Below are 57,671 nucleotides of genomic sequence, written 5' to 3'. Positions count from 1 at the left end.
AGCAGTTGTCAGATTGCGGGGTATCCGCCATTGACGTGGCCGGCGCCGGCGGCACAAGCTGGTCACAAGTCGAAATGCATCGCGCGCCCGATGAGTTCACCCGTCAACTGGCCGCGACTTTTATCGGCTGGGGCATCCCCACTGCTGAGTCGATCCTCAACGTAAAGAAATCCGCACCCGATACCACCATCTTTGCCAGCGGCGGCATCAAAGACGGACTCGACATCGCCAAATGCGTGGCCCTTGGCGCAGCCCTCGGCGGCATGGCGGGACAATTTCTAAAGGCTGCCGCCATCTCTACTGAGAACACAATTGAGATCATGAAATTAACCCAAAGACAGATCGAAGTCACCATGTTCGCCAGCGGCGCCGGGACTTTGGATGAACTGAAGGTTGGGAAGTTGCTCAAAGTAGAATAACCCAAAGGAATAAGTACAGTTAACCAAACCATCAGCATGCCGGGATGGTCACGGAAGGATAATGCAAGTCAATTAGGGGTAAAATATTCTTTATAGAAGGAGTGACCCCATGGTAGTAAAAGCCAATTACGATGACCTGAAAAACCAGATTGCAGGTTTGATCGAAGCCGCCATGCATGGAGATAAAGTCATCATCACGAAGAACGGACAGCAGATCATTCAACTTGTGCCGATGAAAACAACAATGCACAAGCCTCCAAAGTTTGGAAGCGCGAGGGGCAAGATTAAATTCAATACAGGTTTCTATGAACCGCTGGCGGATTTCCGTGAATACATGCAATTATAATTAGAAAGGAGTTTCTTATGACTATTATTGAACTTGAACAAGCCATAACCAAATTATCCGAACAAGAGTTAAATCGCTTCCGCGAGTGGTTCGATGAATACTACGCCGAAATGTGGGACAAGCAAATCGAAACGGACGCGAAATCTGGACGACTCGATGATTTACTCGCCAAAGTAGACGAAGAATACAATGCTGGATTAAGCAAACCTTTATGAATCATCGCACCCTGCCCCGCTTCTGGCAACGCTACGAACAACTTCCAAAAGAAGTGCAGGAGTTGGCAGACAAGAACTTTGATCTTCAAATCAGACCCTCAACACCCATCGCTGCACTTCAAAAAGGTAGATGATAAAAGAAAATTATGGTCGGTACGCATTGGTTTGCACTATCGTGCCCTCGGCGCAGAAAAGCCAGACGGCATTGTCTGGCTTTGGATCGGAACACATGCCGAATATGACAAGTTGCTATCGTAGATTCGTTAATCGCCCTATGCCTGTTTGGTAGGGCGATTTTGTTTTTCGATAAAATCACTCTAATTGCATGACCCCTGACAAACGCAAGCCCACCTAACCCAACAATAGCATCTCCATCAGCGGAGACGTGAAGGATAGCACTGTCTTTATCGGGGACAAAAACACCGTCAACCAAACCATCATCCAAAAATTCTTCAACATCTTCAAAAGTGACTCGGAGACTCTCGAGCACCGCAACCGCCGCATCCTGTTGGGACATGTCGAAAACGCGTGGATCAAAGGCGTGCTGGACGCCTCCCTGCACGGCGCGGCATTATTGGATTTGGGTATCAAACAAGACCCGAAGCAGTGACCCAACATCCGTGGGCGATCAAAAACCAAGGAGCTAATTATGGCAAAGCAATCCGTCGTGCTGGAATTGCAACAACTAGCATCTGACAGCGAAAAGAATATTATTGACCTGTTGCGCAAAGCATTATTGGTAGCAACAAAATTAAACTTGGTGGAATTTAGGCAATGGGTACAGAACGAATTGAATGGGTACAAAGGTGGTGAACTCCCAGCATATAGACAGATTCACGCCCAAGTCAAAGGAAAAAATCCCTATCACGGCTTGATACCAATTGGGTTTCCTGACAAAGAAATGGAATGGACGTTTAGTTCCGTGCCTGTTCGCGACTCTGTAAGTGCCCTCTATGATTTGATTGAGCACAGAAAACCCACAGACGTTTTATATATGCAAATGCCTTTTGAAGCACAAAGAATGGTTTCGCAATTATTAGAATCACCCTTTCAAAATATTGAAGTTTATTGGGTTCTTCAAAGAAGCCAAATTGTAGAAATTTTGGACGCTATCAGAAATACTATTCTCGAATGGTCACTAAAACTAGAAAGCGAAGGAATATTGGGAGATGGATTTTCTTTTTCGGAATACGAAAAGCAAAAAGCAAGTTCGAGTACGGTAATTCAACATGTCGAAAATTTAATTTTCCAGGCGTGTTAGGCTCGGTTACAGACAGCAAGTTGACTCAAAGTTTCAAATGACCGTCCAGAAAAATAACCTTGGTGGTTTGAAAGATTATCTTTCCTCACTAAAAATAGAGAAACTGATATTGATGAGTTAGAAAAAGCATTGCAGCTTGACCCAATTCCAAGCAATGCGAATAAATTTGGAGAAAGTAAGTAGTTGGATTGGCAGAATGATGGGAAAAGCAGCTTCTGGTGGTTGGGATATTAGCGTTGCCATTGCTGGGCAACTCCTTGCTGAAGCTATTTCTTCTTATTATGGAATAAAATAAAATACCTGTTTATAGAACTATAAAACAGGTATCAACAATCGAAACTTTACTACTTCCTCTGAATAAATTGCGCCGCGTCGAGGGCGGATATCTTCGTCCACCGCCTGTTGATGGAACACTTCGCTGAAATGTACGTGGAAGATAACGCCTAATTTGCGCGAGCTCCGCGTGATGAACAAACGCCAGGAGTTTTTATGGGTGCAGGAGAAGTTCGCGGGTGAGTATAGAATGAACAACATCGTCTGCCAAGAGCGCATTCCTGACGCATATCACGACTTTAAGGACATCGAAGGGTTTACAATGATGGTAACACTAGACGAAATCCGCCAGTGGCATAAACTGCTAAAGAGATGAGGCTCATGGATACAGAAAAATCCTCTTATAAAATTCTTGTAAATACGCTATTAAATCTTGGATATCCAGAGTCTTCAATCCAATCTGAGGTTACGACTCTTTATGGAAGGCGAGCAGATTTAGTTGTTTATGAATTTAATAAACCCAAAATCGTGTTTGAAATAAAGATCCCGTACGGTTTTCATCTATAACTGCGACGCTTGAAGCCGAAGATAGACTGAAGTTTGATCCAACAGTAAGGCAGGCACAACAGTTGGCGCAAGAAATGAACGCCCCATACTTTGCTGTGTCAGACGGCATTGCTATTTTATGGTTTGACGTTGACCAAGAAACAGGACGCCCGCGACTTTTGACAAATCCTGTATTGCCAAAAGTTATAGAAGACGTAAATGTAAAAATCACTAAAAATCAAATACTGAAGATTTTATTTGATTTAGCAGATTTTAGTCGTGGCTACCTAACAGCTCAAGAATACTCACTTCGAGTTGGCGTAGTTTTACTGGCTCGTCTATTGGCAGAAAAAGGCAATTCAAAATTAGAAAATTTGCTACTAATTGAAAATTCAAAACTTGAGGATTACGATAAAGTCCTTAAGAATTTGGATATTCATACTTATGAAAGTGACATTAAATTTTACAAACAAGCATTTTTCGAACTCAATAAGATTAGTTTATTCGAAACACCTCATGCCGACTTCATTGCTGCTATAAATGATTTTATCCAACTTGCTGTTGGTAAACACAAACTTGGGGAATTTAAATTGTCAAAATGGATATCTGATTTCTTGGCAAGGTTATTACTTATAAACACATCAGATAACTTGTTAGATATTTATAGTAATTTTGGTGATGGCGTTTCTGCTATTAACAATTTATCCAAAGACGCCCGCGTGGTAAGCACGACCTCAAACAGTACATCCTATGTGTGGGACAAAGTAAAAAGATTAATCTTGGGACTTAATCCTGATGATGTTTTTTATACACCTAGAATATCTACTAACGAACAAATAAAAGTTTTAAATCAGTCAATTAAGTACTATGACAAAATCTTGGTGTCACCTCCATTTGGAGGAAGACCATCCGAAAACGAAAACACTGCATTTCGAAAAAGTGAAGAGGTTTTTATCGATCTATCTCTCAGGATGGTAAGACCAGGCGGTAGAGTGGTTACTGTCGTGCCTGAGAATTTACTTTCTCGTCAACAAGCACATATTTTCGAAACTACTTAATTGAGTCCGCTTGGATTCGAGCAATCATTAGCCTTGAACAATTCCTGCCAAACATTGGAATTAAGGCAAGCATAATTGTGATGGATAAAAAATCCAAGGAGAATCGTGCCGGAAATATTTTGATGAGCAGAATTACCAGAAAAGATATTGAAATATTTTCTGATCCCGATTCGTCTTTATTAGACAGTAACCATATCAAGAAAATTCTCAATGTATGCTACTCACATACAAAACAAAGTATTGCAATCTGAGAAATCTATCTGGTTCACATCGATAGATAAACTTGAAATTCAATCTTGGGCTGTAGATTATTATGACCCGTCTAATCAAATTGACATTAACACAGAGTACCCACTTTTTCCTCTCGATCAATTGGCTTCTCTACGCAAAGGCTCTCCATTAACATTAGACAAGCATGGAACTTTGCCAGTTATTGGTCCTGGCGCTTTACGTAGTTTCTCAATTGATTCTGCAAAACTTGATAAAACCACGAAAGACAATCTTTCCAAGAATCCAGTTGTTTCCACAAATAAACGATATTCTAATTCATGGAGTTGGAACATATCGTGGGCAAGCCGCGCTTGTCGAGCCTGGTCTTGAGAATTGCTTTATTAGTCGAAATATTATTGTTTTGAGGGATATTTCTTCGATTGTTTTGCCATCTTATCTTACTATCGCCTTGAATAGTAACTTTGTGAAAAAACAACTTGAGGACAGAGCAACTGGTTCTGTTTTTTCTCAGTTTTCTGTTGAAAAACTTAACGACCTGCAAATTCCAATTCCTGATCTAGAAAAACAAAAAAGGCTGGTCGAAAAGATTTCAGAGACTCGTCAAAAGCTATTAGAGTATGAGCAGCAAGTGCTAATTGTGCAATCATCACTTAAAGAACAACAAAATCATTTGCAGAATATTTTAGAAAATATTCATTTAGGTGAGGGAAAATGCCTAACCCATTGCAAACCTACTTAAACCCACCCCAAACAGTCGCACTATATCAGGGAGTGGTGCAACTACTTGGACAGGATGAAATAATTTTCCTTTCAATGTCTCTTATAGCGCAGAGAAGAAGATTTGCTTTTGATTTGCCAGTCAATCTTGGTGAGTATCCACAAAAACACCAAGAAATCGAAAACTCTTTTACTCGGTATCATAATTTCCCCGACAGACAGGGATTATTTTTTGACCTTATCAATGAAATTCAAACCCAACTTCAGATTAATGGACAAGACCTCCACGCAAACAGGCTCAGAGATTTTGTTAGCATAGCCACAGCAAAAGATTTCAATATTCTTATTAGTGGAGATTGCGCATGGATAGTCGAATGGTCAGTTGCCAACCCAAATGATTCAACGGATGAAAGAAAAATTCCCGCTACTGTCTATCAAGGGGTTTGGAAATGTGATTCCTGGACTGTATTGCAATATCTGAACGGCGGGATTTTGCTTCCAAACAAAAGTCATATGCGACAGCATTGGCTTTGTTATCTATTGCAGTGGAGGCTACGCTTCGAGATGTTCTTTCAACCAGAGGCTACACCTTTACGCTGCGAGCAAACAAGCAAGATATTTACGACTTCTCAAGAGCTTTGGTTCATGTAAATGGCGCAAATTACACGATTAACCTTTCCTGACCCAATGCCAAAACAGACTACTGAATTGAATACTTCATCAGGTGGGGTATTGCCAATTGAGATCGCGTACGACGAGATGGAAACCCTGCGCGAGAGGATTTGTTGATAAGAGCGCCGCAGTTTTGATTGATCATTGGTCAGGAAATCGAATTATCCAAACCAGCACAAACAAATAGTGTGGACGGATTAGGAGAAGCACTGCGAATCGCGCGAAGCGTAGAAGGTGTAGTTACACCACTCGACTTACCTATTGATGTTGATGATGTAGTAAAGGCGGTTCGAAATAACTTAATTCATCTTTCGAGTGATTCGATGGATGTAGAATTGCCTAAATTTGCTTCATTAAACCCAAATGGCAAGTTTACGGTAAAAGATTTTATCGACAAGCCTAATCTTGTCTTTGACTTTGTGATTGATATTCCAAGATTCGTAAACGAACAATACGTAAAGTTATGGAAAGCAGGAACTCACATTTAGCACGACCCAGAAAATTGACGCTGGCTTCGTCTGGCGCACAGGCGTCGTGTTGAAAATCGGCGAGAACAAAGCCCTGGTCAAGGCGGATATTGAAGATCGCAAGATCACCATTGCTATTGATGGAGTTGAACACACAAGGCGAGATGCCCTGTCCGCGATACGGTATCAGTTGGATGAGATTCATGATTCGATCAAAGGGCTGAATCCAGAGAAATATGTTCCCGTGCCTGGAGCGCCAGACGCTGATCCGCTGGAATATGAGACTTTGTTGATGATGGAACGAGAAGGGATCGAAACTACTCACGTAAAAAGTGGGCGGAAATTAATTGCAATTAACGTTAGTCAGATGTTGAATGGCGTTGAGAGTGAATATCAACGCCAACAGTACGGCAATGTGACAAACATTAACATTGGTGGTAATGTTTCCATCAGTACTATAATTGTCGGCGGCGAAAACGAAATAAAAAAATAAAACATGAATTCAAGGGAGTCCAAAATGAGTAAATGTCCGCGCTGCACTATATTAGTCAAGTTTCCTGACGATCACAATGGAAGATGGTACAAATGCCCCGACTGCTACTCGTACATTCGAGAGCTTAGTTTGAAAACAAGCGGCCTGACACGGGTGGATTTAGGCAGATCAACTCCAACGGGGATCGTACCAGTCCCAACCGCCTCAGTGATCGTTAAGCCCGCAATTCGTATCTCCACGATACCAAGGAATGTCATCCCTGTTCCCCAATCTGCTCAGCAAAATCAAACAAGAACAAGTTCTCCAGCGCCATCACAAAATGCTTCTCTGGGAGGCACATCCAATTCTTCTCAAGCGGCCAACGCCGGAAGAAACTCGTTGAGTTTGGAACAAATAAAAACAGGGCGGAAACAGGTTATGGATGAGATCGCCAGCCTTGAAGAACAGCACGCGGGTTTGTTGAAAGATCTGACAAAAGAATACACTGACGACCCCACGTGGATTCCATTTATAGCTGCAAAATTACAGGAAACAGAACAAAGCAAGCTGCTATTATTCGGGAGACTTCAAGAATTAAACAATCTTGAAACCGCCAACCTTTCCAACAAAATTCAGGAATTAAATTCAAAGCTCGAATCCCGGTCTGCCAGCAACACGCCCACTTATATAAGTACAAGCCGCGATTCAATCCATTTCGGATACAGTGCATTCCCGGGGATCGGCGCCATGATCTGGTTCACCCTGTCGATGGGGATTCAACAATGGGAATTTACAACCCTCCTGATGATGGTCGGTACCGGAATTGGCATTGCATTCGCCGGCTGGATCACAGGACGAGGCTGGTAAACATTTCCCATCAACAGCGAACAAACTGTATAATCACAACCATGACAACTTAAACCTCCATCCTCCCTCCTACTAGCGCAACATCCAACAAAAAAGAAGCCTGGACACAGGACTTCTTTGTATTGGCAAATCCCCGTTGTGCAAAACAGGAGACTGAAATGGATACCATCAAGTTTGTCATCGAGAACTACGTCAACGAAGAGTTCGACTACGCCCTCCCCACCATCAACATTTACATCAATGACCGTGACCTGATCGATCTGATCAGCGAGGTTGAGCACAAGTTGTTTACAGCAGACAGGAAAACAATTGTCCGCTCAAGTTATATTGGCTATGAAACTGTCAACTTCGAGAGATTTCACAGGGAAATGCAGGGCCGGAAAACATATCCGCGCAGCGTTCTGTTGACATGTACCTGCACCATTCCGGAGTGCAACTGTATCATGGCCGATATTTCCATCGAAACAAAAACCGTAACCTGGAGTGGACTGAAAAGTCCGTGGCTAGGCGGAGCAACTCCTAACGCCTTTATGGAAGAAGCAGAAGCGCAGGCGTTGGGTTGGGAACCTCTGAGCTACGCCGAACTGGGACCCTTCATCTTTGACCGCGAGCAATATTTTTCGGTGCTGGAAGAAATAATCAGCGAAATACAACGGCAAAAGCTGTAATACACTTTCTCCCCCTCCCCCCCCCCCCCCCCCCCCCCCCCCCCGCGCCCCCCTGCTCCCGCCCCCCGGGTGTCCCCCCCCCCCCCCCCCCCCCCCGCCGCCCCCCCGCGCCCCCCCCCCCCCCCCCCCCCCCCCCCCCCCCCCACGAACCGGCTGCCTTTATGACCTCAAGGACTCAACGGCGGGCATCTTCCGCAAGTGGACAAAGAAGTATGGCTTTCTCAAAGTAGGTTGACACGTTTTCAATTTTGTAGCGAGGCTTAACGCGAAAATTCGCCTGGTTGGCGTTTTTCGCGTTAAGCTTTGTCGACTTTGAGAAAGCTATAGACAGAGAAGCGCGATGCAGCAGATGGTTCCACCGGCTCTGGTGGATTTGAGTTATGGCGATTGCACGAACCATAAATAAAACCTGCTAAAATAAATCCCATGACCTCACACATTCAAGCCATCATCTTTGATTTCGGCGGCGTACTCGTCGGCTGGGATCCACGCAATTTATATCGCCGCTTCTTTCCCGATCAACCGCAAGCCATGGAGGATTTCCTCGCAGAAGTTGACTTCATGGAATGGAACGCACTGCAAGATAAAGGACGCCCGTTTGCGGAAGGCGTCGCGATCCTTTCAGAACAATTTCCACATCATGCAGATTTGATCCGCGCCTATCATGAGAATTGGATCGAATCGATTACTGGCCGTATCGCAGGCACTGTGGAAATTCTGCGCACGCTCAAAGAAAAGGGATCCCCTATATGGATTAAGCAATTGTTCGGCTGACACCTTCCCAATCGTCCGCGATGAATTTGATTTCCTGCAACTATTCGACGGCGTGATTCTTTCGGGTGAAGTAAAACTCATCAAGCCGGAACCAGCTATTTTCGAAGCGTGCCTGCAAATGGTCGGCAGACCCGCAGAAGTCTGTCTGTTCATTGACGACTCACTGCCCAATATTGTCACCGCCCGCAGCTTGGGATTCGATACCGTTCACTTTGAATCTCCCGAACATCTAAAGAGCGAATTACAGGCACGTCAACTTTTATAAGCCCACACAGAGGACCTCATGAATCTAAAACAACACATTGAAATCATGCTGCCCGAGATCGAGCAGGAATTGCAAAGCCAGGTGCGGCGCCTCGATGCACAACGCACCCTGCCCTTTCACGAGATGCTCACCTATCACATGGGCTGGACAGGTGAAGGCGCCGGCAAAGAAGCCACCGGAAAAAGAATCCGCCCGCTGATGGTTTTGCTTGCCGCTGCATCCACTGGCGCAGAGTGGAAGAACGCACTGCCCGCCGCCGCCGCTGTTGAGATGGTGCATAACTTCAGCCTCGTGCATGATGATGTGCAGGATAATTCAGACAAACGCCGCGGCCGATTTACCGTGTGGAAAAAATGGGGAGTGCCGATGGCGATCAATGTCGGCGATGCGATGTTTGTCATTGCCAATCAGGCAGTGATGGACTTGATCAAAACGCATCAAGCCCTAACCGTTGTGCGGGCTGCCACGATTTTGAATGATACCTGCCTCGATCTGACTCGCGGCCAATTCCTCGACATGTCCTACGAAGAACGCACAGATCTCAGCCTTGAAGATTACTGGCCGATGATCGGCGGAAAAACATCTGCCCTGCTTTCGGCCTGTACACACATCGGCGCATTACTTGGAAATACAAACGAAGGGGAACAGGAAGCCTATCGCCAATTTGGTTATCATCTCGGGCTTGCCTTTCAGGTGCAGGATGACATCCTCGGCATTTGGGGCAACGAAGCCGTTACCGGAAAATCTGCGGCCAGCGATCTGGTGGAAGGAAATCCATGCTTGAGCTGGCGAACATGCTGCTTAAACGGAAGCAGTAAACAGGTCCAGTTTGAACCGATGCTCTTCATTTACTTGACATGCCTTTTCGGCGTAGCGTATAATACTTTGCACGTCCCAAGCGGGTGTAGTTCAGTGGTAGAACGCTTGCTTCCCAAGCAAGATCTCGTGGGTTCGATCCCCATCACCCGCTCAAATTATTAGTCGAGGTTGGGGTGCCTCGACTTTTTATATATTATTTGTAAGGTTGCTGTCATGTGGGTGTTTTTACCTTACGAGTAAAATTTGAGTCGGAGAAAATCGGTATGATGCCAGATGAAAGAAAAGGTACTATACTGTACGTGGAAGATAATCCTGACAACAGAAATTTAATACGCAGAGTTTTAAATGCGGAGGGGTATTCTGTTGTTGAGGCTATTAATGGAAAGCAAGCCATTGAAAAGCTTGAAAGTAATTCTGTTGATCTGATCCTGATGGATATCAACATGCCAGACATGGACGGTTACACGCTTACCGCCAAGATCAAAGCAATTCAAAAATATTCAAAAATCCCTATTGTTGCGGTTACTGCCAATGTAATGCGCGGCGATCGCGAAAAATCACTGGAAGCAGGATGCGATGGCTATATTCAAAAACCAATTGACATTGACGCACTCGCCCAGCAGATTGAGCGATTTATCATAAGGAGCACCAATGACTGAGCAAACACCTGCTGTTTCTGATACACAACCCATCCGCAAACCTACGATTCCAAAAGACGCAGCGGTATTGGTTGTGGAAGACAATGTTTCCAATTTTGTGCTGATCGCGCGCATGTTGGGGTATTTGGGAATCCATTGTGAATGGAAAACATCAGGCTATGAAGTTGTGGAATACGCAGATACGCTGCCGCGCCTTGATCTAATTCTGATGGATATTCGCTTCCCCTATGAAGATGGCTACGGCGCGTTGAAAAAAATCCGCGCTTCAGAACGATTTAAGACTGTACCAATCATTGCCGTAACAGCCGAAGCCAGCGTTGAGCAAATGAACAAGGCAAAAGACTCTGGATTTGACGGCTTTCTGGGCAAACCCCTTGATCCAGACCGCTTCCCTGACCAGATCCGCCGCATTTTGAGTGGAGAACCAGTCTGGGAGTTTAGTTAACTCTGCAATGACAGTAACTCATACGACGCCCAAGCTTAACTCAAAACAAAATAGATTTAAGGGCAGTCTGGCAGGGACCCTTGTACGAACGCTCTTGATCTTTACCTTCATTCCCCTTGCCTTAATGGCAGGGGGCGCTTACTTTCGCGCACGCACTCTGCTGCGCGAACAGGCCGTTGCGCAATCGCAAAACCTGCTGAGTACTCAGCTAAAATTGATTGAGGATGAAGTTAATAACAAGGAAGAACATCTTCAACATTTAATTGAAAGCAGCGATTTCACGATCTTGATTGAACTCGCGCTTCATGCCAATCCTCAAAGCGCTGAATTCCGAAAAATTCGCGAAAGTTTTATCAAAGAGTTTCAATCTCTAAATGCGCAAGCCGACAGCCCCGCTTTCAATCAATTTATTCTATTGGATTCAAGCGGAAACATCAAAATATCCAGCAATACCGAATGGCAGGGTTTGACTCTCAACCCATCCCTGTTCGCTCAAACTTCAGATAAATATCGTTCAAAATTTTTATATGGGGCGTCCCCGCTTTACAAAGATCAATTTATTCTTGTTACGACGCTAAATTATCAAACAGACCGCGGCTCCACCATTGGAACTTTGATCGGAATTACAGAGAAGGAGAATTTACAAAGCCTGATTCAGCCGTTGAACGGCTTGTCTCCACTGGCCGATGCTTATTTTATTCTTCCAAACAATCAAATTATTTACAGTGACCAAAACGCAAAAGAATTCGTGCTTATCACTGACACCTCGGCTTCACAAAGCAAACTCACTTCAAAACTTTCGCAATTAATTCAGAAGGAAAGTTTACAGTCAGAGGCGTTGGATGTTACTGCGCCCAATGGCAACGCCGCACTCGCACAAATTCAATGGTCGCCTGCCATTCAAGCCGGTGTCGTATTGGAAACAAACGCAGTTGAAGTATATGGTGACGTGACAGGTTTGGCTCCCTTCACAATACTGTTGATTTTGGCAACTTTGGCAGCCACAGGTCTTGTGTTGCTGTTCGGTGTTAACCGCGTAATCAAACCCCTGCGCACGCTTTCCGAGATCACACAGGGATTCGCCGAGGGTGATTGGGATAGACGCGCGGAAGTTTTAAGTAACGATGAAGTGGGTCTGCTCGCCAGTTCTTTTAATCACATGGCCGACGAGCTTGGTGGTGTATACCGCTCGCTTGAACAAAAGGTTGACGAACGCACACGCCAGGTTCACACAGCGGCGGAAGTGGCACAAAGCGTCACTACGTTATCAAATCTTGACGAAATGTTTAACAAAACTGTTGCGTTGCTCGTGGAGCAATTCGGCTTTTATCAGGCGAGTATCTTTATGCTTGACCGAAACGGGAAATACCTTGAGTTCAAAACAGGGTTCGGGTCAGCATCAAAGGAATTGGCTGAAAAGAAATTCAAATTGGAAGCCTCGTCCACATCCATCATGGGATGGGTAAATACATACAACCAGGTACGCGTTGCATCTGATGTTTTGGATGATGAATTCCACTTAAAGAATGAACTGCTTCCCGAAACCCGCTCCGAAGCTGGCGTGCCAATTTCTCTTGGAAACACAGTCATGGGTGTTCTGGACGTACAAAGCACACAGCCGGATGCTTTTAATTCCGAAGCGATTGCCATGCTGCAAACGCTGGCAAGTCAACTTGCCACGGCAGTGCAAACTGTAGGGTTAACAGAAACCAGCCAGATCAATCTCGAAGAACTTGCACGCTTATACAGGTCAAGTCAATTGATCGCCGAAGCAGGCAATGAAAGTGAAATTATTGAAGTCAGCGGGAAAATTCTGCAAGACGCGCCCTACCCTGTTGTAGTCTTCCGATTGAAAGATGATCAACTGGAATTGTATTCCTATTCAGATGCCACCAGAGGTACAGAGTCGTTTGTTGAGCTTTCAAAATACACTCACGTAAACTCGGAAGAAGTTGAGAAATATCTCGAAAACGGGACAGTGATCGCCATACCAGAGCAGGAGAATATTCCTGCCGCGTTAAAGATTGTGGCACAAAAGCTAAGTTTTGACAGCGTGGCATATATTCCGGTAAAAATATATGGCAGGACAAGCACCATTATTATGGTGGGGATGCGAAAGCAAATCCTTTCAAGCGGATCAATTCAACCCTACACCGGATTTGCAGATTTAATGTGCATTGCACTGGAAAGAGCAAGTTCAATGCAGCAAACGGCAAGAATCTTCGTGAGGTTGAAACTCTGGCCTCAATCGGCGAAATTATCTCTGTCTCTTCAGATCTGCATGCCTTTTTCGATGCACTACACGCCATTATCAAACAAATCATTGGCGAATATAGCTTTATGGTCGCTTTGTATGATGATAAAAGCAATACGATCAGCATTCCTTACAGCCATGAAAACGATCAGTTCATGTCGATTGAACCATTTCCACTTGGAGAAGGATTAACATCCATTCTAATTCGCAGCCGCCAACCTTTGTTACTCGTGGAAAACACAGAACGCAGAGCTGCCGAATTGGGTGCAAAGATCCAGGGCAAGTCAGCCAAATCCTGGATGGGCGCTCCTATGCTTATTCAAAACAAACCGATTGGCGCCATCATCATTCAAGATACAGATAAGGAATTGGCTTTTACAGAAGATGACTTTAAGTTTTTCATCACTCTTACCAGTCAGGTAGCAGGAGTGATTAACAACGTCCATCTGCTGGACGAAAGTCAACACAAGGCCATTCAATTGGAAACTGCAGCTGAAATTGCACGTGACATCAGTGGGTCGCTCAATATAGATGAACTTTTGATCAAAGCTGTAAATTTTATCCGCGAACGATTTAACTTTTATCATGCCTCCGTTTTTCTGCATGATCTGCCCGGAGAGTTTGCTGTCATCCGCGAGTCCACGGGCGAAGCCGGGGCACAAATGAAACGCGCCGGATACAAGATCGGCATCGGATCAAAATCCATTGTTGGTTTTGTAAGCGGCAAGGGTGAATTACTGGTAGTCAATGATACAGCCAAAGATGCCACCTATTATGCGAATCCATTATTTCCAGATACACGCGCAGAAGCAGCCATCCCGTTAAAAGTTGGTGAACGCATCCTCGGCGCATTGGACGTACAAAGTACAAAATCCTATGCTTTTTCTGATGACAATCTGCGAAGTTTACAGATCCTCGCAGACCAACTCGCCATTGCCGTGGTTAATACTGAGTTGTTTGCAGAAACTCAGGAACACCTTTCACAGCATCGCCTTTTACATCACATCACCACCACAGTGGCATCTGGAACCACACTGGAAGAAGCGCTGGAAAGCGCAGTCAATGGATTACAAGTAACCCTGGGCGGAGACCGCGTAACGATCATGCTTGTTGATCGAGAAAAGAAAAATCTTGAAGTCAAAGCCTCCATGGGCTACGCAGAAGAGATCAACAAGGTTCGTGTCCCAATCGGCAGCGGTGTTACCGGCTGGGCGCATCACACAAACGCCCACTGCGCATCAAGGACGTAGCCGCAGACCCACGTTATATTCTAGTCAGTTCAAACACACGTTCCGAGCTGGCTATTCCATTTGATCTATCGCAATGAATTGCTGGGTGTTTTAAATGTGGAAAGCGAACAAATCGACGCGTACACTGAAAACGACGAGGAAATGCTCGGCACTCTTGGAGGAAGCCTTGCGGCCATTATCGCAAACGCCCGCCTGCTGGAGCAGATCCGCGTGCAAGCTGAACGGGAGCGCTTGATCTTACGAAGTCACAAGTAAGATACGCAGATCAACTGATATTCAATCCATTATGATGACAACCGCCAGCGAATTAACGCGCATTACCGGAGCACGTTACACAAAACTGCAAGTAAAGCCCGAAAACGATCAAAAAGGAAAAGAAGGCTCTTAATATGGCAGGTATTTTTTCAACCAACAAAGCCTTTAGCCCGGAAGAATCAACACGCACACTATATAAGAACTGGCGTGAAAGTTTTGCGCTTCCTCTTCTGATAGGTGTACTTATATTTGGTGCATTTCTTTTGATCCCTGCGATTAATAGTGTAAAAAGCTCGATTGTAGGAATCGTCTTCATTGCAACTTACGTATCCACGGGCATCGTAACATTCATTCGCTTTTCCTATTCAATTCGCATGGGTGTTTTTCTGCTCAACATTTTTGTGCTGGGACTAAGCGAACTGGCAACCCACGGCATCCTGGGAGACGGCATTTTCTTTTTTCTGGGATTGATTATTTTCTCCACCATGCTTCTATCTCCAAAAGCGGGGATCATTGCAATCGTGTTAGACATATTGGCATGTATCATTTTCGGATTTTTAATGCTGAATGGAACACTGCTTCCAATCAATCCGAATGCCGTTCCAACCAGGCTGGATGATTGGTTAAGCGCAAGCGGCGCGATCATCATGTTCGGCGCGGTAATTATTTTTGGGTTTCAACGTCTGGAAAATGAATTTCTCGATGCCCAAAGGCAAATTGACATTAACCTCAGCGTCCTGCAAGATGAACGCAACAGCCTCGAAGATAAAGTTAATGAGCGCACGATAAAATTAAAAAGAGTTAATGAAATTGGCCGTACAGTGACATCCATTCTCGACCCTGATGAATTACTGGCGCGTGCCAGCTACTTAATTGGCAATGAGTTTGAATGTTATTACACAGCTGTCTTTTTAATAGACATCACAGGTCAATGGGCTGAGCTTAAAGAAGCCACTGGAGATGCAGGCAAAGTACTGCGTGAAAATAAGCACCGCATTGATATAAACGGGAAAAGCATAATTGGGGCGGCGATACGCACCAGACAGGCACGCATCGCACTGGACACCGGACCTGATCCTATTCGCTTTGACAATCCCCTGCTCCCTTACACCCGCTCCCAGATCATATTACCGCTCGCAGTAGGCGAACGGGTCATCGGCGCATTGGAAATGCACTCCACAAAGGAAAATGCGTTTCTGCCTCAAGATGTGGATACCTACCAAAATATGGCAAACGAAGTATCCATCGCCCTTGAAAACTCGCGTTTATTCAAAGAGGCGCAGCAAAGCCTTTCTGAAATGCGCGCTACACAGCGTCAATATCTACAAAGTGCATGGTCTTCTCTGACCGCCGAGCAAAACCTGGAATATGCCATTGGAGATAATGAATCTTTGGGAAGTGAAATCGAAGTTCCGATTACACTTAGAGATCAAATCATTGGACAGATCCAACTAACTGCCAACGAAGAATGGACGCTGGAGCAAAAAAATCTTATAGAATCCATTGCCACACAAGCTGCGCTTGCACTGGAAAATGCGCGCCTCGTGGAGGAAAGTCAATCCATTGCTTCACGCGAAAGAATGGCGAACGAGATCATCGCAAAAGTATGGGCATCCACCACAATGGACAGCATTCTTCAAACCACCGTCCGGGAGCTTGGCAGGGCATTGGAAGCCGCAGAAGTGGATATTGAAGTCTCCATGGATAATAAAAATGTTTAGTACAGGCCCGGCATCTCAGAAACCCGCCCAGGACTCAGTTGCTTCAGCCGCCTTTAACTACAAAGGGTGGCGCGAAAAATTTATTCTGGTTATTCTGCGCATTTCATGCGTCGCGGGTATTGCACTAATAGCTTCCTCCTATTCAACAGCAACACTAAACGACCGCATTCTATTTATCGGCCTGTATCTCATTCTGCTTGCAGTTTCCATTCTGCCTGCCACTTATAATATTCGAGCATACACGTTACTAATGATGATCTTTGCGGTTGGGGTCAACGCAATTCTGGCCGTGGGACCATGGGTTGATGGAAGTTTATTCCTATTGATCTTTGTGGTTTTATCCGCCCTGTTATTCGATAACAGAATGGAACTACTCGCTCTGATCGCCAGCATTGCGATACTAACATCCATTGCCGTATTACAACAGCTAGGATCGTTTGAATTTACGAACAAAAGCGCACCCATCACAACCATCGCAGACTGGGCAATATATGGCGCTGATTTTCTCGGTGTCAGCATTACCCTCATTGTCGCCATCAGGCTCTTTAAAAATGAATTTGCAAAAGTGATTCAGCAGACGCAATCCACACTTACAACGCTTATCTCTGAGCGCGCGCAATTGGAACTAAGAGTGCAGGAACGCACGGAAGAAATTGAAGCAAGAGCAATCCAACTGCGTTCCTCCACAACCGTAGCGCGCACTGTTGCAGAAATTCAAAGCATTGGTGAACTGATGGAAGCGGCAACAAAGTTAACCTCGGAACAATTTAGTTATTATCACGTCGGGCTTTATTTGCTTGATGAAGGAAAAGAAACGCATTCCTGCAATCTGCATCATCGGCCGTCGGAAAAACCTCATTGGACAGGGATTCCGCATTGAGCCCGACAGGCGAAACGCAGTTCATTTGGTTGTCGAACAAAACCGCTCTTATATTGCCTCTGATATTGGCAATGCAAATTTTATTCGCGAACAAACTTTCCACTTACCCGTTCACGTATGATGCTTCCTCTCACCGTACGTGGCGAAGTGATCGGCGTTTTGGATTTGCACTCTGAACAACCACAAGCTTTCACGCCTCAAGATGCGGAAATTATGCAAACCCTTGCGGATCTGATCGCAATCTCCATAGACAATGTACGCCTGATCGATGAGACAAAAGCTCTCATCAACCAACTTGAATCAAATACATCCATTCAAACAAAACAGACCTGGACGAAATTAACCAGCCGCCACACACCCGCTTATCAATATACCCCGGCAGGTGTACGCCCAATATTTTCATCAAACAAAAAGAGAAAGTAATAACGAGCCTAAGGATACCCCTCGTTCTACACGGGCAAAAAATCGGCGCGATTAATCTTCTTAGAAAAGGCAGTGCAGCATCCTGGTCTGAACGTGAGAGAAGCTTGATCGAAAAAATAGCAGATCAGGTATCTCTGGCGCTGGAAAACAGCAGACTCGTTGACGAAGCACAAAAAAGCGCGCTGCGTGATCAAATGATCGCGAACATCTCTTCAAGAGTACGTGAAACACTGGATGTCGAATCAGTTGTCCGCACGGCTGCGACTGAACTGCGCAGAGTGTTCGATCTAAAGGAAGCCGAGATCAGCATTGGCTCCATACAAGCGGCTCCTCCGCCCCCAAAGAAACACACAAGCCAATTAAAGTTAAAATGATTCAGGTGAATTTATGGAGCTAAACAAGGAAAGAGGTACGCTGTGATTCACTAAGAAGCCCATTATCTGGCGATTAACGATTTGGTTCTTGGTTTTATCACTGATTCCAGATCGTGATTGTAGTTATGTTTGTTCAAAGACAGGTGCGTGACAACATCATCACGACACAGCTGGAAATCATGCGCGATCATGCTCGCATATATTCAGCCCGCATGAAATTGAACCTGATAAGGAACAAGCCTTTGCTGAAGACATGATGAATAACACAGCAAATGGCGATGCCTTCTTTCTTATTGCTGTAAACGGAACCTATCTGGCACATTCCAACCCTGAAAAAATTGGACGCTCAGCGCTGGAAGATTTTAATTTTGACACTTTGCAAAAACTACTGGCAAGAGAAACCACAACAATTCTCGATAATGAAAATGGACTTTTAATTGGTTCCTACCGCACCACGCTCACCAACCCGCTGGCGGTTTCTGTGGGGAACATCGAAGAAAAAACGGTGGCGCTCAATTCTTTAACCCGTAACATCCTGCTGCAATTATTTTCTGCATTACTTCTGGTGTCGATTGGCGCAGGCATGGCCGTGCTTTCAATTCTCAGACCACTGGTAAAACTTGCGAATTTCGCTACTGAAGTCAGCCAGGGAAACTTTAATGCAAAATTTGATGACCGAAGACTAAGCGGTGAACTGGCAATGCTTTCCTCCAGCATCAAAAGCCTCACAACAAGCGCACAAAACTCAATTCTATCTTTGGAAAACCGGGTTTGAAGATCGCACACGCCAACTTGAACATCGCAGCAACCTGTTAAAGCCGTAGCCGATGTAGGCAAGGCAATTACATCTTTCCGCAGCCTTTCAGAACTTTTACAACAAACAACCTATCTGATCAATGAAAACTTTGGCTATTACCATGTAGGCATTTTTCTTCTGGATGAGCACAAAGAGTACGCAATCTTAACCGCCACAAACAGCACAGGCGGTCTTCGTATGCTCGAAAATAACCATCAGCTTAAAGTTAGCGAAACCAGCATTGTAGGATACGCAACCCAAAACGCAAAAGCCCGCATTGCTCTGGATGTGGGCAAAGACGCTGTATACTTTGATAATCCAGATCTCCCAAATACCCGCTCAGAAATGGCACTCCCGCTTGTAGTAGGCGGACAGATACTCGGCGCATTGGATGTACAAAGCACAGAATCCCAGGCTTTTTCCGAAGAAGATGTTGCTACTCTTCAAATTCTTGCCGAACAGCTTGCCGTGGCAATTCAAAATGCCAACTTACTTAATGAGACTGAAAAGGCGCTTGAAGCCGCCCGCACGGTCTATGGTGAAATCAGTCGTGACGCATGGATAAAAATTCTTCGCAACCAACCCCGTGTTGGATACCTTGCCACACCACCCGGAACAATTCAAATGCACTCTGAAGTTCTGGAGACAAATCTTGCAAAAGCATTTGAAACTGGAGATGTAGTACTTGGAAGTGATAACCTCACAATCAGTGTCCCGATCAAAGTACGCGGTCAAACCATTGGAGCAATGCGCTTAAAGAAATCTGAAATTGCAGAAGCATGGACACAGGACGAAACCAATCTCGCGATCGCATTATCAGATCAACTGAGCGGCGCGTTGGAAAGCGCCCGTCTCTATCGCGAATCGCAGCAACGAGCAGCGCGCGAATCATTGGTTTCAGATATTTCAGCGCGGATTAGCGCCGTATCTCATACAGATGCCATTCTACGGGAAACTGTTCAAGAACTTGGACAAACTCTGGGTAAAGCCTCCGTCACCTTCCAATTGCTGGGTTCAGCCGATGGGCAGGCTAAAAACCAGGAAAAGAGAAGCGAATCATTAGATGGTACTGGAAAGGCAAAAAAGTAAGCATGTTAAATCTGCGACCTGAAAATAAACAAGGCAATTCTTTCATACAACGCGCCGGGCAAACCTGGTTCAAGTTGATTGCCCCCCACCCATCCATAAAAGCGGTGGGAGAATATCGCCGCGCACAGTTACTCTCAATAATCACGCTGATAGAAAGCATCTCTTTCTTCGCAACCATTTTTTTTAACCCCAAAAGCGTTGGAGCATTTCTTGTCCTGAGCATCATAACCCTGACAGCCTATGTCCTCAGCAGAACAAAACACTATCGGATTGGAATTTACATCTTCACATACGCCTTTACAGCGTTTGGTTTCTATAGAATATATCAAGGCACGCCAAACTCCATCGCTTCATCCATTGACACGACCGTACACATAGCGCTCGTGTTTTCAAGCGTACTGCTTTCGCAAAGAGGCTTTCTTACTCTGGTCTTACTTGCCACAATCGCATCATTCGCAGCGCCTTATTATTCAAACATACCCACTCCTGAAATTGAAAATATTTTCCAGACAAGCGGTGTTGTCCTGGTGATTGGAGCGGTGTTGTATGGCATTCAAATTTTCCGCGCAAATTTGGACAAGGAACAACTCAAAGAATTAACCAACACAAACCGCGAACTTGAAGATATCACAACAAATCTTGAACAACGCATCGGCGCGCGCGACTGATTTGGAAAAAGCCAATCAACAGATTAAGGAAAGAGCCGCCCGGTTTCAAGTCATCTCGGATATTTCACAAGAAATATCCGCCAACGTCGAGCAGCAGCCCAAAGAGTTACTTAATCGAATTGTCCGAACGATCAGCGACAAATTCAACTTTTATCACATTGGCATCTTTTTATTTGATGAAAACCGTGAATATGCCGTATTACGTGCCGCAAATAGTCAGGGAGGACAGCATATGCTGGAACGCCGCCATCAATTAAAAATTGGCGGTGCCGGCGTCGTTGGATATGTATCTCAAAGCGGCAGCCCGCGTATTTCACTCGACACAGGCTCAGATGCGGTCTTCTTCAACAACCCCGACCTTCCAAAAACACGTTCCGAAATGGCGCTGCCCCTTAAATATGGCAGCAAAACCATTGGCGTACTCGATATACAAAGCACGCTCCCATCCGCATTCAACAATGAAGATGTAAACCTCTTAAGTGCGCTTGCAAATCAGATCGCCATCGTCATCAATACAGTTCTCCCAACTGAACGGGCGGAGTACTCGCGTATTTCAAAAAAAGCAACAGGCATCGAACAACTCGAAAAACAAAGTGGATATTCCTATCTGCCGGACGGCACCATCTCGACGGCACGTACACTCAATAGCGCCACCCTCGACCAGGCACTCGCATCAGGCGAGACTGTGATATTGGCCCGGCCTTCGAAGGAGAATCCCTCCACCCTGGCAGTTCCCGTAAAATTCCGCGAACAAATTATCGGATTTATACACGTGGAAGCATCAGAAGTGAACAGAAAATGGACAGAGGATGAAATCTCGATTATTCAATCCATTTCAGACCGCGCCTCTTTGGCAATAGAAAACGCCCGCCTCTTTGAAGAAACGGAACGCCGCGCAGAACACGAACAACTTATTGCCCAGGTCACATCGCGTATTGGCGCCTCCAACAATATGGACAGCATCCTGCAAACAACCATTCAGGAACTTGGCCGGGCGCTAGGCGCTTCACGCTCGTTTATCCAATTAGGTGCATCTCCTGACAGTGAAAATACAATTGAATAAAAAATCTCCCTTAATACTGCCATCGAAAAGGTTATTATGAGTCAGAGTAGATCAAAGCGAATACAAAATATTTCAGGCAAAAAAAACAACAACTTATCGCTGCAAACGCGATTGGTAATATTTATGTTGTTGATCGCTCTGATTCCCCTGGTCATCATTGCTGTTCGCGATACTATTCAAACACAACAGGCACTAACCAAAGGGGCTGAAATCTCCTTGAAAGCAGGAGCAACACAAACTGCAAACAGTCTCGATAACTTCATCCAAAACACATTGAGCACCGTTAGCTCGGAAGCGCAGCTTGCTGATTTTATAACCTATCTGACAGTGTCCCCAACCGTAAGGACGGGAACAGTGATACAGGCGCGCACCCTGGACCTGTTGGAAAACCTAAGCAAGAAAGACAGCACCAACATTATCTCCTATGCCCTTGTGGACACAAATGGAAATGTTATATTAGACAACGCCTCAGATATACTGCGCAACGAATCTACAGAACCGTACTTCTTGCCCGTACAATTTAGTGATAACCCGGTTGTTTCATACGTTACATATGAAGAAGATAAAACAACCAGCATAACTTTTGCGAGCGCAGTCAAAAATATAAATGGCGGCTATATTGGAGTTCTGCGCGTAAAATATAGATCGGCTGTTTTACAGGATGTTATTACAAAAAGTATAGGTCCCTCCACAGACACACTGGTTTTGCTTCTCGACCAACTCAGCATTCGCCTTGCCGACAGCCAAAACCCGGAGCTTATCCAAAAATCCATTGTGCCTCTTAACCCAGTCGATTTTTCCATCGCTGTGAATAATCATCGTCTTCTAAACACCTCACCTGAAGAACAAGCTACAAATTATACCGATTTTGAATTGGCGCTGGATAACGCAGTAAATCAACCTTTTTTTCAAGCCGACATTACACCCAACATCAATGGTGATGACACAATCGCAGTGGCATTCCTGCAGACTCAACCCTGGGTAATTGCCTACAGCCGTCCTACAACCATCTTTCTTGCCGATGTTCAGAGACAAATTCGCACAAATATTATTTTTGTGCTTGGCACGTCAATTGTTGTAGCGCTCATCGCCGCCTTGATCGCAAACTCATTAACAAATCCAATCATCGCACTTAGCAAGGTCGCCAATTCAATCTCACAAGGTGACTATAACGCCCGCGCCAACGTCAAGAATACAGATGAAATTGGTGTACTAGCTTTAGCGTTCAATTCAATGACAGATCAGCTTCAATCTATACTCGTCGGACTTGAACAGCGTATTGATGAAAGAACCGCCGACCTCAAGAAAAGCACTCTCGAATTGGAAACAATTGCCGAAGTTGCGCGTGACATTACCATCATCCGCGACTTAAGCACGCTGCTCAATGTATCTGCCAACTTGATCCGTGAACGTTTTAATTATTACCATGTCGGAATCTACCTGATTGATGATGCGGGAGAATTCGTGTATCTGCGCGCTGCAAGCGGTATGTCTGCGCAGGAAATGCTTGACCAAAACTATAAACTAAAGATTGGGCAGGAAGGACTGACGGGCAATGTAGTTAGAACATGCCGTGCCTACATTGCACAGGATGTTGGCAAGGATGCTGTCCGTTTTCAAAACCCATTTCTGCCGCAGACACATTCAGAGATTGCCCTGCCTTTGCGCAGCCGTAACATTACCATCGGCATTCTTGATATTCAAACCGATATTGAATCTGCTTTTGAAGAACGCAGCACAAATATCCTGCAATTACTGGCAGACCAGCTCGCAGCCGCGATTGAAAACGCACAATTGACACAACAAGTCGAAGGTACATTTACCGAGTTAAATACTGCATATCGTTTACAAACACAAAGTGTGTGGCAATCTGCACTCAACAACCGTGAAAATTCAGCCTATGAATACAACGGAATGCAGATGCAGTCTGTACCGCAAAATCTGCCGATCAATTTATTAAAACAGTTGGAAGCGGGCAAAGCGATCGTCACACAGACAAATACCTCAGATGTAAAAAAGACCTTACTTGTTCCAATAACAGTGCGTAATCAGATAATTGGCGTCATTGGTCTTGAGCAGGAAGACCCTAATCGTACCTGGACAGAGGAAGAGATGGCAGTTGCAGAAGCCGCAGCAAATCGCGCCGGACTAACCCTCGAGAACGCGCCTGCTTGAAGAAAGCCAAAGACGCGCCATTAAAGAACGTACGATTTTTGAAGCAACAGCCCGTATTGGCTCTGCATTGAATGTTGAGAATATTCTTGAGGCAACCGCAGAAGAGCTTGAAAAAATCCTAAGCGGCCCGGAAGTCATTCTTCAATTCCAATCAGATTCTGCCCAGAAATCCGGGAAATAACGGTGAGACTATGAGATCAGCACAAAATTCACAGCCTAACGAGATCGAAACTCCATTCAATTTACTGAGAAATCTTGTTGTTATTTCATTAATTGCAGAAGCGGCTGCATTGATCGCATCTATCGTGGGCAATCTTAACAAACAATACCTAACCATTAACGGGTATGTTTTATTGGCCACAGCAATCAGTTTGATCTTTCTGCTGCGAGGTGTTCTCCTTCCTGCTCAAATTCTTCTGCCAACTTCATTATTTGTTGGAGCCAGCTACGTTATCATTTTTCCCGGAAATGGCCTTCACGACATCAACCTTTTGGTATACGCAGTAGTAATCAGTCTGGCTGGTTTAACTCTTGGGGAACGAGGCGCGTTTGTATTCACATTCCTGATTATTCTCACAATATTCGGCATTGGCATTGCTGAAATAAGTGGCGTCCTGATATCGGAAACCAGTTCATTGACAGCCCTTATTACGCCAATCGTCGCCTCCATTATTGTTCTAACAATAGCGTTTATTCAAAGAGCCCTTATCAACCTGCTGGGTGAAAGTGCCAAACGTGCACGTGCCAGTGAAAGAGAAGTGATTGAGCGGAATAATGAATTACAGACTTTCAGCGCCGGGCTTGAGAATTTAGTACAGATGCGTACCTCTGAACTCGAACGCGCTAATCAATACAACGAGCGCCGCGCCAAACAGTTTGAAGCGATTGGTCAGGTCTCGCGTGCCATCAATCAGACTCAAGGATTACAGGAACTGCTGCCGCAAATTACACAATTGATCAGTCAACAATTTAGTTTTTATCATGTCGGCATCTTTTTGCTGGATGCGAACAATGAATACGCTGTTCTTGCGGCTTCAAATAGTGAAGGCGGAAGAAAAATGCTGGCACGCGAGCACAAACTAAAAGTTGGACAAGTAGGCATAGTAGGAAATGTAGCCGGAACCGGAGTTGCCCGCATCGCTCTGGACACTGGGGCTGATGCCATCTACTTCAATAATCCTGACCTGCCTGAAACCCGCTCCGAAATGGCACTCCCCCTTTTTCACAGCGGGGATAAACTTGTCGGTGTTATTGATGTGCAAAGCACCGCACAGGATGCATTCGGGCAGGACGACATTAAAATTCTCACCGCTCTGGCTGATCAGGTTTCCATCGCCATTGCCAATGCCCGTCTTTATGAAGATACAAAAAGAGCCCTGCGTGAATCTGAAATGCTTTATCGCGGCGATATTCAAACAGGCTGGGACAAATTTACCCGCTCGCAAAAACTTGTTGGCATTCGCAGGCAAGGATTGAAATCGAACATGCTCCTTGAACCCATGAAAATAGCCGGAGCCGCAGAAGTAAATCGTTCAGGGGAAGTTTACAAACAAAAAGCAGATGGTAACGATAAGTCTTCGCAAACAACAGTTCCAATGAAATTACGCGGAGAAGTCGTCGGCATGTTAAATATAAAAACAGACAACGACCGTGTATGGAGCCCTGATGAAATGGACATTATCACAGCCATTATTCAGCGTGCTGCGCTTTCCATTGATAATGCCCGCCTCCTAAGCGAAAGCCGCAACGCCGCAGAGAAGGAGCGTGTCATCGGTGAAATTTCTGCGAAGATCAGCGCAGGTACAGAGATTGAGACCATCCTGAAAACGGCTGTTCGAGAGCTGGGCAACCAAATTGGCGGCGTTCAGATCACAGTCGAGATGGGGAGCGGAGACGAATAGTCTCTGAAAGAAAAAAATGTCTCAATCTATAAAAACAAACACCCTCAAAGAAGTCACAGATCAGAATATCCGCAATGGGTATCTCATCATTATTGTTTTAATGAGCGCGGCGATTCTTACTGCATCCCTCTTTGCGTATTTCGGCTTTATCAACGGGCAACAGCAGCTATATATCGTCTCGGCAGTTTTAATGGCAACTGTACTCATCGACATTTGGTTATTCGCTTTAATGCGTAGCGGCAGATTCGTTTTTGCCATGATGCTTGTGATTACTTTGTTCCTGATCAATGTCACCATCGTTCCATTTTTTATTCAGGATTTAGGCGCAATCATTGCCGTTACATCAATCGTAGTAACCATCGCCATTACGGGTCTCGCGATGCCATCTAGTTATTCACTCTCGGGCATTGCGGTTGGAGTTACAGCTGGTTTGATCATATTCCTGATCGACCTGAGCCTCCCCGATAATCGCCTGAATGTACCGCAGTTGGAACAATATGTACCCATTATTGTTATCTTCATTACCATCCCGTTTGGCGTAATTGTCATCAGGGAATTCAGAAAATTCAGTCTGCGAATTAAAGTAGCCTTCAGCATTCTTGTTACCGGCAGCATTATCGTGGCCGCACTTTTAGGTTTTGGCATTGGGCGCGTCGCCTCCATCCTGGATAATCTTTCTCAAAAATTTGAAACGAGTGTTGCAGAAAATACCATATTACAAATCAACCGAGTCGTTCAAACAGAAGCTGGTAAAGCCGACATTTTGTTTTCTAAAACTGTAAGTGACGTACTTGGGATTGCAGCGTATCGCGCACAGCTTGAAACTCAACAAAAAATATTTATTGAAGGCGCCTATTGGAATGCCAGTGAAAAAATACTTCGGCTTCCAAATGGGCAATATGGAAATTCGCCCGCCGACCCATCATCCATTTTTATACCAAACATCTACGTTGTCAACGAAGCGTTATTAGCCGATCTAAACACAACCATTTACCTCGATTTTTACGCCACAAGCTTTCTAAAATCACACCCGGAAGTGGTATCCATCTATTACATCAGCGACCTCGGGTACACAACCTATTATCCCAACATAAACCTAGCTAGAAATATTCCTGCGAATTTTGATGTCAAAAACCAATCCTTCTTTTCCATAGCCACCCCGCAAAATAACCCGGAAAAACTACCGCGTTGGACTGATCCATATCAAGACCCGGCCGGAACCGGCTTGATCGTAACGTTGTCTGTACCTGTTTACACAAAAACCGGAGAATTTAAAGGTGTCATTGGCGCAGATATACAACTGACGCAAATTTCAAAAAATATATCCAACATCAAACTTGGCAGTACCGGCTTTGCCTTTCTTGTCGATAAAAATGGAACCATCCTCGCAATGCCCCCGCAAGGATATGCGCTCTTTGGTATGCAGCCGGAAGAAATACCGCTTAACGAAACGCCAAAACAATCCATTATTGCCAAAGGCACAGACGAGTTACAGGCAATCACTCAAAAGATTATCAGCGGCGAAACAAGCCTCGATATCATTCAGATCAACAATGTCAATAACTATATTGGGTACGCACCTCTGCAAACCCCAGGCTACAGACTCGCCATCATCGCGCCGTCAAGTGAATTAAACATCGGCCTGATCACATCACGCGACGAATTACAAAAAGAGATCGACGCTTCATTTCAGGGAGCCATTACAATTTTGGTATTCCTTTTTATTGGATCGCTTCTTATCAGCCTCTGGGTCGGCCAGGTAATTACGAAACCACTCGTAAACCTTACGAAAACAGTTGAAGATGTAGCCGCAGGCAATCTCTCTGCGCGTGCCAACGTGGAAGCTCAGGATGAAACCGGCTTGCTGGCCGCTTCCATAAATATCATGACCGAAAGATTAAATGATACGCTTTCAGGTCTTGAAGAACGCGTTGCCGAACGCACGCAGGAACTCGAAAACGCAAACGAAAAAAATACCCGTCGCGCAAATCAATTTGAGGCTATTGCACGTGTTGCGCAGACCATCAGGTCCACACAAGCATTAGAGGCGCTCCTTCCGCTCATCACAGTTGCCATCTCTGAGAATTTTGATTTTTACCATGTTGGCATCTTCCTGCTTGATACGCGCCGCGAATACGCAGTGCTTGTCGCCGCGAACAGCGAAGGTGGAAAGAAAATGCTGGGACGTAACCATCGTCTGCTCATTGGAGATGGAATCGTAGGCTACGCAACCAACAGCGGACAACCCCGCGTCGCACTTAACGTCGGGCTTGATTCTGCTTACTTCAATAACCCAGACCTTCCAGATACACTCTCCGAAATTGCCCTCCCCCTTCGCATTGGTTCCGAAACATTCGGCGCGTTGGATGTGCAAAGCAATCAACTAAATGCCTTTGCCGAGGAAGATATCAACATCCTTTTAACACTGGCAGATCAGGTAAGTGTAGCCATTCAAAATGCGCGCTCCTACCAACAAACCCGCGAAGCGCTCGAACAAGCCGAAGCCGCATCAATCCAATTAAGTGGGCAGCAATGGAAACAATTCCTCACACGCCAGAATGTTCAAGGGTTCTCGTTCGATGGCGTGGATACAATACAACTCAATCAATCTGACAAGCAGCGCCCGCATAGCCTTTCAATTCCACTTACTTTGCGTGGCACAAAGATCGGCACCATAAAACTCAACGCAGCAAATCCAGACCGTATATGGACAAATGATGAGATCGCAATGGTGCAAGCAGCCGCCGAAAGAACCTCGTTCGCTCTTGAAAATGCCCGATTGCTTCAAGAAGCGCAAAAACGCGCGGCAAAAGAACGTACAATCGGTGAAATCTCGGCAAAAATCGGCAGTACAAGTAACCTTGAAAACATCCTTCAAACCGCCATCCAGGAATTAGGAAACACCCTGCCCGGAACAGATATTGCCATTCAATTTAGTACAAATCAGGAGACTGAATGATCAAAAGATTGTTTAGCCCGCCAGTTTTCGACAGCCCGGAATACAATTTCCGCGCGAAATTCATTAACGGTTTTGCATGGGTTGTGATCGCTGTGTTTATGTTTTCCCTGATCCCCACTTTTGGACCAGATGCAGATGAAAATGCGGCCAGTACAGGCATCGTTCTGACCGGCTTAATTTTCGTGATGTTTCTATCACTTTATTTACTGCGAAGAGGGAACTTAAATGCCAGCGGGGCAGTGATTGTAATTCTTGGCTGGCTGGGACTTGGAATACAAGCATACACAGCCGATGGCGTAAAAGACGTGGTCATCATTGCTTACATTGCGGTCAGTTTGCTTGCCAGTATTGTTATCAACTGGCGCATAGGAAGTTTTGTCACCCTTCTTAGCATTGGAGCAATTTGGGGTCTTACATTTCTCGAAACGAATGGATATATTACCCCGCGCATCCAGGAACCCCTTGCGTTTTCACGCGATCTCTCTCTTGTGTTTATTGTCATTGCAGTGCTTATCTATTTCAGCACCACCGACTTACGAGATGCAATCGCCCGTGCGATCCAGAGTGAAAAAAACCTGCTCACTTCAAACAAAAATTTAGTAGAGCTTAATCAAACCCTGGAAGAACGCGTAAACCAGCGCACCACCGATCTGGATGCCGCAAACCGCTACAACTCAAAACGCGCCAGACAATTTGAAGCGATTTCAAAGATTGTACGTGTGATCTCATCCATTCAAGATCTGGAAACACTCCTGCCGCAGATCGCAAAAGTAATTAGCGAACAATTCAATACATATCATACCGGCATCTTCTTGCTGAACGATACGCGGGAGTTTGCGATTCTGCGCGCAGCAAACAGTGAAGGCGGAAAGAAAATGCTGGAACGCGAGCACAAATTACAAGTCGGACAGACCGGCATTGTCGGCTTCGTTACTGCCACCGGCCAGCCGCGCATCGCGCTGGACGTCGGCGCAGATGCCGTATTCTTTGACAACCCAGACCTCCCAGACACCCGTTCTGAGATTTCCCTGCCGCTCCGGTATGCAGGCCAGGTGATCGGCGCTCTAGATGTGCAAAGTACCGAATCAAACGCCTTTGATCAGGATGATATAGAAGTTTTAATTACACTCGCCGATCAGGTATCCAATGCGATCAAGAACACCCTCGCATTGGAAGAAGCCCGCAATACAGTATCCAGATTCCAAAGTTCTTTAAATGACAAAACCTACGAATCATGGAGAATCCTACAGCCAAAATCATTAGGGTTGGGATTCCAACTGATCGGATCCACAATCAAACCGTTGGAATCTCCTCGAAGATGAGCATATTCGACAGGCGCTCACAGAATAAAACGATTCTATCCAATAAAGAAAATTCCCGATCCAACCTTGCGATCCCCTCCGTTTACGCGGACAAATCGTTGGCGTAATTAATCTGCGTACAAACAATAATTATAAATTAACCAGTGATGATACCGAAATCGCCGAAGCTGTTACCGAACGCCTTTCTCTTGCCATCGAAAGCGCCACACTTCTGCAAGCCACACAACATCGGGCAGATATTGAGCGCCTGACAACCGACATTTCCTCAAAGATCAGTTCTTCCACCCGCTTTGAAACCATCCTGCAAATAGCCGCACAGGAGCTAAGCCGTGCGCTGGGCGGATCAGATGTTCTCGTACAAATCGAACCGATCTCCATTGAATTAAGTATGGCAAAATAAGACTGGTATTATAAAAATGATAAGAAAATTTATAACCAAAATTGCGCTTCTGATTCCACTCATTACCATTCTCACTGCCTGCGCGGGATTACAAACCACGCCAATCCCCAATTCTCCAATACGCGTTGAATTCACGCAATGGTGGGGAGATTACACCCTCCTCGTGGCGCAGGAAAAAGGTTTTTTCAAAAAATATGGAGTCGAAGTCGAACCGGTTTACTATGATATCTTTTCTGACACCTATCCAGACCTGGCCGCCGGACAAATTGACGGCGCACTGATAGCTGTCGGAGATACAATCAACGTCAACCGTAATGCGCTCATGAAAGTTGTCGCAGTTCACGACAACGGAGGCAACGATGCCATTGTCGTCAGTCCTGAAATTAACTCCATACAAGATCTAAGAGGAAAAAAAATCGGCATTCAGACGGGATCCCAATATGAATTGATAGTTGCCGAAATGTTACGAAGTGCAAACATGAATGTTGGTGATGTTACTATTGTCTCAATCAATCCCGAAGATGCCCTGGCTGCCCTTGAAAACAAGAAGGTTCAAGCCGCCTATATTTGGGAACCATACTTGTCTGATTCGCTCGCAAACGGATATAAAATCATTTACCCGCGGGAGCAGTTGCACCTGTTTCCAGACATGATCGTATTTCGAAAATCAATCGTAGATGAAAGACCTGAAGACATTCGGGCATTCCTAAAAGCATGGTTTGAAGCAGTGGAGTATCGTCTGCAAAACCCGGAAGAGACACGGACAATTGCCGCAAAATATCTCAACATTAGTGTTGAAGACGTATTGCCTGATGATAATTTAAAGATACTAACCCTCGAAGATAATAAACAAATATTTGATATACAGGAAGAAAAACTCAATTTACTCCATCACAAAAATCACATCTGAGTACCTGATCTCGCTCGGAGTCGTCGCAGAAGAAACTGACCCGCTTGAATTACTAGACCCGGCGTACCTGCCTTAAACAAGAGAGCTTTTATGGATAACGCAATCACACAACCTATGCAGCAGGAAAAACGCCGCAAGCAAAATGCGCTTGTGATCAGCCTTGTCACCGGCGCCCTGTTTACACTGGTTTCGATAATTGTTGGACCGCTCGCCTATAATCAAAACGGAATTAACGGGCTATGGGGTATCGGCCTGACCATTGTTGTTTCTTTTTCAGCATTTATTGCTGCTTTTCAAATCTACCGCGAACATGTCACACTTGGGATCGGCGTCTTAATAGCAACAATACTTACAATGTCACTCGCCCTGCCAATTGTCGCACAAGGACAAGGCATTGCACTGGGCGTCATGCTCCTTATTTTTGTTGCTGGGATTTCTTCCGCCACTTTGCCGCCTTTATGGGCAACTCGCGCGATTATTAGCGCATTTATTGTAGCTTCCATCATCACCCTTACCGACCTGTATTTCCCTGATTTTGGTCTGCCCACCAAACCTGGCTATACCAATCTGATCGCAATTATTGTATCCTTCGTATACGTTTTCTTTATTCTAAGGCAATTTAATACCTATACCCTGCGTACAAAGATCATTATTGCGTTTATTATCATCACGATTATTCCCTTGATCGCGCTGGGATATTTCAACAGCAGCTCATCAACACGGGCACTGCAAACTCAAAGTTCAATACAATTAAGCACGCTGGCCAATGTAGTGGCCAATAGTGTTGATGAATTTATAACGGTCCAACTTAATGCGGTACTCTCAGACGCAAAACAATCATCATTAAGTGCATACTTGAAATTCCCACCACCACCACGTTCAGGCAGTGAAGAAGACACAAATGCGCGTATTGCGCTTTTATCACTGACCCGTAAAGACCCGGTCTTTATCCATTCGATCGCAATCCTTAACGCAAACGGCGTCAATGTTCTGGATACCTTTGAAGAACATCAAGGACAGAACGAAAGCAAATTTGCTTACTTTACCAGACCCATGCAAAATGGCCTGCCCTACGCCTCGAATATAATTTTTCGTGACAATGAAGAAAATATCTACTTCAGTTCGCCGATCAAAGCCCAAAACGGAGATACGATCGGTGTTTTACGGGTAGAGTATCACGCCACTGTCATGCAATCCATTATTCGCTCAATTAACCCCGGCAGCGCCGGCACTCTGATCTCACTTGTAGATACGAACACATATGTACGGGTGGCCTATACAGGCAGTGAACGCGACGAACTTTTTAAATCGTATAAAAACTTTACAGATGTGGAGCTTGTAATATTACAAGCCGAAAACCGTCTGCCAGCCGGACCAAAAGAGAACGCCGTGGATGAACCAAGCGATGTCATCGTGGCAGGGTTGAACAATCTACAACAGGAACCTTTCTTTAACTCCTATTCGGAATCCTTAAATTCAGAATCGATCAACACCGGCGTATTTCTGAAGAAACAGCCGTGGATCGCACTGGTTCGCCAATCCACTGATATATATCTGGAACCGATCAAAGAACAAAATAGAACCAGCGTATTACTCTCACTTATTTTGATTATTATCAGCATTGCAACGGGCTTTGTTACTTCGCAGGTGCTCACATCACCGCTTACCTCTCTTGAAAAAGTTGCTGAACAGATCGCAAATGGAGATATTCACGCGCGTGCCAATATCAGCACACAGGATGAGATCGGCACATTATCCATCTCCTTCAACCGAATGACCGATGAATTAAATCAATCTTTAAATAATCTTGAAATGCGCGTGGTTGAACGCACAACAGATCTCGAAATTGCTCAGCGTTTGAGCGAAGAACGCGCCAATGAACTTCAAGCGATTAGTGAAATTTCAAAGGTAATTACCAGCGAACAAAAACTTGAAAACTTGCTGCCACTTATCACCCGCCTCGTCAGTGACCGCTTTGGTTTTTATCACGTCGGAATTTTCTGCTCGACGAAACCGGTCAGTACGCGCTGCTGCAAGCCGCAAATAGCGAAGGTGGAAAAATTATGCTGGCACGTGGGCACAGGCTTGAAGTCGGAGAGAGCGGAATCGTGGGCTTTGTCGCCCAAACCGGAATCCCCCGCATCGCATTAGACGTAGGGCTGGATGCTGTTTACTTTGACAATCCCAACCTCCCAAACACACGCTCCGAAATGGCGCTTCCATTAAGTGTGCGTGGTAAAACAATTGGAGTATTGGATATCCAAAGCGAAAAGCCGGGTGCATTTACTGAAAACGACAAAAAGACCCTCAGTATTTTGGCGGATCAAATCTCAACCTCACTGGAAAATGCCCGCCTGTTTGAACAAACTCAGCAAGCTTTAAGTGAAGCCCAAGCCCTCTACCGCCAAAATCTAAAAGAAGGGTGGGCAACATTCAGCAGCGAAGAATCCCTGATCGGTTACCGCCAAAATATGCAAGGCGGAAAGAAACTAACCAGATCCATTGACACTGACGAAATTCGCCAGGCCCTAAATCGCGGCGATGTATTGATCTTCCATGCAGATGGAATCACAGAAGAGGCGTCCATTGTCGTGCCCATAAAGCTGCGCGGGCAGATCATCGGATCTCTCAATATAAAAGCTCCCGCAAAGGACGTCAATGGAGTTCTGACGAAGTCAATCTTGCTGAAGTAATCTCTGAGCGTCTTTCCATCGCGCTTGAAAATGCGCGCCTAATCCAGGAATCGCAGCGGCAGGTTATCAAAGAACAAACGATCAGTGAAGTCACAGGAAAGATTGGCGCATCCATCAATTTGAAGAACGTTCTCCAGACCGCAGTGGAAGAATTAGGGCGCGCCCTGCCCGGCTCAGAAGTTATGATTCAATTTGAAAAGAACACCAAATAACCTTAATAACAGGAACGAAATGATAAACGCCATCAGGAATTTTTTCACTCCGCCGGTTTTCGAAGAAGACGAAGACAAGTCACGCACTGCAGGTGTTTTATTTCGCATTTTAATCGCAACCTATATTCTTCTGCCCACCGCCATCCTGGTTCTAATCATAAACCCCGGCGTAGGCGGTTTTTACTCACCCATTGCACTCATGGCTGTTGTCCTGGTAACGGTTTTGCTATTCATCGCCAAACGTGGCTACATCCGCGCCGCCAGCATGAGCCTGATTGCATCATTCTTAATTCTGTCTACCATTGTAGATATATCCGCAAATGGCGAAGTACGGCCTATCAGTATTCTTTCTGGTGCAGTGATTGTGGCCGGAGGTTTGCTGCTTGGTCCGCGCGGATCATTGATCACAGCTATTTTGTACGGCATTAAACATATTCTGGTTCTTTTTCTTATCCATAATAAACTGGTTGTAATCGCAAACCCCAGTATTGCGCCCACACCCGCCATAGATGGCATTACAACCTTTATCGCCTATTTTATGATCGCAATCGTTTTCGGTCTGGCATCAAACAGCATTTACTCGGCATTGACACAGGTTCGCCAGAGCGAAGCCAAACTAACCGTCAGTAACCAACAGCTGCAGGAATTAACACAAAATCTCGAACAGCGTATTCAACAACGCACGACCGACCTTGAAGAGGCCAGCGCATTAAGCGAAAAACGCGCCAGACAATTCGAGGCAATCACACGCATTTCAAGTACCATTACCTCTGTCCAAAACTTGCAGGAATTATTGCCGCGCATCTCAGAAGTAATCAGCCGGCAATTCGGGTTTTACCATGTTGGGATTTTTCTAACCGACGCCAGCCGTCAGTACGCAGTGCTCAGCGCAGCCAACAGCGATGGCGGAAGGAAAATGCTCAAACGCAGCCATCAACTGAAAATTGGCGAACAGGGTATTGTTGGTTATGTGACAGGCACAGGCAAACCGCGTGTTGCGCTTGATGTGGGTGAAGATATTGTATTCTTTAATAACCCTGATCTGCCGGAAACGCATTCCGAAATGGCTCTCCCATTACAGATCGCCGGAAACATCATCGGCGCACTCGATGTCCAAAGTATTGAACCAAACGCATTCTCTGTGGAAGATGTGAATATTTTATCTGTACTAGCCGACCAGGTTAGCCTTGCCATTCAAAACGCCAGGCTGTTTGATCAATCTGCAAAACTCCTTTCAGAATCTGAAGCCATTCAGCATCAATATCTGCGCGATACATGGAGCCGCCTGCCGCAAGAGGAAAATTTTGCAGGTTTCCGCTACTCGGCGGTTGGATCAACGCAAATTGAACTTGGCGAAAAAGTGCAACCCATTGACAATAGCGCATACAACGAGATCGTAACGCCGATAAAAATTCGTAATGAAACCATCGGGACCTTGTCCATTCACATACCACAGCACGAACGGGTAACCACAGATCAAATGGATCTGATCAAAGCAGTCGCAGAACGCGTTGCGCTCTCAGCCGAAAACGCCCGTCTCTTTGAAGAAACATCACGCCGTGCCTCACGTGAAAGTCTCGTATCTGATATTACAACCAAGATCCGCAGTACGAACAGTCCGCAGGAAATGATAAAAACTGCCGTTGAAGAATTACAACGCGCATTGGGCGCAACCCGCGTTGAGATCATCCCCCGCAAAAACGTACCTTCACCTGACAAATAGCCTGATAAAAAAGATCATATACAAATAGTACAATATGGAAGGAAGCCATGTTAAAAACAATTGCCATATCCAATGAAAAAGGTGGAGTCGCCAAAACCACAACTACACTCTCCCTCGGAGCCTCCCTTGCAGACATGGGGCATCGGGTTCTGTTAATTGACATGGATGCTCAGGCCAACCTCACTTTATCCCTCGGCTTTGAACCAGGTGAAGCCGAATACACATCCAGCGAAATCATGCTCGACAATATTCCATTGATCAGCGCCCGCCATAAAACAGATATCGAAAATCTCGATTTGATCCAATCCAATTCGCGCATAGAAACCTCGGAACAATTTCTGCCGATGCGCACAAACTACACCACCATCCTGCAGCGTGCCATTGCCAATATGGGCAATCAAACCTATAACTATATTCTATTGGATTGTCCGCCCGCACTTGGCGCCATCACCCAAAACGCGCTCGCTGCTGCTGATCTTTTACTCATTCCAACACAGGCTGAATATTTCTCAGCATACGCGCTGCGTAATATGATGTCTCTCATTCGCCGCATACGTGAAGGAGATAATCCCAATCTGGCATATCGCATACTTGTCACCATGCTTGATAAAAGAAACCGCACACATCGCAATATTCACGACCAGCTTCGTTCAACATTTGGAGAAGGTGTCTTTAACACCGTGATCGAAATTGACACAAAACTGCGCGAAAGTCCCATTGCAGGATTGCCCATTTCTCATTACAAACCCGGCGCACGCGGAACCACACAATACCGTATCCTTGCACAGGAACTTTTAGAATATGCCAAAGAAACCGAAAATAGACAAACAGCTTGACAAGCTCTTCAAGGATTTCCAACCCGAGGATGCTGCGTCAAAACCAAAGAGCAAACCAAAGGTGGAGAAAGAAGCGCCGCTTCCTGCCGACCCGAAACCTGTTCGGCAAAATTCCGAACACGCCGCCCCTGCAAGACCGGTAAAGCGTCATACATCCACACTAACTCCCTTTGAACCTGTCATCGTTCAACAGGAAGAAATCAACACGTCCTCCTATTCAGTTAACATTGCAACAGGATTTAGCGAATGGTCAACCCTGCGCATCGTAGACGAAAGCAGCGACCGCTCATGGACGCCAGATGAACAGTTGTTGATCAAGCAGGTTACAGACCAACTCTCACTGGCTTTGGAAAACGCGCAGCTTTTTCAGGAAGCGCAAAAATTTAAACTTGGCATTGACCAAACAGATAATGCTGTATTTATCACCGACCCCGATGGCATAATTCAATATACCAACCCCGGGTTTCAAAAAGTGTATGGATATACAGCAGAAGAGGCTTTGGGTAAAACACCGCGCATCCTAAAATCTGGTGGTGCCAGCCGAACAATACAAACAATTTTGGGACACGCTATTAAGCGGCGGCACAATTTCAGGTGAAATCACCAATCAGACAAAAGACGGGCGCATTGTTTTCATATCTGGCACAAACAGCTCGATCCTTGATGAAAACGGACAAATTCTCGGGTTCCTTGCAGTTCATGAAGATATTACCGAACGCAAAGAATCAGAAGTGGCACTTGCAAAATCGGAAGCTGATCTACGTGCGCTATTTTCTTCGATGGAAGATGTCGTGCTTGTGGTTGATAAAAATGGACGCTATGTGCGCATTGCTCCCACCAACCCGGCGAGATTGGTGCGCCCGCCAGAAGAGCTGATTGGACAGCTCATGCATGATGTGATGCAAAAAGCAACCGCAGACCGCTTCCTTGCTGCAATTCAAGAAACACTAAACGAATCAAAAACAGTTCAGTTGGAATACGACCTGCCGATCGAGAATGAAACCTATTGGTTCCTCGCCAGTCTTTCCAAACTGGATGAAGGGAATGTATTCTGGGTTGCGCGTGATATTACCGAGCGCAAGAAGGCTGAAGAAGGCATTAAACGTCGAAATGAATATCTCGCGGTTTCTGCAGAAATCGGAAAACTGGTCACATCGACATTGGATTTGAACACGATCTTTGCCCGAACCGTGACTCTGATCAATGAACGATTTGATTTCTATCATGCGGGTATATTCATCGTTGAAGAGACAGGGTTTAACGCCGCATTGCGGGAAGCAACAGGTGAAGCCGGCGCGGAAATGAAAAAGAATATGCACTCGCTGCCAATTAACGCAAAGTCCATCGTGGGCAAAGTGGCATTGGAAGGCCAGCCTGTGGTGGTAAATGATGTGGCAGCCGACCCGCTTCATAAAATTAATCCATTACTTCCTGAAACCCGCGCTGAGGCAGCCATTCCGCTGCGAATTGGGAACCGCGTGATTGGCGCAATTGGTATTCAATCAAAAACAGCGGGCGCTTTCACAGAAGATGAAATTACAGTACTACAAACATTGGCCGACCAGGTGGCGGTAGCCATTGATAATGCCCGTTCGTATGAGCTCTCCCAGCAAGCGGTTATGGAAATGCGCGAGATTGACAGGTTAAAGAGTCAATTTCTGGCAAACATGAGTCATGAATTACGCACACCTTTAAATTCAATTATCGGCTTCTCGCGCGTTATCCTAAAAGGTATTGACGGGCCGGTAACTGAATTACAACAGCAGGATCTGACCGCCATTTACAATTCAGGTCAGCATCTGCTCAGCCTGATCAACGACATCCTTGATCTTTCCAAGATCGAAGCCGGCAAGATGGAGTTGGCGTTCGACGAGGTTAATATCGTGGATGTGACCAATAGTGTGCTCTCAACCATGACGGGTCTTGTGAAAGACAAGCAGATCGAGTTGAAGCGGATCATTGAGCCGAACCTACCCACAGTGAGAGCAGATGCGATCCGCGTCCGCCAGATAATGATCAACTTGCTTTCCAATGCCGCCAAATTTACAGATGAAGGCGATATTATGGTTGAAGTCGGATTAAGACCCGGGCCGACTGGCAGAAATGAAATCCAGGTAAGTGTGACCGATACCGGGCCGGGTATTTCGGAATCAGATCAGGCAAAACTCTTCCAGGCGTTTTCACAAGTAGATGACTCTCCAACACGCAAAACTGGCGGTACAGGGCTGGGTCTCTCGATCTGTCAGCATCTGGTAAACATGCATGGCGGGCGCATCTGGATCGAAAGTCAGGTGGGCAGAGGCAGCACGTTCCATTTCACACTGCCCTTATTCCGCAAAGAAAAAGAGAACGAGTTAATCCCCAGTGCAGCCAGGGTAATTCTTGCAATTGACGATGATCCGCAAGTGGTTAGTTTGTATGAGCGTTATTTACAGCCACAAGGATATCAGGTTGTTCCATTATCGGATCCAACGCGTGCTGTGGAACGTGCAAAACAACTACGCCCCTTTGCCATTACACTCGATATTATGATGCCGGGGATTGATGGCTGGCAGGTACTGGATTCCCTCAAAGGTGACCCGGATACGAGACACATTCCGGTCATAGTGTGCAGTATCATCGAAGACCTTGAAAAAGGATTCAGTCTTGGCGCGGCAGATTATCTTGTTAAACCGATTCTGGAAGACGACCTGGTCAATTCTCTGGATCGGCTAAACTCAGACGGCTCAATTCGCGAAGTTCTTGTTATTGACGATGACGCAAATGATCTTCGCTTAATTGGAAAAATTCTGAATGATGATGGAAGATATAAAGCCATTCTTGCCGAAGGCGGCAAAAACGGATGGGACATTATCTCATCCGGGTCTCCTCCACATGCAGTGATCCTTGACCTGTTCATGCCGGAGTTGGATGGGTTTACAATATTGGAGAATATGCGGGCTGAACAAAAACTGCGCGATATTCCAGTGATTGTCATTAGCGGCATGGAACCTTCGGAAGACCAGAAAAATAGATTAAGTGAACTCGGCCAGCGCCTTTTGACAAAGGGATCATTTAACGAAAAAGAACTGCTTACCACCATCCAGCGCACACTGGAACGCGCGCAGGCCAAAACCTAACAGGAGTTTGTATCACAGTGTCATTTATCATCAAGTGTCTCGATTGCGGACATAACGCGCCCTACTACCCAACTTCCACTACTTGCCCAAAATGCAACAGTCAATGGCGTGAAGCTGAATACGATTACGAGATACTTGCCAAAACGCTGCCGGAAAAATAAAAAATCGTCCGTTGGACCTTTGGCGTTATCGCGAACTACTTCCCATTCGAAACCCAAATGTAAGTTTGTCGCTGGGCGAAGGCGGCACACCGTTAATTCGTGCTGTGAATTTAGGCATGATGCTCGGCTGCCCAAATATTTACATTAAAGATGAGCGGCAGGGACCGACATCTTCATTTAAGGATAGACAGGCTTCAGTTACGATTGCTGCGTTAAAAGAGGCGGGCATCACCGAAATGGTGGCGGCATCTACAGGAAATGTAGCCATCTCTTATTCAGCCTATGCCGCGCGTGCGGGGATGAAACTGTGGGCCTTTGTCACAAGCCTTGTGCCGGGGGTAAAGATGCGTGAGATCGCACTTTATGGCAGCCAGGTGATTAAGATCACCGGCTCTTACGATCAATGCAAACAGGTTGCCGCTGAGTTTGCACGTCAACGCCACTTGTATCAAGACATGGGCGCGCGTACCATCACGTCCATTGAAGCCATGAAGACCATCGCTTTTGAAATTGCAGAGCAGTTAACTTCGATTCAGGGTGTGCAGGAAACCAATCCAGACCTTCCATGGCGCACACCGGATTGGTATGTGCAAGCCATCAGTGGCGGTATGGGGCCCATCGGCGTTTATAAAGGCTTCCGCGAAATGAAACAAATGGGATGGACAGACCGTATCCCTGCTTTTGCCCCCATTCAAGCGGAAGGCTGCGCCCCCATGGCGCATAGTTGGAAAAAAGGATTGGAGAAAGCTGAACCTGTTCTATCGCCAATGACGCGCATTGAAACACTGGCAACCGGCGACCCTGGCCGCGCCTACGAATTTCTGCGTGAATATGTGAATAGCACAAATGGTGTCTTTGAAAGCGTGGCAGACGAAGAAGCGTTCCGTGCCATGCATGTGCTTGCCAAAATGGAAGGAATATCAGCCGAACCCGCCGCAGGCGTGGCCTTTGCCGGATTATTTAAATTGATTCGCGCCGGAATCATCAAGCCCAGCGACACCGTAGTGGTTAACTTGCACAGGTCATACAATGCCAGCCGACCCAAGCATTCTTGGTGAAAACTGGTCACGCGATGTTAAGTTCCCAACACGTGAACGTGAAGGAACTCCGCAGGAAGGTTTACTCTCTGCCTTAACCCAGGTTGCCCCTGAACGATTCCCCAAGATCGCAATTGTGGAAGACACCACCGAAGCCCGCCGGCTGATTCGCAGGATATTACAATCACAAGGTAACTTCACCATTCTCGAAGCAAGTAATGGACGGGAAGGCCTTGAAATGATCCAGCGGGAATTACCAGACCTGGTGATTCTCGACCTGATGATGCCCGAAATGGACGGCTTTACCGTGATCGAAGCCCTGCGCTCAAAACAGGAAACCGCAACCATTCCGGTCATTGTTGCCACAGCAAAGAACTAACGCCCGATGAAAAAAACAGGCTTGGTGATCAGATCCAGTCACTCATGCAAAAAGGGGATTTCCTTAACGATGAATTCCTCGAAGAAGTAAAGTCACTTATTAAGTGATATTCTTCCTTTCTCACTGAATGTAAAAGGCGGTATTTTTGCAAAAAAAGCAAACAGCCGGAGTTTTAGCTGCTTTCAGTTCTGCATTTTTTCTCGGGTTGGCTCCCGTCTTTGGCAAACTAGCCATCAGTCAGGGCTTTACGCCGTTTGCAGTTGTTGCATTGCGCACAAGTTTTGCCGCCGCAATCCTTTTACTCACCATTGGAATATTTTACAGGCAATACTTATACATCTTCCCTGTTGGATTAATAGGTTGTATGCTCGCAGGCGCGATCAATGGGTTTGGGTCGCTGCTCTATTATCTCGCGCTTGAAAGATTAAATGCCAGCCTCGGGCAACTGCTCTATTCGTTATACCCTTTTTTTGTTGCACTCTGGTTGACGCTCGACCACCAACCCCCAAGCCGGCTTACTTTTTTTCGGATCGTACTTGCCACTGTGGCAGTGCTTTTGCTGACCAGCATCCCTGAACGTTCGGCAGATTTTACAGGGGTGCTAATGATGATCGGCGCGGCAATCTTATATGCCATGCATCTGCCCATCAATCAACGCGTGCTTTATGAAGTGCCCGCGCCTACAGTTGCTTTGTATACCTTGCTTTCCATGAGCGCCATTGTGGTTCCCGCATATTTTCTATTTGATAGAGCCTGGCCCGCAGCAAACATCCCATGGCTGCCTGTGGCGGGATTAACCCTTGTCACCGTTTTCTCACGGATCGCACTTTTCCTTGGCGTAAAAAAGATTGGCGGAATGCAAACCGCCCTGCTTGGACTCGCTGAACTTTTGATCGCGATCATCTTTAGTAACATTTGGCTGGGCGAGGAGTTTTCCTTCCTCCAATGGCTGGGCGCGATCACACTTGGCCTGAGCCTGACTCTCGTTATGCTGGAGAAGTCGACTCCGCCCACACATGCTGGAAAAACAGGCTGGCTATCGTGGATTCGCGCACCCGGCCTGCCAAAAGATATCTTTGGTCGCCGTATGACCGCTAGTCAACAAAAAAAGAGAAGGATCGCCATAGGCGATCCTTTTTTTTTTGCCTATTTGTTTCCTTCGTACAGATAGCCAGTTCCACGCACACTAACCACCCGTTCAGACAGCGAAGGGAACTGATCTAGTTTATGACGCAGCCGGCTGACCAGCGGACGCAGGATCTCGGGCGCTTCACGCTGCGATGTATCATATCCCTGCACTAGCAGCACCAGTTCACGATGAGAAAATACCTTGCCCTCATTCTCCATCAAAATACGCAGTAATCTGCCTTCAGCGGGAGTGAGATGCTCAACCTTGCTCTTGTGTTTGATCTGACGGCGGGAAAGATCAACGGTTGTGCCATCTTTTAGACTAAACACAATCGTTGCTTCATCCACAACATCATTGGTGAGCGCATTACTCACGCGTGATTTTCCAGAACGGCGCGCCAAACCTTTTTTAACCGTTGCGATGATCTGCACTGGAGAAGCAGGTTTCAAAAGATAATCATGGATTCGCAGGCGCAAGGCTTGAATGGCGGTTTCTGTGGAACCGAAGGCGGTTAATAAAATCACCTCGGTATCAGGCGCGATTTGATTAACCACCTGCACCACTTCCAATCCATCCATGCCGGGCATACGCAAATCCACGATCATTAGATCGATCGAATGCGTGCGAACATGTTCCACTGCGGCCTGTCCATTGGGGGCTGAGGCCACGTTGTATCCTTCAAGTTTTAGAATATCTGTCAACGATTGACGCGCAACAGGTTCATCATCCACTACAAGAATATTTGATTTCATTGTTTTCCTCCTACAGGCAAGAATATGCGGAAACAAGCGCCGGGTTCGCGATCAGTGAGCAACTCAAGCGTGCCTCCGTGTGCGGTGATTATATTGTAACTCACTGGTCAGGCCCAGGCCTGTGCCGCCATCCTTTGTACTAAAGAATGGCTCAAAAATATTGTGTTGTTTTTCTTTTGGAATTCCCTTGCCATTATCCTGGAATATCATTTCAATGCCGCCTTTGACCGGATGAGTGTTGATCTTTAAATCACCGCCGTCGGGCATTGCATCAGCGGCGTTTAGGATCAAATTAATAAATACCTGCTGTATTTGACTGCCTACCGCCTGTATCGAAGGGATCTTCCCCGAGGAATCAACTGAAACTTTGACATTCCCTTCAGAGAGCTGTTTCGACATAAGGTTTAGAATGTATCGCAGCATTTCGGTAAGGTCGATTTTTTCGAGGGAGGTTGCACTGGGACGATAAAAATCCAACATACGGCGGACGGTAAGCATGAGTCTTTCCAGTTCTGTGCGGGCAAGATCAAAATACTCCTTTCGTTTTTCAGCGGGCAGGTCTTCACGCCCGGCAAGATGCAGACAGTTTTGAACTGCCTGTAATGGATTATTCACCTCATGCGCAATGGATGCGCTTAGGCGTCCGGCGGCGGCCATTTTCTCGGCTTGTAATAAGGCCTTTTGAGACTCTTCCACTTTGCGAACATAATCAAGCTGCTCGGCATAGAGCCGGGCGTTTTCCAGAGCCGCAGCGGCCTGACGCGCGAGGATCTGAAATAATTCAAGGTCTGATTCGCGGAATGGAGGTTGATTAAGGTCGCGGGCAGCGTATAACACCATACGCATGTTCGGGCGGAGAATTGGAACCAGAATCGCCGCACCCAGTTTCAGGTCAGCGAGATGCGCTTTTAGGGCGGCGTCACCCGGCCCTTTGGCATTGATCAGCAAAGGCGTAGCGGATGCATCTACACGGGAAATTAATTCAAAAAAAGTTTGTGGGGGTTGCGTGCCGCGTGAGGTTAGCAGGGTAAAATTTTTGTTATCGGCATTTTGCTGATAGCAGGCGGCGTGTGAACATTGCAAGTGCCCGCAAATTGCACTGATGATGAGATCGAGCAATGGTTCGCGGCGTGTTTCAGAAAGCAAAGATTCGGTGACGGAGAATAGCGGACGTAAGGCTTGTGTGCGGGCGGCGTCACGCTTTTGTTGGCTATCTGCCAGCGCCAGCTTGACGGCGTCTATTAATTCGCTTCCCTGACCGAACGGTTTGAGAATCAGGCCGTCTACGCCCTGGCGCAGGGCGCGAATGGCGGTTTCAACTGTTCCATGTCCGGTCATGATGAGCATGGCTGCATCGGGCTGAAGGCGCTGTGCGTGTTGAATCACTTCAAAGCCGTCTACTTCTGGCATTCGAATATCAACCAGCATCAGGTCTATTTTATTTTCCTTGAGATATTCAATGGCTTTGCGTGGAGCGGTTTCGGTTTCCACTTTGTAACCGGCGCGAGTCAACAGGCGTTTGCAAAGGAGTGCAATGCCGGGTTCGTCATCTACAACAAATACAAAAGGTGTTTCCATAATTATTAAATAGGCAGCCAGACAGCGAAGATCGAGCCTTTGTCTGGCTCGCTTGAAATTTCAATGGTGCCGCCGTGGTCAGTGATAATGCCATACGTGACCGAGAGGCCCAAGCCTGTGCCGCCGCGATCTCCTTTGGTGGTGAAGAATGGTTCAAAAATACGCTCCTGGTCTGCGGGTTTAATTCCAATTCCGCTGTCTTTGACAGACATAATGACCCAGTCTCTTTCGTCCCGTTTGGCGGTGCTTGTACCGACTTGCAGTTCGCCGCCTTTGGGCATGGCTTGCAGAGCGTTGTGAATTAAGTTTAACAATACCTGTTTCATTTGATTATGGTCGATCGAGACCCAGGGCAGACTCTCATTCAGCTCGATCCGCAACTCCACATTGTTGGTGTGGATTAAATGCCGGGTCAGCGCGATTACATCGTTCACAACTTCATTGATATCGGCGCGGATGCGTGTGCGCTCACCCTGACGTGAGAAATCCAACAGACGACGCACCACGTCGCTGGCACGGCGGGCTTCGCGCAAGACCATCTCCAATTCTTCGCGATGCGCCGAGCCATCGGGTAGTTCTTCAAGCACGAGTTCTGAAAACCCGGTGACTGTGGTCAGCGGATTATTCAATTCATGCGCGATGCCTGCCGCCATTTCACCCACTGCCGCAAGTTTGGCAGCTTGAATGAGACGATTCTCTGCAGAGCGCTGCGCCTCCATGCGGGCGTTCAATTCGATCTCGATCGTGCGTAACTGACGAATGGTTTCCTGTAACTTTTGATATTGATTCGCGCTGGAGATGACCGCCGCCAGAATACCCGCGAGAGATTCGATGGCGATCAGATCGTTATGGGTAAATGCATTTTGCTCGCGGCTTTCCACGTCAATAATACCCAATATATTTTCGCCGTCTTTTAATGCCACACAAATTTCGGAGCGAGCAGCCCAGCCTTTTAACGGAACATGTAGTTTTTCAAGTTTTGTATCATTGATCAAAATACTCTCACCGGTTTGAGAGACATGTCCCGTAACGCCATTCGGCAAAAGAAAACCCTGCCCCGCCAGCGCACGCTTTACCGTTTCTGATTGCGTACCGCCAATGCCTTGAATGGAATATTTCTGTTCATCATCTATCAGCAAGATGGCGGCCAGTTCATATTTGAAATATTGCGCCACCAGATCCGCCGTGATGTAAGCCACTTCTTTTTTATCGTTCAAGCCAATGACTTGCTGCACCACTTCATGAATTAATCCCAGGCTGCGCGCACGCCCTTCGGCCTCTTCACGCAGACGGGTGTATTCGATCAACCCGGCCAGATGACTGGTGATCACGACCATCAAATGTTCATCGTATTGACTAAAGGCTTCGGCGCGCAGGTTTTCAATAATCAACACGCCAGTGGATTGACCGCGATATTTAAACGGAACGATCAACAGGGAACGCGCCCTTTATGCACAGGCACGAAACCTTCCTTGATCGTATCCACGACACGACGCACACGCCCCTCTTTGAGCACCGGCTGAATCGAATGACCGGCAAGTGAAACACTGATGACATTCATCTTGCCTTCAAACATGCGGTAATCACGCAGCACGCGGCCATCGCTGGAGCGCAAAAATAAAGCGATCAACTCGGTATTAAAAGCACGCGAGAGCAAACCAAACATACGCCGCGCGATCTGGTCCAAATTTTGAGCGGAGGAAACCGTGAGTACAAAATCGTTGAGCAGACCAAGCCGCCGTAAGTGCGCGGCCATTTCTGAAAACGTGACCAATACTTCAATGGAAGGTGAAACGCGCGCGGCGAGTTCGCGTAATTGTCCCAGCTCAGTGCGCGAAAATTCGTTTTGCCGCCACAACGTAACCACGCCGATCAGGCGTTGACCAATCACCAGCGGCAGGCATATCCAATTTTTAGTGCCAGACTTAAGCGTGCCGTATGGAAGATTATCCCAATTGGGCTGCTCATGCGTAATGATCACATCGGATAAAGAACGGTTCACGCGACGGAGAATTGGATTCTCGTCAATTAGCATGGACACGCCTTTGGCCTTTGTGTCGTTCCATTCAGCCTGAATATCAAGCGACTCTCCACGACGAATCGCCAGCCACGCACCCTGACAGGTAACTCCCTGCACAAAGGCGCTTAACACTTTTTCGATGGCAAGCGGCAGATCGGAGGCCAAACCAGATTGCAGGTCAGGTAGAAACGGTTGATTGGGGGAAATGGAATGACCGGCAAGCAGCGAAGCGGTTAATTTCCAAATGCGTTGAGCGTCAGCAGTTTGTTCATCAGCACCGACCAAAATAGCCTGTGACGATCCCGTGACGGGAAAGGCAAGAATCGTTCAACGACAAGATTGTGGCCTTCGGGAATTGCGCTTGAGCGTGAATGTCCCCCGCTTAATGCGCCGCACAACCACGCATCAATGGACGGTCTTGCCATCAGACTCATCAATTCATTTTGCGCGGATTTATTAAGGTGATACACAGCGCGCAACAACCACGCTCCGCCAACGCGTTCTGCCAAAACAGCCCACACGGCTGCGGAGAGTTGCACGGCTTCCTTGAGCGGAGTTTCAATACCGGTATCAGTTTGCATGGCTATGATTCAAATTATACCCGCACATGAACCTCAACTTTCGATGTGATTGGGAGTACTGTATACATTCGATATTATACAAATCAAATTTATCCACAAAGGCCAGGAAACACATCCCCAATCACCCATTGTGGATTATTTTCGTGTCGACTCTACCCCCGCCCCTATCTTTTGATTTGGAGCGCTGAGACTCCGCGTTCATCTGCGTTTTTCAGCGCTCCAATTTTAAGAGTTTCAGAGTATCAACACCATGAGTTAATAACGAATTTAGTATTGTCCTGCGCTGCTTCCGACCAGGCCGATCACAAAAACAAAATAAACGATGAGACAACAAATAGAAACGATCGCCAGTCCAATTTGAATCCAACCCATGATGATGCCTGCGGTTGCCATGCCGTCACCGGAGGCAATTGGCGGCACGGAACGGGTTTCTTTGCGCGCAGCATACCCGGTAAAAATTGCAACAATACTTGCGATGACCGGAAATAATGTGAAGCCCAATATTCCAGCAACCAGACTGACAATCGCCATGGTGCTCTGAGGTAAAACATTGTTGTTCGTATTTTGCGGTTGATATTGTTCGTTCATTTTTTCTCCTATTATTTTTTTACTCTTCCTGAAAAACAGTTTTCTACTAACGCACCCTGCGCAAAAATTCCGCGGTTGAAACAAAAATGACTTCTTGAAAAAACTGCGCAAAGAAAGTTAATAAATACAACTCTTTTGAGATTATAGCGCACTTGGTGAATGAAAAATCCCTGAATCATCAATTGTACAATTATTGATTCAAATGATACATTCTCTCTACTGGTAAAATACTTAAATGACAGAGATCACCATCATCGGCGGCGGGCTGGCAGGCAGTGAAGCCGCCTGGCAGCTTGCCCAAAACAACATCAACGTAAAACTTTACGAAATGCGCCCAAATAATCCCACAGGCGCACACCTCGGCGGCGACCTTGCCGAATTGGTTTGCTCAAATTCCCTCGGCTCGAATCTACCAGACCGGGCTTCTGGCGTCCTCAAAAACGAGCTGCGTACACTCAACTCCATGCTGCTTGAATGCGCTGAAGCCACCGCACTCCCCGCAGGCGCCGCTCTGGCCGTGGATCGTGAAGCTTTCGCGCGTTTGGTCACCGCAAAAATTCAAAGCCACCCGAGGATCGAGATCATCCGCGAAGAGATGAAGGAAATTCCGCAAACGCCCGTCATCATCGCCAGCGGACCACTCACCTCAGACAGCCTTTCACAATCCATTGCAAAATTGAGCGGCGAAGAGCATCTATTTTTCTTCGATGCCATCGCACCCATCGTCCACGCGGATTCAATCAACATGAACATCGCTTTCCGCGCCTCACGATACGGCAAAGGCGATCAGGACGAAGGCGATTACATCAACTGCCCATTCACAAAAGATGAATACTACGCATTCGTCCAGGCACTGCAAAGCGCCGAACGTATCGAACTGCGTTCATTTGAAGATGCAATTCTCGCCGGAGTCAAAGCCGGCGCATTCTTTGAAGGCTGTCTGCCAATTGAGATCATCGCCGAGCGCGGCAGCGATTCACTAGCCTTTGGCCCCATGCGCCCGGTCGGCTTGCGTGATCCGCGCTTTGACAAACGTCCATACGCGGTCGTTCAGCTTCGTCAGGATAATCTCGCAGCGAGTCTTTACAACCTCGTCGGCTTTCAAACCAATTTAAAATTTCCCGAACAAAAACGCGTCCTGCGCATGATCCCCGGTTTGGAAAATGCCGAGTTCGAACGCTTTGGTCAAATGCACCGCAACACATTTGTTGCATCACCAAAGGTGCTGCGCCCACCTTGCAACATATCACGCGTGATGATCTTTTCTTCGCAGGTCAGATCACCGGCGTTGAAGGCTATATGGGCAACATCGCCACCGGTCTGCTGGCGGGCATCAACGCCGCGCGATTGCTGGCAAACAAAACACCGCTCACCCTGCCCAACGAAAGTATGCTCGGCGCACTCTGTCACTACATCACCCATGCCGACCTCAAAGATTTTCAACCCATGAAAGCCAACTTCGGCATCCTCCCGCCGCTTGCACTTGAAAAAAGAACCGGTAAACGTGAACGTGGTCAACTCTACGCAGATCGCGCCGCAAATATGCTAAAAAGTTATTTGGATGAAAAACATGACTAAACGGGCAGTCTCCACTTACCTGATATTGATCGGACTTTTACTGACTCTCGTCGTTGGATGGTACATCGCATCTTTTCTAAACGTTGAGCCTGCTCCTGTTTCCTTCGACAGTTCCCGCGCCTACGCAGACGTGCAAACCCAGGTAGACTTCGGCCCGCGCATCCCTGAAACAGAGGGTCATGCCAAAACCCGCGCATGGATGATCGCAGAATTGGAATCCGCCGGCTGGATCGTGGATGTTCACGAGTCAGAGCGAATGGGACATCCCATTTACAACATTATCGCCAAACGAAATGCAGAGCCACCGCAGGTCATCCTTGGCGCACACTACGACACACGCATGATCGCCGACCACGACCCCGACCTGACCAAACGCGCAGAACCCGTCCCCGGCGCAAACGACGGCGCATCGGGCGTGGCGGTTCTGCTTGAGCTCGCACGCTCAATACCCGCAGACACAGTCCCCGTCTGGCTGGTCTTCTTCGACACCGAAGACAATGGCCGCATCGAAGGCTGGGATTGGATCTTAGGTTCGCGTGCCTTCGCCGAAGAAATCCCCATTCGGCCTGAAGCAGTTGTCATCGTAGATATGATCGGCGACGCGGATTTAAATATCCATCTTGAAAAAAAATTCAGATGTCGCCATTCGCACTGAAATTTGGGGTACTGCAAATAAACTTGGCTACGGCAAGCAATTTATCAACACAGAAAAATTCAGTATGTTGGATGACCACACCCCATTCCTCGAAGCAGGCATCCCGGCCGTTGACCTGATCGATTTTGACTATCCCTACTGGCACACCACACAGGATACCCCGGATAAAGTCTCTGCCGAAAGCCTGCAAGCTGTCGGCGATACCCTTTGGCACTGGGTCGTAGAGAAAACGAAACCATAACCGGGCATAGCCGAAGGAAGCAACGCAAAAGCCCCGCGCAAATGGCAAACCGATATGGTCAAAAATCTAAACAGGGCGTAAACTTAAGAAAATGGCGATCCAGGACTCACTGCAAAAAATACACACCCCTTGGGTAGAACGCATCTCCCGCGAATTGGCGCGCGGAGAGGGCGTGCGCGCCGGCTTCGTGGAGCAATTGGAACGCTTTTACAATCTGCTTGAACAAACTGTTATGACCGGCGATACTGCCTGGCTTGACCCGATCCTCTATGATTGGGGACACTCCCCCACTGAAACCAATCTTGAAGAAGGCGAGTACTTCGTCTCATTTGTCATGAATCGCATGATCGCCCTGACCATGGAAGTAGTGCGCGAAAACCTAGATCATGAAGAAGCGCTGGAAGTGCTCGGCGCGGTCATCCCGATTTTCACACACAGCCTGAGCGTGGTCGTACGTTATGAGATGGAAACACGCGTAGCACACATCTCCAGCGAGTTGAATGCAACGCAGGTAAAACTTCAGGAACTCGATCACAACAAATCCAATTTTATTTCCGTGGCTGCGCATGAATTAAAAACCCCACTAACCCTGATCGAAGGTTACATCCATGATGGTGGATGTGGTTGAGAATTCCGGGCATTCACAAATCGAAAGTTTACTCAAAAGGCGTAAATACCGGCATCCTGCGGATGCGCCGCATCATTGATGATATGCTCGATGTGTCATTGATCGACAATAATTTACTGACCCTTAATTTTCAACCATTATGGATCAGCCATTTATTAAATCTTTTGAAAAATGAACTCAAGAAGCCGGTTGCTGACCGTAAACAAAATTTGATCGTCAACCAGTTTGAAGGCTCTGAACTTATGCTCTATGGCGACTCGGAACGCCTGTATCAGGCGCTGCACAACGTCACATCCAACGCTATAAAATACACACCCGATGGCGGCACGATCACCATTGACGGACGCCTGCTGCCCGGCTTCGTTGAGATCACCATAGCCGATACAGGCATCGGCATCTCCCCCAAGGATCAAGCCCTCATCTTTGAGAAATTTGGTCAACTAGGCAGAACCAACCTGCACTCCAGTGGCAAGACAAAATTCAAAGGCGGCGGCCCCGGACTGGGTCTGCCCATCACCCGTGGAATTATCGAAGCGCATGGTGGTACGATATGGGTAGATTCAGAAGGCTATGATGAAGTAAAACTAAAAGGCTCAATATTTCACGTCCTAGTGCCTACACGCACCGAAGCGACAGACCCGCGTATTGCAAAATTATTTAGTCAATTTGAGCAAAACAAATCAGAATCGGAAACGGAAATCAGTGTCCAAGAAAATCCCTCAACCAACAACACCCCCGCGTGAACGAGCCTTCCTCGTTGGCGTGGAACTCTACGGTAAAAAACAATTTCTCGCGCTTGAAGATTCACTCGTCGAACTTGCATTGCTGGCAGACACCGCAGGCGTGGACGTAGTCGGCGAACTCACTCAAAAGCTGGATCGTCCCCACACGTTAACGTATATCGGCCCCGGAAAAGTGGAAGAACTAAAAGCGCTCGCCGAGGAAACTCTCGCCGACGTAGTCATCTTCGACGATGAACTGTCACCACGCCACCAGCGTGAATTGGAAAAAGCGCTGGGCAACATCCGTGTGCTTGATCGCACCGCACTCATCCTGGATATTTTCGCACAACACGCGCACACCAGCGAAGGTATGCTGCAAGTTGAACTCGCACAATATGAATACAATCTGCCACGCCTGACCCGTGCATGGACTCATCTCGAAAGGCAGGCAGGCGGCGGCGGCGGGCGTGCCGGTTCTGCGGGCGGAGTTGGCTTGCGCGGCCCTGGTGAAACCCAGCTCGAAGTAGACCGCCGTCAGATCCGCACCCGCATCACACACATCAAACGCGAGCTTGAAAAAGTGGAAGCGCATCGCACACGTTATCGCGCTCAACGCAAACGTTCGCGCATCCCAACAGTTGCGCTTGTGGGATATACCAATGCAGGCAAATCCACTTTGCTTAATCGGGTTGCAAAATCAGAAGTTTATGTCGCTGACCAATTATTTGCCACACTTGACCCCACCACGCGCCGCGTGCTCCTTCCTGGTGATGATCTGGCTTTGATCACAGATACGGTCGGATTCATTCAAAAACTACCCACCTCGCTCGTGGCCGCTTTTCACGCCACACTCGAAGAGATCGCAGAAGCAGACCTGCTCCTGCATGTGGTTGATATTTCGCATCCCAATGCGCTCAATCAATTCGAAGCAGTGCAAGAGACTCTGGCCGAAATCGACGCGGATCATATTCCCATGGTCACAGCGCTCAACAAAGCCGACCTTTTGCATCATCCTGAAAATGCGCGCGAAATTCTAAAAAACTTCCCCAAAGCCATTTCCATTTCAGCAATTGAAGGGACGGGCATCAAAGATTTACTGCACCTGATCCGCGAGGAACTATACGAATCCTATTCGCCCATTCATGTACGCCTGCCCTATCAACAAGGCGCATTGATCTCCCTCTTTCACGAACTGGGACAGGTGGAACGCGTGGAACACGAACGCGGCGGCATGGTTATGCATGGACGCATCCCCGGCAGGTTATTGGCGCAGTTCGCCCCTGGCACGCCAAAGCCAGTGGAAGCCAGGCAGTCCCCGGGAAGATTTGAAGAACGGAAACCATTGACAATAGTGATGTCTGGAGGAAGCATAATGTCCAAATTTCTGGATCGCATGTCTGAATTTTTGGCATCGCAAAGGATTACTCCCCATCATCGGCATCGCTATGATCATCATAAATTTGATCCTTCAATTCATCCTGCCAGGAACCTGATAACAACCAGCAATCTACTTCTGCATGTTGGTTTGATCATTTCGATTTTCGGCCTCATGCTTTCCTGGGCTTTGTAAAAAAATACGCCTGTACTCGCAAGACCATCAGGCTTTGAAGTTCTGTAAAAGACTTCTTATCCTTTGGACACAAGCACTGACCAACGGATGAGCAACAAGAAACTTTATACAACCGCGGTAAAATCTCTCCATGTCTTCTTCTTTATCAGGCCAGACACTTATCAACCAATATCACGTTGAAGAATTTATAGCGCTCACACCGCTGGGAGAGCTGTACCGCGCAACAGATATTCGCAACGGCAAACCGCTGGCGCTTACGCTTCTCTCAAAAACAATTTCAATCACTGAAGAAAATCAAGGAACTGGAAGCGCAAGCCGGTCAACTCCGAGCCATTACACATCCCAATATAATTTCCATTATCTGGGCGTCTTTCAAACGCCCACGCTTGCCTTCCTGCTGGAAGAATGGATCGACGGCCCGACTTCTGCGCGAGATCATCCCAACACAAACACCTGTTGGTGTAAGTGAAGCCTGATTTATATAAAAGCCGTTTGCAGCGCACTTGAAACTCTGCATAAAAATAATTATCTCATCTCAATCTTGCAGCCGAGTTGATCCGCGTTAATCAGCGCGGAGAAATATTTTTAGGGGGCATTGCAGCATCCGTCAATTGGCGAAGCGGCAAAGGAAAAAACGGCAAATATCCACGCTTATATTTTTCACCGGAGCAATTTACAACACAACCCCTCACCCCCGCAGCCGACATCTACGCCCTCACTGTAATCCTCTACCAACTTACAACCGGCGCATGGCTCAATGGCAAATCTGCGCCAAAAACAAATGAAGCGATTCAAAACGCGCATCTCGACCAAACACCACCCGCGCCCATTTCTCTAAACAAGGAAATTCCAGATAATTTCTCACGCATGACTCTCTGGGCGCTTCGAAAAAAAGCCGGGGACAGACTCAAAACCACAACCGAATTGCTTTCATCACTGGCGCTTGCCGCACAAATTCAAGTGGATGAAATACCGCTTCGCGCCACGCCGGAAACTGCTCCTGTCACCTCGGCCATTCTCTCCGGGTGGGAGTTCCTGCCGCCGCCCAAACCGATCAGCATTCAACAAGACCTGCCGCCACTGGAAGAGCGCCTGGCTGGCCTCACCGCCTCGCAATCAAAAAGGAATAAAACACGGATCGGCATTTTCCCTGTTTTGATGCTTCTATTAATTGCAGGATTTGTATCGCTTTTCTGGTTTGTTCGCCCCGCCCCGGTCATCATTCCCACCCCGATACAATTTACTGAATTCGCATCCGATTACACACCACCACCGACACTCACCCTTCAACCAAGACCCACTGATCCAAATGGAGGCCGTATCGCCTTCACCTGCACCCGTGGAGAGTACAACCAATTATGCATGATCAATCGTGACGGCACAGGCCTCGCACAACTGACTGACATGGACGCCAGTAACTACTATCCAACCTTCACTCCCGATGGCGGTTCATTATTGTTTGCGTCCAACCGCAACGGCCCATTCGACTTGTATCTTTTATTATTCGGCGAAAAGCAACTTTTTCAACTGACAGAAAATATAGGCAATGTTATTTCTCCCGATTACTCTCCAGACGGACGCCGCATCGTATTTGCCAACCGTGCTTCAGACGGGCCAACATCCATTTGGATGGTCAATGCAGATGGCTTAAATCCGCACCTGGTTTATACAGGAACAGACACCATCGTGGCAACCGCATGGTCGCCTGATGGAGAAAAAATCGCATACGCCATGTCGGTAGGCATTCCGCAGGAGTATGAAATTTTTATCATGAACACGGAAGGCAAAAACCACGTCCGCGTTTCTGAGGGCATACAAGGAATCGGCGGCAGCATTGACTGGTCACCTGACAGCAAAAATCTTCTGGTCTACGCCGGACCGTTTGGCGACAAAGATATTTTTAAAATAGAAGTGGAAACAAGGAACACAATACAATTAACAGATGGTGGAAATAACGCAGGCGCATCCTACTCCCCCGATGGGCAATATATCGTATTTAATTCGCTGCGCAATGATGATCAGGCCGATCTCTATATTATGAGATCAGATGGCTCCAATCAGGTACAACTCACAAATCATCCTGAGCCAGACTGGGGGCCGCAATGGACACAGTAAGCCAAACTCTAGTAAATTTAATTGGGGACAATCGCGCGTAGATACGGGATTTTTTGCAGGATCAAAACAATAACCAATGAGATGATAAAAACAAGAATGGTCACAAGAGGGGCTGTATAAATGGCCGGGCCAGATAACGCTGAAAACTCGAAACCGAATGCCCCTCTTCTTACAAACGAAAGCATCATCGCGTGGACTAGATAAACGCCAAAACTGGCTCCCGCAAGACCACGGAACAATCTTACAGACATCGCCTGCGGAGATGTACCCATTTTTTCGCCAAGAGCCTTCATCCATATAAATGCCGACAGCGACATGATCACGATGTTCAGGCGAAGATAAACAAGATAAAAATCGTTATAGTCGCCAAAGGCTGCTGTTACCTTCAAGGTGGCATACGCGGTGTACACGACAGATGCGACATAGACAAAAACAGCCAATCCCACGGCCCAGCGGGGATATTTCAAACGGCCTAAAACATACCCAATGAAAAAGTAGCCAATGTATTCAGTAAAAAAGCCAAGTTTTATTACCAGCTCATAGCCTAGATTTTGCTCGATAAAATCAAGCAAGGGACCAAAGGCAAACCAGATCAACGCGGCGTACCATAAGGTCTGTTCGCTGGCAGAATGGACGAAGACCTGCAAGAGCGGCACAAATAGGTAAATGGAGATCAATGCGTACAAAAACCAAAAGTGGTAATAAACCGAGCCGGTAATTATGGAAAGAATGATCGCCTTGATGGCATTGAAAAACGTGTAATTTGCATATCCATTTTGCCAGACCAGATAAATAACTGCCCAGGCGAGAAAAGGTACGATTACCTTTTTAAATCTATTTACATAAAACGAAGCGATCGTTTCCTGTTTGCTCAACAACAGATAACCACTGACCATAAATAACAGAGGCACACAGGCTCTGGCAATGGCGGTGTAGATATTCCCCGCCATCCAGTTTGAAAAGGTTAAATCCTCCCAGCCATTAAGCAGCGGACTGGTAGCATGGATCAGGACCACCATAAAAATACTAAGCACTCGAATCAGGTCGAGCCAGAAAATATATGTTTTCTTTTCAGCAATCATGGGCAGTATTGTATCGCAGCTCGATTTCATCGTCCAACGGGTTTCTTTTGGGCGGCGAAATGTTCGGGCTAAACAAATACCCATTGGACGGAAGCAGGTTTCGGCGGAGTCTGATGCGTGTTTTTTATCCACAAAAAAGAGGGTGCAGTTTATGTTGTCAAATTGGTTTGTGTAATATTTTTATAACGTGCAGGGTGATTTTTTATAACAAATCATTAACAAAATGGATGACATTAATATGACATGAAACCTTTACATGCAGGATATTTAATGTATTATTGAAATATCAATGGCGTTTTTCTCGGCTCGACCACCGAGGGAGGCGCTGTTCATCTTTAATCCAAAAAAAGGAAGTTATATGAATGTCCAAACAACCAAGTTCGTATCTGTCTTCTAAGTTGGAAGGCCGCCCGAAGGCCACTGGCAGTGGAAACGGCATCTATGCACTGCAACCCATCAACAAGGGTGAACTCGTAGCCGTTTTCGGGGGCGTCGTCTATGAATGGGACGCCTTTATTCACCTCCCTGATCGTGAGCGTAGTTTATGTATCCAGGTGGAAGATCGTCACTTCCTGGTGCCACGCCCCATTGGCGAAGGAGATTATGTCAATCATTCTTGTAACCCGAATGCAGGTCTTTCTGGTCAGATCGGACTCGT

The 57,671-nt window shown here is 46.7% G+C and carries 57 protein-coding genes, 1 tRNA gene and 7 pseudogenes (2 of these 65 cut by a window edge); 57 read left to right on the top strand and 8 right to left on the bottom strand.

Going from position 1 to position 57,671, the window contains the following annotated elements; translation table 11 throughout:
* The 16 genes and pseudogenes from fni to IPL71_RS14070 all read left to right on the top strand — a co-directional run.
* Positions 1 to 419, top strand: a pseudogene (gene fni, locus IPL71_RS14140) (type 2 isopentenyl-diphosphate Delta-isomerase); it begins 612 nt to the left of the window's first position.
* Positions 420 to 528: 109 nt separating this feature from the next.
* Positions 529 to 765 carry a type II toxin-antitoxin system Phd/YefM family antitoxin gene (locus IPL71_RS14135; RefSeq protein WP_345322611.1) on the top strand — a complete coding sequence of 79 codons (237 nt, stop codon included), beginning with the start codon at positions 529 to 531 and terminating at the stop codon, positions 763 to 765.
* Positions 766 to 782: 17 nt separating this feature from the next.
* Complete coding sequence (locus IPL71_RS14130; protein ID WP_345322609.1) at positions 783 to 980, top strand: hypothetical protein; 198 nt, start codon at positions 783 to 785, stop codon at positions 978 to 980.
* Positions 977 to 1,238 (top strand): annotated as a pseudogene (locus IPL71_RS14125) (ParE family toxin-like protein). The gene IPL71_RS14130 and the pseudogene IPL71_RS14125 overlap by 4 nt, the downstream one beginning before the upstream one ends.
* A gap of 127 nt (positions 1,239 to 1,365) precedes the next feature.
* Positions 1,366 to 1,590: a hypothetical protein gene (locus tag IPL71_RS14120; RefSeq protein ID WP_345322608.1), complete on the top strand. Its 225-nt coding sequence runs from the start codon at positions 1,366 to 1,368 to the stop codon at positions 1,588 to 1,590.
* 39 nt (positions 1,591 to 1,629) lie between these two features.
* Positions 1,630 to 2,241 carry an AbiTii domain-containing protein gene (locus IPL71_RS14115; protein ID WP_345322606.1) on the top strand — a complete coding sequence of 204 codons (612 nt, stop codon included), beginning with the start codon at positions 1,630 to 1,632 and terminating at the stop codon, positions 2,239 to 2,241.
* A 914-nt stretch (positions 2,242 to 3,155) separates the two neighbouring features.
* A complete protein-coding gene (locus tag IPL71_RS14110) occupies positions 3,156 to 4,118 on the top strand; it encodes a DNA methyltransferase family protein (protein ID WP_345322604.1) in 963 nt (320 codons plus the stop codon).
* On the top strand, positions 4,118 to 4,369 hold the full coding sequence (locus tag IPL71_RS25995) for a hypothetical protein (RefSeq protein ID WP_514130789.1): 252 nt from the start codon (positions 4,118 to 4,120) through the stop codon (positions 4,367 to 4,369). The genes IPL71_RS14110 and IPL71_RS25995 overlap by 1 nt, the downstream gene beginning before the upstream one ends.
* Before the next feature lie 164 nt (positions 4,370 to 4,533).
* Entirely contained in the window at positions 4,534 to 5,088 is a 555-nt protein-coding gene (locus IPL71_RS14105) for a restriction endonuclease subunit S (protein ID WP_345322602.1), read from the top strand.
* Complete coding sequence (locus tag IPL71_RS14100; protein ID WP_345322600.1) at positions 5,061 to 5,717, top strand: hypothetical protein; 657 nt, start codon at positions 5,061 to 5,063, stop codon at positions 5,715 to 5,717. Before IPL71_RS14105 ends, IPL71_RS14100 begins: the two co-directional genes overlap by 28 nt.
* A gap of 158 nt (positions 5,718 to 5,875) precedes the next feature.
* Positions 5,876 to 6,226 carry a hypothetical protein gene (locus IPL71_RS14095; RefSeq protein ID WP_345322598.1) on the top strand — a complete coding sequence of 117 codons (351 nt, stop codon included), beginning with the start codon at positions 5,876 to 5,878 and terminating at the stop codon, positions 6,224 to 6,226.
* A gap of 13 nt (positions 6,227 to 6,239) precedes the next feature.
* A complete protein-coding gene (locus tag IPL71_RS14090) occupies positions 6,240 to 6,698 on the top strand; it encodes a hypothetical protein (RefSeq protein ID WP_514130788.1) in 459 nt (152 codons plus the stop codon).
* A gap of 129 nt (positions 6,699 to 6,827) precedes the next feature.
* Entirely contained in the window at positions 6,828 to 7,544 is a 717-nt protein-coding gene (locus tag IPL71_RS14085; protein ID WP_345322594.1) for a hypothetical protein, read from the top strand.
* 158 nt (positions 7,545 to 7,702) lie between these two features.
* Positions 7,703 to 8,212 carry a hypothetical protein gene (locus tag IPL71_RS14080; protein ID WP_345322592.1) on the top strand — a complete coding sequence of 170 codons (510 nt, stop codon included), beginning with the start codon at positions 7,703 to 7,705 and terminating at the stop codon, positions 8,210 to 8,212.
* 426 nt (positions 8,213 to 8,638) lie between these two features.
* Complete coding sequence (locus IPL71_RS14075; RefSeq protein WP_345322591.1) at positions 8,639 to 8,986, top strand: HAD family hydrolase; 348 nt, start codon at positions 8,639 to 8,641, stop codon at positions 8,984 to 8,986.
* 52 nt (positions 8,987 to 9,038) lie between these two features.
* Positions 9,039 to 9,251 (top strand): HAD-IA family hydrolase, encoded by a 213-nt coding sequence (locus IPL71_RS14070; RefSeq protein ID WP_345322589.1) that lies wholly within the window; start codon positions 9,039 to 9,041, stop codon positions 9,249 to 9,251.
* A 24-nt stretch (positions 9,252 to 9,275) separates the two neighbouring features.
* On the opposite strand, the gene IPL71_RS14065 is transcribed toward IPL71_RS14070, so the two are convergent.
* Positions 9,276 to 9,548 (bottom strand): hypothetical protein, encoded by a 273-nt coding sequence (locus tag IPL71_RS14065; RefSeq protein WP_345322587.1) that lies wholly within the window; start codon positions 9,546 to 9,548, stop codon positions 9,276 to 9,278.
* Here IPL71_RS14065 and IPL71_RS25990 point away from each other — a divergent pair.
* The 32 genes and pseudogenes from IPL71_RS25990 to IPL71_RS13915 all read left to right on the top strand — a co-directional run.
* Positions 9,450 to 9,995: pseudogene (locus tag IPL71_RS25990) on the top strand (polyprenyl synthetase family protein); the annotation flags it as partial. The gene IPL71_RS14065 and the pseudogene IPL71_RS25990 overlap by 99 nt on opposite strands.
* Before the next feature lie 154 nt (positions 9,996 to 10,149).
* Positions 10,150 to 10,221 (top strand) — tRNA-Gly (locus IPL71_RS14060).
* 112 nt (positions 10,222 to 10,333) lie between these two features.
* Positions 10,334 to 10,729, top strand: coding sequence for a response regulator (locus tag IPL71_RS14055; protein ID WP_345322585.1), 396 nt, complete (start codon positions 10,334 to 10,336; stop codon positions 10,727 to 10,729).
* Positions 10,722 to 11,174, top strand: coding sequence for a response regulator (locus IPL71_RS14050; protein ID WP_345322583.1), 453 nt, complete (start codon positions 10,722 to 10,724; stop codon positions 11,172 to 11,174). The genes IPL71_RS14055 and IPL71_RS14050 overlap by 8 nt, the downstream gene beginning before the upstream one ends.
* Positions 11,175 to 11,181: 7 nt before the next feature.
* Complete coding sequence (locus IPL71_RS14045; RefSeq protein WP_345322581.1) at positions 11,182 to 13,620, top strand: GAF domain-containing protein; 2,439 nt, start codon at positions 11,182 to 11,184, stop codon at positions 13,618 to 13,620.
* Positions 13,506 to 13,802, top strand: a pseudogene (locus IPL71_RS14040) (GAF domain-containing protein); the annotation flags it as partial. The gene IPL71_RS14045 and the pseudogene IPL71_RS14040, both read left to right, overlap by 115 nt.
* A gap of 54 nt (positions 13,803 to 13,856) precedes the next feature.
* The gene (locus tag IPL71_RS14035; RefSeq protein ID WP_345322751.1) at positions 13,857 to 14,678 is read left to right on the top strand and encodes a GAF domain-containing protein; all 822 of its coding nucleotides are present in this window, start codon (positions 13,857 to 13,859) and stop codon (positions 14,676 to 14,678) included.
* Positions 14,679 to 14,738: 60 nt separating this feature from the next.
* Entirely contained in the window at positions 14,739 to 14,933 is a 195-nt protein-coding gene (locus IPL71_RS14030) for a hypothetical protein (RefSeq protein ID WP_345322579.1), read from the top strand.
* A gap of 134 nt (positions 14,934 to 15,067) precedes the next feature.
* Positions 15,068 to 16,654 carry a GAF domain-containing protein gene (locus IPL71_RS14025; protein ID WP_345322577.1) on the top strand — a complete coding sequence of 529 codons (1,587 nt, stop codon included), beginning with the start codon at positions 15,068 to 15,070 and terminating at the stop codon, positions 16,652 to 16,654.
* A complete protein-coding gene (locus IPL71_RS14020; RefSeq protein ID WP_345322575.1) occupies positions 16,647 to 17,534 on the top strand; it encodes a hypothetical protein in 888 nt (295 codons plus the stop codon). The genes IPL71_RS14025 and IPL71_RS14020 overlap by 8 nt, the downstream gene beginning before the upstream one ends.
* 105 nt (positions 17,535 to 17,639) lie before the next feature.
* Positions 17,640 to 17,957: pseudogene (locus IPL71_RS14015) on the top strand (GAF domain-containing protein); the annotation flags it as partial.
* Positions 17,903 to 18,040 (top strand): annotated as a pseudogene (locus IPL71_RS25985) (hypothetical protein); the annotation flags it as partial. The pseudogenes IPL71_RS14015 and IPL71_RS25985, both read left to right, overlap by 55 nt.
* 21 nt (positions 18,041 to 18,061) lie before the next feature.
* On the top strand, positions 18,062 to 18,331 hold the full coding sequence (locus IPL71_RS14010) for a hypothetical protein (protein ID WP_345322573.1): 270 nt from the start codon (positions 18,062 to 18,064) through the stop codon (positions 18,329 to 18,331).
* A 253-nt stretch (positions 18,332 to 18,584) separates the two neighbouring features.
* Complete coding sequence (locus tag IPL71_RS14005; RefSeq protein WP_345322571.1) at positions 18,585 to 19,106, top strand: PDC sensor domain-containing protein; 522 nt, start codon at positions 18,585 to 18,587, stop codon at positions 19,104 to 19,106.
* A gap of 66 nt (positions 19,107 to 19,172) precedes the next feature.
* The gene (locus IPL71_RS14000; protein ID WP_345322749.1) at positions 19,173 to 20,216 is read left to right on the top strand and encodes a GAF domain-containing protein; all 1,044 of its coding nucleotides are present in this window, start codon (positions 19,173 to 19,175) and stop codon (positions 20,214 to 20,216) included.
* Positions 20,217 to 20,218: 2 nt separating this feature from the next.
* On the top strand, positions 20,219 to 20,884 hold the full coding sequence (locus tag IPL71_RS13995; protein ID WP_345322569.1) for a hypothetical protein: 666 nt from the start codon (positions 20,219 to 20,221) through the stop codon (positions 20,882 to 20,884).
* On the top strand, positions 20,856 to 21,947 hold the full coding sequence (locus IPL71_RS13990; RefSeq protein WP_345322567.1) for a GAF domain-containing protein: 1,092 nt from the start codon (positions 20,856 to 20,858) through the stop codon (positions 21,945 to 21,947). Before IPL71_RS13995 ends, IPL71_RS13990 begins: the two co-directional genes overlap by 29 nt.
* A gap of 123 nt (positions 21,948 to 22,070) precedes the next feature.
* The gene (locus IPL71_RS13985; RefSeq protein WP_345322565.1) at positions 22,071 to 24,122 is read left to right on the top strand and encodes a GAF domain-containing protein; all 2,052 of its coding nucleotides are present in this window, start codon (positions 22,071 to 22,073) and stop codon (positions 24,120 to 24,122) included.
* 191 nt (positions 24,123 to 24,313) lie between these two features.
* On the top strand, positions 24,314 to 26,023 hold the full coding sequence (locus IPL71_RS13980) for a GAF domain-containing protein (protein ID WP_345322563.1): 1,710 nt from the start codon (positions 24,314 to 24,316) through the stop codon (positions 26,021 to 26,023).
* Positions 26,024 to 26,039: 16 nt separating this feature from the next.
* Positions 26,040 to 28,982 (top strand): GAF domain-containing protein, encoded by a 2,943-nt coding sequence (locus IPL71_RS13975; RefSeq protein WP_345322561.1) that lies wholly within the window; start codon positions 26,040 to 26,042, stop codon positions 28,980 to 28,982.
* Positions 28,979 to 30,304, top strand: a complete 1,326-nt coding sequence (locus IPL71_RS13970) for a GAF domain-containing protein (protein ID WP_345322559.1) — start codon at positions 28,979 to 28,981, stop codon at positions 30,302 to 30,304. The genes IPL71_RS13975 and IPL71_RS13970 overlap by 4 nt, the downstream gene beginning before the upstream one ends.
* 416 nt (positions 30,305 to 30,720) lie before the next feature.
* Positions 30,721 to 31,614, top strand: a complete 894-nt coding sequence (locus IPL71_RS13965; protein WP_345322557.1) for an ABC transporter substrate-binding protein — start codon at positions 30,721 to 30,723, stop codon at positions 31,612 to 31,614.
* A 90-nt stretch (positions 31,615 to 31,704) separates the two neighbouring features.
* The gene (locus tag IPL71_RS13960) at positions 31,705 to 33,765 is read left to right on the top strand and encodes a HAMP domain-containing protein (RefSeq protein WP_345322556.1); all 2,061 of its coding nucleotides are present in this window, start codon (positions 31,705 to 31,707) and stop codon (positions 33,763 to 33,765) included.
* On the top strand, positions 33,678 to 34,307 hold the full coding sequence (locus tag IPL71_RS13955) for a GAF domain-containing protein (RefSeq protein WP_514130786.1): 630 nt from the start codon (positions 33,678 to 33,680) through the stop codon (positions 34,305 to 34,307). Before IPL71_RS13960 ends, IPL71_RS13955 begins: the two co-directional genes overlap by 88 nt.
* Positions 34,308 to 34,538: 231 nt before the next feature.
* Positions 34,539 to 36,242, top strand: coding sequence for a GAF domain-containing protein (locus tag IPL71_RS13950; RefSeq protein WP_345322555.1), 1,704 nt, complete (start codon positions 34,539 to 34,541; stop codon positions 36,240 to 36,242).
* Positions 36,243 to 36,289: 47 nt separating this feature from the next.
* A complete protein-coding gene (locus IPL71_RS13945; protein ID WP_345322553.1) occupies positions 36,290 to 37,078 on the top strand; it encodes a ParA family protein in 789 nt (262 codons plus the stop codon).
* Entirely contained in the window at positions 37,044 to 37,676 is a 633-nt protein-coding gene (locus tag IPL71_RS13940) for a PAS domain-containing protein (RefSeq protein WP_345322551.1), read from the top strand. The genes IPL71_RS13945 and IPL71_RS13940 overlap by 35 nt, the downstream gene beginning before the upstream one ends.
* Positions 37,612 to 40,197 (top strand): response regulator, encoded by a 2,586-nt coding sequence (locus tag IPL71_RS13935; RefSeq protein ID WP_345322550.1) that lies wholly within the window; start codon positions 37,612 to 37,614, stop codon positions 40,195 to 40,197. Before IPL71_RS13940 ends, IPL71_RS13935 begins: the two co-directional genes overlap by 65 nt.
* Positions 40,198 to 40,214: 17 nt before the next feature.
* Entirely contained in the window at positions 40,215 to 40,358 is a 144-nt protein-coding gene (locus IPL71_RS13930) for a PhlB family protein (protein ID WP_345322548.1), read from the top strand.
* Positions 40,359 to 40,369: 11 nt separating this feature from the next.
* The gene (locus tag IPL71_RS13925; RefSeq protein ID WP_345322546.1) at positions 40,370 to 41,416 is read left to right on the top strand and encodes a threonine synthase; all 1,047 of its coding nucleotides are present in this window, start codon (positions 40,370 to 40,372) and stop codon (positions 41,414 to 41,416) included.
* Entirely contained in the window at positions 41,388 to 41,774 is a 387-nt protein-coding gene (locus tag IPL71_RS13920; RefSeq protein ID WP_345322544.1) for a response regulator, read from the top strand. Before IPL71_RS13925 ends, IPL71_RS13920 begins: the two co-directional genes overlap by 29 nt.
* Positions 41,775 to 41,919: 145 nt before the next feature.
* Positions 41,920 to 42,945 carry a DMT family transporter gene (locus IPL71_RS13915; RefSeq protein ID WP_345322542.1) on the top strand — a complete coding sequence of 342 codons (1,026 nt, stop codon included), beginning with the start codon at positions 41,920 to 41,922 and terminating at the stop codon, positions 42,943 to 42,945.
* Here the strand turns inward: IPL71_RS13915 and IPL71_RS13910 are convergent.
* From IPL71_RS13910 to IPL71_RS13885, 6 genes are all read right to left on the bottom strand, one after another.
* Positions 42,921 to 43,655 (bottom strand): response regulator transcription factor, encoded by a 735-nt coding sequence (locus tag IPL71_RS13910; RefSeq protein ID WP_345322541.1) that lies wholly within the window; start codon positions 43,653 to 43,655, stop codon positions 42,921 to 42,923. The genes IPL71_RS13915 and IPL71_RS13910 overlap by 25 nt on opposite strands.
* Positions 43,656 to 43,718: 63 nt before the next feature.
* Positions 43,719 to 45,233 (bottom strand): hybrid sensor histidine kinase/response regulator, encoded by a 1,515-nt coding sequence (locus tag IPL71_RS13905; protein ID WP_345322539.1) that lies wholly within the window; start codon positions 45,231 to 45,233, stop codon positions 43,719 to 43,721.
* A gap of 5 nt (positions 45,234 to 45,238) precedes the next feature.
* The gene (locus IPL71_RS13900) at positions 45,239 to 46,666 is read right to left on the bottom strand and encodes an ATP-binding protein (protein WP_345322537.1); all 1,428 of its coding nucleotides are present in this window, start codon (positions 46,664 to 46,666) and stop codon (positions 45,239 to 45,241) included.
* Positions 46,663 to 47,538: a GAF domain-containing protein gene (locus IPL71_RS13895; protein WP_345322535.1), complete on the bottom strand. Its 876-nt coding sequence runs from the start codon at positions 47,536 to 47,538 to the stop codon at positions 46,663 to 46,665. The genes IPL71_RS13900 and IPL71_RS13895 overlap by 4 nt, the downstream gene beginning before the upstream one ends.
* Positions 47,487 to 47,834 carry a hypothetical protein gene (locus IPL71_RS13890; protein WP_345322533.1) on the bottom strand — a complete coding sequence of 116 codons (348 nt, stop codon included), beginning with the start codon at positions 47,832 to 47,834 and terminating at the stop codon, positions 47,487 to 47,489. Before IPL71_RS13890 ends, IPL71_RS13895 begins: the two co-directional genes overlap by 52 nt.
* Before the next feature lie 267 nt (positions 47,835 to 48,101).
* Positions 48,102 to 48,422, bottom strand: coding sequence for a DUF4190 domain-containing protein (locus IPL71_RS13885; protein WP_345322531.1), 321 nt, complete (start codon positions 48,420 to 48,422; stop codon positions 48,102 to 48,104).
* 235 nt (positions 48,423 to 48,657) lie between these two features.
* Here IPL71_RS13885 and trmFO point away from each other — a divergent pair.
* The 8 genes and pseudogenes from trmFO to IPL71_RS13845 all read left to right on the top strand — a co-directional run bounded on the left by trmFO (position 48,658) and on the right by IPL71_RS13845 (position 55,931).
* Positions 48,658 to 50,000 (top strand): annotated as a pseudogene (gene trmFO / locus IPL71_RS13880) (methylenetetrahydrofolate--tRNA-(uracil(54)-C(5))-methyltransferase (FADH(2)-oxidizing) TrmFO).
* Positions 49,993 to 50,655, top strand: a complete 663-nt coding sequence (locus IPL71_RS13875) for a M28 family peptidase (RefSeq protein ID WP_345322529.1) — start codon at positions 49,993 to 49,995, stop codon at positions 50,653 to 50,655. Before trmFO ends, IPL71_RS13875 begins: the two are co-directional and overlap by 8 nt.
* Positions 50,621 to 50,896, top strand: coding sequence for a M28 family peptidase (locus tag IPL71_RS13870; RefSeq protein ID WP_345322527.1), 276 nt, complete (start codon positions 50,621 to 50,623; stop codon positions 50,894 to 50,896). The genes IPL71_RS13875 and IPL71_RS13870 overlap by 35 nt, the downstream gene beginning before the upstream one ends.
* A 91-nt stretch (positions 50,897 to 50,987) precedes the next feature.
* Positions 50,988 to 51,524 (top strand): sensor histidine kinase family protein, encoded by a 537-nt coding sequence (locus IPL71_RS13865; RefSeq protein WP_345322525.1) that lies wholly within the window; start codon positions 50,988 to 50,990, stop codon positions 51,522 to 51,524.
* Entirely contained in the window at positions 51,515 to 52,267 is a 753-nt protein-coding gene (locus IPL71_RS13860) for a sensor histidine kinase (protein ID WP_345322523.1), read from the top strand. Before IPL71_RS13865 ends, IPL71_RS13860 begins: the two co-directional genes overlap by 10 nt.
* Positions 52,227 to 53,816 carry a GTPase HflX gene (gene hflX / locus IPL71_RS13855; protein ID WP_345322522.1) on the top strand — a complete coding sequence of 530 codons (1,590 nt, stop codon included), beginning with the start codon at positions 52,227 to 52,229 and terminating at the stop codon, positions 53,814 to 53,816. The genes IPL71_RS13860 and hflX overlap by 41 nt, the downstream gene beginning before the upstream one ends.
* A 130-nt stretch (positions 53,817 to 53,946) precedes the next feature.
* The gene (locus tag IPL71_RS13850) at positions 53,947 to 54,285 is read left to right on the top strand and encodes a hypothetical protein (RefSeq protein WP_345322521.1); all 339 of its coding nucleotides are present in this window, start codon (positions 53,947 to 53,949) and stop codon (positions 54,283 to 54,285) included.
* 83 nt (positions 54,286 to 54,368) lie between these two features.
* Complete coding sequence (locus tag IPL71_RS13845; protein ID WP_345322519.1) at positions 54,369 to 55,931, top strand: hypothetical protein; 1,563 nt, start codon at positions 54,369 to 54,371, stop codon at positions 55,929 to 55,931.
* A 17-nt stretch (positions 55,932 to 55,948) separates the two neighbouring features.
* Here the strand turns inward: IPL71_RS13845 and IPL71_RS13840 are convergent, their stop codons facing one another.
* Positions 55,949 to 57,013 (bottom strand): acyltransferase, encoded by a 1,065-nt coding sequence (locus IPL71_RS13840; protein WP_345322517.1) that lies wholly within the window; start codon positions 57,011 to 57,013, stop codon positions 55,949 to 55,951.
* Positions 57,014 to 57,375: 362 nt separating this feature from the next.
* Here IPL71_RS13840 and IPL71_RS13835 point away from each other — a divergent pair, with 362 nt between their 5' ends.
* Positions 57,376 to 57,671: the 5' portion of an SET domain-containing protein gene (locus tag IPL71_RS13835; RefSeq protein WP_345322515.1), read on the top strand. Its footprint extends 295 nt past the window's final position; 296 of the gene's 591 nt are visible here — the first part of the coding sequence; the start codon lies at positions 57,376 to 57,378; the stop codon falls past the right edge of the window.

The organism is Candidatus Villigracilis proximus (assembly GCF_016717045.1).
Taxonomy (GTDB): domain Bacteria; phylum Chloroflexota; class Anaerolineae; order Anaerolineales; family Villigracilaceae; genus Villigracilis; species Villigracilis proximus.
Note: the sequence above shows the minus strand (reverse complement) of the source record. Positions and strands in the feature narration are given on the sequence as shown.

Excerpts from the sequence above, each read along its gene's own strand:
- IPL71_RS14075 (WP_345322591.1), top strand. The coding sequence starts at position 8,639 with ATGACCTCACACATTCAAGCCATCATCTTTGATTTCGGCGGCGTACTC.
- IPL71_RS13975 (WP_345322561.1), top strand. The coding sequence starts at position 26,040 with ATGTCTCAATCTATAAAAACAAACACCCTCAAAGAAGTCACAGATCAG.
- IPL71_RS13875 (WP_345322529.1), top strand. The coding sequence starts at position 49,993 with ATGACTAAACGGGCAGTCTCCACTTACCTGATATTGATCGGACTTTTA.
- IPL71_RS14130 (WP_345322609.1), top strand. The coding sequence starts at position 783 with ATGACTATTATTGAACTTGAACAAGCCATAACCAAATTATCCGAACAA.
- IPL71_RS13865 (WP_345322525.1), top strand. The coding sequence starts at position 50,988 with ATGGCGATCCAGGACTCACTGCAAAAAATACACACCCCTTGGGTAGAA.
- IPL71_RS14065 (WP_345322587.1), bottom strand. The coding sequence starts at position 9,548 with ATGCACGAGGCTGAAGTTATGCACCATCTCAACAGCGGCGGCGGCGGG.
- IPL71_RS13955 (WP_514130786.1), top strand. The coding sequence starts at position 33,678 with ATGCTGGCACGTGGGCACAGGCTTGAAGTCGGAGAGAGCGGAATCGTG.
- IPL71_RS14110 (WP_345322604.1), top strand. The coding sequence starts at position 3,156 with ATGAACGCCCCATACTTTGCTGTGTCAGACGGCATTGCTATTTTATGG.
- IPL71_RS13910 (WP_345322541.1), bottom strand. The coding sequence starts at position 43,655 with ATGAAATCAAATATTCTTGTAGTGGATGATGAACCTGTTGCGCGTCAA.
- IPL71_RS13945 (WP_345322553.1), top strand. The coding sequence starts at position 36,290 with ATGTTAAAAACAATTGCCATATCCAATGAAAAAGGTGGAGTCGCCAAA.
- IPL71_RS14105 (WP_345322602.1), top strand. The coding sequence starts at position 4,534 with ATGGAACTTTGCCAGTTATTGGTCCTGGCGCTTTACGTAGTTTCTCAA.
- IPL71_RS14100 (WP_345322600.1), top strand. The coding sequence starts at position 5,061 with ATGCCTAACCCATTGCAAACCTACTTAAACCCACCCCAAACAGTCGCA.
- IPL71_RS14045 (WP_345322581.1), top strand. The coding sequence starts at position 11,182 with ATGACAGTAACTCATACGACGCCCAAGCTTAACTCAAAACAAAATAGA.
- IPL71_RS13850 (WP_345322521.1), top strand. The coding sequence starts at position 53,947 with ATGTCTTCTTCTTTATCAGGCCAGACACTTATCAACCAATATCACGTT.
- IPL71_RS13970 (WP_345322559.1), top strand. The coding sequence starts at position 28,979 with ATGATCAAAAGATTGTTTAGCCCGCCAGTTTTCGACAGCCCGGAATAC.
- IPL71_RS13950 (WP_345322555.1), top strand. The coding sequence starts at position 34,539 with ATGATAAACGCCATCAGGAATTTTTTCACTCCGCCGGTTTTCGAAGAA.
- IPL71_RS13995 (WP_345322569.1), top strand. The coding sequence starts at position 20,219 with ATGTTAAATCTGCGACCTGAAAATAAACAAGGCAATTCTTTCATACAA.
- IPL71_RS13860 (WP_345322523.1), top strand. The coding sequence starts at position 51,515 with ATGTGGTTGAGAATTCCGGGCATTCACAAATCGAAAGTTTACTCAAAA.
- IPL71_RS14135 (WP_345322611.1), top strand. The coding sequence starts at position 529 with ATGGTAGTAAAAGCCAATTACGATGACCTGAAAAACCAGATTGCAGGT.
- IPL71_RS13965 (WP_345322557.1), top strand. The coding sequence starts at position 30,721 with ATGATAAGAAAATTTATAACCAAAATTGCGCTTCTGATTCCACTCATT.
- IPL71_RS14115 (WP_345322606.1), top strand. The coding sequence starts at position 1,630 with ATGGCAAAGCAATCCGTCGTGCTGGAATTGCAACAACTAGCATCTGAC.
- IPL71_RS14055 (WP_345322585.1), top strand. The coding sequence starts at position 10,334 with ATGATGCCAGATGAAAGAAAAGGTACTATACTGTACGTGGAAGATAAT.
- IPL71_RS14020 (WP_345322575.1), top strand. The coding sequence starts at position 16,647 with ATGTTTAGTACAGGCCCGGCATCTCAGAAACCCGCCCAGGACTCAGTT.
- IPL71_RS14025 (WP_345322577.1), top strand. The coding sequence starts at position 15,068 with ATGGCAGGTATTTTTTCAACCAACAAAGCCTTTAGCCCGGAAGAATCA.
- IPL71_RS14080 (WP_345322592.1), top strand. The coding sequence starts at position 7,703 with ATGGATACCATCAAGTTTGTCATCGAGAACTACGTCAACGAAGAGTTC.
- IPL71_RS13890 (WP_345322533.1), bottom strand. The coding sequence starts at position 47,834 with ATGCAAACTGATACCGGTATTGAAACTCCGCTCAAGGAAGCCGTGCAA.
- IPL71_RS14050 (WP_345322583.1), top strand. The coding sequence starts at position 10,722 with ATGACTGAGCAAACACCTGCTGTTTCTGATACACAACCCATCCGCAAA.
- IPL71_RS14005 (WP_345322571.1), top strand. The coding sequence starts at position 18,585 with ATGATGAATAACACAGCAAATGGCGATGCCTTCTTTCTTATTGCTGTA.
- IPL71_RS13920 (WP_345322544.1), top strand. The coding sequence starts at position 41,388 with ATGCCAGCCGACCCAAGCATTCTTGGTGAAAACTGGTCACGCGATGTT.
- IPL71_RS13985 (WP_345322565.1), top strand. The coding sequence starts at position 22,071 with ATGTTGTTGATCGCTCTGATTCCCCTGGTCATCATTGCTGTTCGCGAT.
- IPL71_RS13960 (WP_345322556.1), top strand. The coding sequence starts at position 31,705 with ATGGATAACGCAATCACACAACCTATGCAGCAGGAAAAACGCCGCAAG.
- IPL71_RS13905 (WP_345322539.1), bottom strand. The coding sequence starts at position 45,233 with ATGGAAACACCTTTTGTATTTGTTGTAGATGACGAACCCGGCATTGCA.
- IPL71_RS13840 (WP_345322517.1), bottom strand. The coding sequence starts at position 57,013 with ATGATTGCTGAAAAGAAAACATATATTTTCTGGCTCGACCTGATTCGA.
- IPL71_RS13885 (WP_345322531.1), bottom strand. The coding sequence starts at position 48,422 with ATGAACGAACAATATCAACCGCAAAATACGAACAACAATGTTTTACCT.
- IPL71_RS13940 (WP_345322551.1), top strand. The coding sequence starts at position 37,044 with ATGCCAAAGAAACCGAAAATAGACAAACAGCTTGACAAGCTCTTCAAG.
- IPL71_RS13980 (WP_345322563.1), top strand. The coding sequence starts at position 24,314 with ATGAGATCAGCACAAAATTCACAGCCTAACGAGATCGAAACTCCATTC.